The following is a 44,869-nucleotide window of genomic DNA, read 5'->3' as shown; positions in this document are numbered from 1 at the left end:
GACATCATCGCCGCACTCCGGCCGGGCGTGGGGCACTAATCTGACACGATCCAGGCCTTATCCACAGGACGCGGGTTCTGGGCGATCAGTTCGTCCACAGGCGACCACCGGCGAGAGCGCCGGGGGACCAGAGGGGGACCACAGAGAACGACCCCCGGACATGATGAAGCCCAGGCGAGAAACCTACTCTCACCTGGGCTTTTACGTCGGGGTGCTACGAAACTACTGCCAACAAGGGCGGAGAACTGCGGAACTGGCCGACCTCCTGGTCGCCGCCCGTAACTCGACGCGGAAGCCGGACGACCGCCCGCTCCCCCAGCGAAACGCCCTCCACAGGTCTGTCGTCAAGCTCCTGATCGAGTACTACAAAGCCGGAGCGTCCACGTACGAGCTTGCCGAGCTGTACAACGTGCGCCGCAACACCGTCCGCGACACGCTCCGCCGCGCAGGGTTCGACCTCACTGCTAAGGCGAAGTGCGCAGCCCTCAGCGAAGAGCAGAAGGCCGAGGCTCGACGCTTGTTCGCCAGCGGGACAACCCGACGCGAGCTGATGGAGATGTACGGAGTGAGCGAGTCCACGATCAGGCGGGCGCTGCGGACTCCGTAGCAGCACGACGTCGCCACGGCGCGGTCGGATCACTGTATGTATCGAGGACGATCTCGCACCAGGTGCGCCCGGCGTTCACGGCGAGACGCGCGTGTCTGGCGGCTAGATTCGAGGCGCGCGTACGACCGTGTCCACTTCCTTCGGCGTTGCGCAGCTCGGTGATCCCGATGGCAACCCCCTTGAGCCCACCGAGCACCTTCTTGATCGCACCTGAGCTATCAACGGTGCCGCTCACACCTGAGGCTGACAACCCAAGCACGTCCTGCGTCCGGCTGAGGAGCGAGGGCAAATCGGCATCCTTGGCGACAGTCTCTCCGAGATGTTCGAGGACGGTCTTGGCCGTTGCCTCAATCAGCTCCTTGACCGCGCCGACCACGCCGGCCGGGTCGGAGTCGAGCAGCAGTTCGATACGGCGGAAAGCGTCGCGGATTCCTGAGGCATCACGTAGCCCGTCCAAGCCCGAGAGGCTCGAGAGCGCACCGCCGACCATCGTGATCTTGCGACTCGGGTCGACCGAGAAGCCATCGAGTTCGAGCACGCGAGTGAACGGAGTGATGTCGTCACCTCCAAACTCGATGAGGAAACTCTCGTAGACGCGGAGGACACGACGGATGTGTTCAAGGCTTGCCCAGTCAACGGATGCCTCGTACTCGGCCCAGAGTGTGACGCGCTGGCCGCCAAGAAATGTAGTTGTCCCCGGAGCGAAGCCTTCGGCTTGCCATATGCGATCGATCTCCCGGAGCACCATGCGCTGCGAGACGGCGTCGCGAAAGACACCGCGCACCCTGCCGGTGATGAGATCAGTCATGGCCACGCTCCTGGGGCTCTGCTGCAGCGACCATTCGTTGAACGGGCGCAGTAAGCAGTGTGCCGGTCGAGCTCTCGTCGACCAGCCGCGCGAAGTTTGCCCAGATCTGCTGCCGGATGGATCCCACGGTGGTTCCGTAGATCCGCGCCAGGGCTTCCTCGACGTCAGCAACGGATCCTGGCTGCCTTGGCGCAGAGGAGGCTCGGTCGCCCGACGGGTGGTCGGTCTCTGTCAGGATTCGTTCGATTGGAATCAGGGAGACGTGGTGCGGGTACTTCACGCCTGCTGCGTTGATTGAGAACCAACAACCAAGTTGGACTGCTCGCCGGGTCTGGCTATCGTCACCGCGCCACCAATGGAGCACAGCACCCCTGATCTGTCTGCGCTCCAGTGCGTCAAGTACGCGCCCCGGTGCGCCAGAACTGTGAATAGAAGCGATGCGAGGTGCAGCCTGCAGGTGGCCGAGGATGGAGTCAAGCACCCGTTCCTGCTCCTCAAGAGGTACCTTTGAGCGCCTGTCTAGACCGATCTCGCTCACGAATGCAGTCGACGCAAGCAGCGAGCCGAACCTCTCGGCGTCAAAGTCGTGCTGCGCCTGCGCGACGCCTGGATGGCAGCCAACACCCCAGACGGTGACCTGGTCGCGACGTGTTCTCACAGACTCGTATTCATCCAGGGAACGGGTCGCGGCGAACACGACCGCTCCGAGCCGCTCGAGGTCGACTGGGCGGGTCTTCGGATTGATGTGTGCGTGCAGATCGAGCGGGGGAAGCTGTGGGGTCATCAGAAGAGCCCTCGCAGCTCCTCGACGCCACGCCGCAACAGAGCAAGCGCGTCCTGCGCCGCATAGCCTTCCGGTAGCGACATTGCCATCACGTCGCGTGCCCGGATACCCCGATCGACGAAGTCTCGGAGCGGCTCCACGATCGACTTCTGGCGAACGAACGCGTCGTACCTGCCGCTTGGATCGTCAACGAGGTAGGTGGTGGTGTCGGGGACTCCGGAGGCAATGAATGCCGCGCGACGGACAAGACAACCGAAGCACACACCGCAGGACGAGCCAACAGGGGCACCGCTGTAGCGCGCGTCGGTGTGCGAGCAGGAGTTGGTGCTGCTGAGGTACTGCGATGCGGCGTCAACGCCAACGGCGTCCGCCACACGGCGGAACATCTCGCCCTTGGTGAGGGCCTCAAAGGGATTCTCGATAAGACCGTGTCCGCCGACGCTCTGCATCAGTGCAGAGAGTTCGCGCAGGAAGCGCGGATGAGTCGTGTGCGTCGAGAGGCTGCCGCGCCGGTCAGGGCCGAGCGGCGGGTTGAGCGAGGCGAAGCCGTTCTCGGCGATCCAGAGCGTCGATCCAGCGCGCTCAGCGACGGCGAGCCCAAGCGCGAGGAAAAGCAGTGAGCGCGAACGAGTCGAGGTCTCGCTTCGGAACGATGAGCCATCCAGACGCTTCGATCCACGATGAAGATGGAACTGGCGGTGCACCTGACCAATGCCGGGCACCAGATCTGCGATGGCGCTGACGATTCCCTGCTGCACAGGAGAGATCGCGGTTGAGCTGTAGTGCGACACCAGGGCCTGTGAGTGGCCAGCGCCAAGCTCGACGGCGGAGAGCAGGGCACCTGCGGCCGAGTCTGCGCCACCGCTCAGTAGCACCGCTCGGTCGTGGTGCTGCTCCTCGATCGGAAGACCCGTCTCTTCGGCTTCGGGTGCCTGCGTAAAGCTGAACGTCCAATGGTCGCCCGACAGGAAGCCGACCATGCGCGACAACTGCTCGGCGTGTGACGCCCATACGGCAGGAGCGTCCACCTCCACGGTGAGGTCGAAATCGCGTGCGTTCCAGCTGGAGCCGCCGCCCTCGCGAAGCACCGAGCGATCCGCGGCGAGGACGCTCAGGGCGATCCGCACGAGGTCGACGTTGCGCGGGTTCACCACGCCGAGCCCCGCAAGATGCGGATCAATACCGCCGGTGAAGGTTGTGCGGCCGTTGCGGGTCCAGAGGAACACCTCGTCAAAGCGGCCATTCTGCTGCGCCTCATCGGCGGTCGTCTCGGAGAGCGTGAGCAGCAGCCGACTCATGACCTGACTCCGAAGATCTGCCCAATGTCGCGGATGCCGTTCTCAATGGCCTGCGCCATCTGTTGTTCGGTCGCGCCGCGTGGATTCAGCGTCGCCTGGGCCGCATATTCCGCTGCCACGTCGCGAATCTGACGCTCGAGGCTGCGGCGCTTCTCAAAGCTGGCGTCCTTCGCGTAGACCGTCGAGGACACCTCGGTCAGAGCAGTCTCCGCAATCGTCGTCTCGATGGACTTTCTGACAACGTCTTCTGGTGTCGGCGGCTGGTCCGCTGGCTGCTCCAGGATCCACTCGACCACGCTTGCGACGATGTCGCGTTCCTCAGCATCCGCGACCGTACTGTCGGCCTGGGAGTCGAACGCAGTCTCAATGATCTTGAGTCCGATAGCGACGGGATCACCGAGCGCCTGCAGATCGTCGTAGTTGAGGCCCGCCTCACGCAGCGCCTCCCGGTTGCCCGACGAGTAGGCGAGAGCAAGTCGTCCGGCACGTCCGGCCGCGCGAGACACCCGTCCGACAGAGCGGGTCGCGCCGCCTGACGAACGGCCACCGCCCCCGCCTCGGGCACCACCGCCACCTCCGCCGGGTCCGTCGCTCCTCCCGCCACGCCCGCGCGAGTTGAGCAGCACGCGGAGTGCTGGCCCGAGGTCAATCCTCGGCGCTTGTCCGGGAGTTCCTGGACGCGACGGATCAGCGGGCTTGTCTGCTCCGTCTGCACTACTGACGTCGGTTTCGTCCGCGCCACCGGGCGCGCCAACGGCGTCAAGCCATGCCGCGATGTTGTCTCGAAGGTCGCCCGCGTCTTTGCCGCCGCTGCCGCCAAATGAGCCGCTAGTTCCCATTGCCGCTCCACGCCTTCTCGACAATGCCCACCGATGCCTGGAGCTGTTGGTCATCCGAGCCGGCCTTCCAGGTATCGAGTACGGGGCGGTAGACCGTCTGGTCCAGGGGTCGCAACTTGATGATCGTTGCCGGTTCGACGTTCACCGCAGGAAGCCCCTTGAGCGCCGCCACCACGTTCGGCTGGGTGGTGGGCTGCTGCGCTGCGAGGCGGAGCAGGCTCTCGACGGTGAACTTCTGCAGTCCCGGTTGGTCACGGGTACGGCGTCCAAGATGGCCGACCAGGATCTGCGCGTCGCTCTCCGGCAGCAGTTTCAGTGTTTCGTCGGTGACGCCCGCACGGTCAAGTTTGAGGCTCGAGGTCAGCGCAACTGCAAGGTCACGAAGACGCTCGGGCAGCCCGGTGTCGATGACCTCGATCTTGGCGAACGACGCCGCCAGGTAGAGGTACCCCGAAATGGCCGAGGCATCGAGCACGGGCGGGAGCTTCGCCCAGCGTCGAAGCGTGTCGCTGAAGTCGTCGTCACGGGCAGGCTCCTGCTCCGGCTGAGCTGCAGCAGATTTCTTCTTGACCGGCGCAGTCTTCGGAGCTTCGTCCTCGGACGGCTCGGGCGTGGTCTCTTCGGTCTCCTCAACTCGGCCGTTGGCGGCGACGTCAAGTGCATCGAGCTTGTCGCGCAGCTGGTTTGACGCGAGCCAGCCGAGCACGGTCTCGAAATCCTCGGTGAGGATGCGTTCCAGCACCATGAGCTTGGCGACCTCGTCCGGCTCCAGCTCGAACCCGCGACGCCGAGCAACCGCCTGGCGCACGTTCAGGTCGTTCAGGAACCGTTTGATGCGGCGCGGATTGCCGTGGAACTTCTCGTAGAGGATCGGAGTCAGGCGCGTTGCCGTGACGAGATGTTCCGCAAGCGCACTGCCCTCCTCGACCTCAAGGTCATCCAGACTGCCACCATCGATGCGCAGCTCATCGCACCTGGAGACAAAAGCCGCATACTCAGCCTCATCGTCGCCCGTCTCGGCCTTCGCCAGCAGGAGGAACAGATACGCCTCGGTGTCGAACCGGCTCAGCGCGGGAAGCGGGATGGTTGTCTGGACGATCTTGTGCAGGTAGAGCTTGGCAGGATCCTCGTCCTCATCCTTCGGCGCTGCGGTCTTGAGTTTCTGCTGGATCGCTTCTGCCACGCGATCCTCATCGGCCGCGATAACAAAGGACATACCCTCGGCTGAGAGGAACAGGCGTATAGCCTCAAGCGTTTCGACCACGGTGTCTGGTAAACAACGGTCGAGATCGTCAACGAGTACCACCACACGCGACAGGTGCGCCAGCGCGGGATCGGCCAGGAGCTTCCCAAAGTCTTCGCGGAAGGCGGCCATACCCTTCTCGCTTTCGAGGCTTTCGGGCTCGTCGCTGACGAGACCAAAAACGTCGTCGATGTTGGGCAACTGCATGGTGATGGCAGTCCGCGCCGCCATTTTGACGGCCTTCGACCAGTTCACCTTGCGGACGAGCTTCTTGAAGGCCTCGAGGCCAGCCTTGCCGACCGGATCCGTCTCGTTGAACTCCTTGCTGAGCGCGCCCAGCACCTCAGCGATGAGGCTCTCCTTCGGGCCAACCGCCGGGTCATAAAGCCACGGCTGCGTCGGGATGACGAGCACCTTGCGATCGCTATCTTTGGAGCGTTCCGTGATCTCGGACTTGATCAACTCCAGCACACTGGTCTTGCCGCTGCCCCAAGCACCAGACAGACCGATTGCGACGGGGTCGAGTCCATCGTCGAAGATCGCGTCCGCGGCTGTCTCCGCCACGGCACGAAAGGCCAACAGATCCTGGGTCGCGGGCTCATCCGACCAGAGCGGGTAGGAAGACGTCATAACAGTCGCTCCTGTCGTGCCGTCGTCGTCCGCCGCAACCTCGCATACTCGAGAAGATCGGTCACCGTGGCGTTCTTCTTATGCCACTCATTCACGATCGTCTCGCCGAGCAGCACGTATGCCCAATCCCGGCCGTCGCGCTGTTCCTCCGGTAGCTCGTTGATCTGCTCGCACCATGCCAGCGCAGCCTTCTGCTTGCGCTGCACGTTCTCGTCACTGAGCGCCGACTGCGCCTTGGTCTCAACGACGTAGATGGTGAACGGTGTGCGGATGAGGAAGTCTGGTGAGTACTGCGCGGGCATGCCATCCGCTTTCAGGTAAGGCCGACGCAGGAAATCGTGCCGGTACTCGTGCACCTTGGCCAGGGCTTCGATGCCCGAGTCCTTGTCGGCCCAGCGGATGAAGCGTCGCTCAAGCCCGCCGCCTTGGGATGGGATCGGCAGTTTCGGGTAGATGCACTTGTTGACTTCTTCGGCGGTGCTGCCTCGAACCGGGATCGTGGTGACCTCGGACAATGAACGTTGCTGTACCTCGGCGGAGGCCACAACCTGGCTGTCCTGGAGTTCGACGAGCTTGGTGGCGAACGTTCCGGCGATGCTGTGCGCGACGTCGTCAAGCAGCAGCACGCGCCAGTTCTCTTCGGCCAGCGGGTCAAACTCCTGACCGAATAGGCGATGTCGGATGTAACTGTCGAGCCAGCCGGTGAGCAGAGGGCGGTACGCCTGGAGAATCGGGAACTTTGCGTTCTCGTTGTACTTGCTCTGGCTCTTCGTCATCGTCCTGCCGAGCGCCTCGGTGATGCGCGTTGTCATGCGCGAGAGGTAGTCGTTGTAGCCAGTGGCAGTCAGAACGCCGCCATCGACGCGGTAGTCGCCGTACTGTGTACCCGTCTCGGCGTCGTGTGAGACGAACCGGTCGCCCTTGCCAACGGTCTTGATGATCAGGTCGAGCGGATACGGCGACGCAGATAGCTCGAGCGGATTGATGCTCGGCTGGCGTAGTTCCTCGTCGGCATCGCGCAAGATGACGGGGATCTCGAAGTCGTACGCCTGGTATCCAGGTCGCAGGTCAACGTGCTCCAGGTCGCCGGTGGCACCGGTGTTGTCGGCATCGTCACCGGTTTCGACCATGAGTCCGCCGCTGAGCAGTTCATCGTAGAAGTCGCTGAACGCCGGGTGCTCGACGATGAACAGCACGTCGAAGTAGTTGGTCGGCTCCAGCCCCTTACTGATGCGCTCCCGAGTCTCAGCCTTAAGCTCGTCGATCGAGGGGTCGCCGCGCCACATCAGGCGCAGACCGCGTCCGATCGTCTGCTCCAGCAGGATGGACGCCTGTGACGAGCGCAGCGGCACGATGACTGCGATATTGCTGACATCGAATCCTTCACGGAGCATGAGCACCGAGACGATGACCTTGGGTTGCTTGTGTCGGTCGACGTCGAACAGCTTCTCGCGGATCGGCTCCCAGTCCTTCGGGCCAAGCTCAGCCTTGCGTCCGGAGTCGACACGCAGGATGTCGTCCTCAGAGAGCCCGGTGCTCTGGAGGTACTCAACGACATGCGGTGTGACGTTGGTGTCCTCGCAGACCACCAGCAGCTTCGGATGCTTGTCCGGATCGGCGTCGGCAAACTGCTCTTCGAGGATCTGGAGCTTCTTCAGGCCAGCCTGGAGCATGACACGCTGACCGTTCGACAGGCCGGTGACGCGCTTCTGCTCGTCTCGCTCTGCCTTGAAGTCCAGTGGTAGCGCCGCGATCTCCTTGCGCTTATCGAGCGCAAGCGACTTGACGAGTCCGGAACGCATGGCGGACTTGAGGTCGAAGTCAACAACGATGTGCGGGAAGTAGGCCTTGCCCTTCGAGCGCCCCGAGCCAACCTCGTTGTAGGGGGTCGCGGAAAAGTCGATCTGGATAAAACGGCGTCCCTTTGTCGAAGCGATCTCACTCAGGCTCTTCTGCCACTCGACGTCGGTGACCTCATCAGACTTGCGCACCTCATGGATGTGGTGTGCCTCGTCATTGAACACAACCAGATCGGGCAGGTCTTTCAACGCTTGGAGCGGGCCGCCCCGAAGGAACCGTCGGTCCAGCACATCGAGAGCATTCCCGGCGCTCGTGCCAGGAGTGAGCGGGAAGAAACTCTCGATCGCGGCCTTCGGGTCGATCTCGGCGCCAGGCGCTTCGACCTCGTCATCGTCGAGAAAGTCAGGGTCCTCCTTGCCTGCGAGCAGATGCCAGTTTGTGATCGCGATCAGGCCCGATCCGGTGACCTTGCGACCGATCTCGGTCTTGGTCACGACGGAGGACTGAAGGAACGTGAAAACCTGCGTGCGGTAGGTGTCCGGGATGAACAGATCCTGCTGGCGGTATATGTCGCTCGTGGCGAAGTCTCGCTCGCCATCCTGCTCCTTGCCCTGGAACGAGTCCAGGAGCCGGTCGTACACGATGAGACCCGGTGCAACGAGCAGGAAGTTGCTGGAGAAACGCGGATCCTGCGGGTTCGCGAGCTTGTTCAGATACTGCCAGACCAGCAGGGCGTTCAGCACCCACGTCTTACCAGTGCCCGTCGCCATCTTCGCCGCGTACTTCGGGTGATCATGGCGGTCACGCGTCACCTCGCCAAGCACGCCGCCCTCAAGCATCGCTTCTGGAGCGACTGTCTCGTAGAGATCACGCAGACGGGTCGTGCCGAGGACTTCGTGCGCGTAGATGATGTGGAGGATCGCGGCGCGCTGTCCAGCGTGGAAATTCAGCTCCCGCAGTTCGCAGTAGTCCTGCTGGAACCAGAAACGCAGCAGCTCGGCCGTCACCGGAGTGACCTGGTCGAGCAGCTTCGAACCACTGCCGTCTACGATCCCGGGGATCAGCGGGTCAACGACCGCAGAAAGCCCTTTGGCAAGCGGGAAGTCTGCAAAACCGCTCACGACTGTACCTCCACGTCCGAGATAACAACCTCCGACTCGAAGCCGAACACGTCAACAGCACGGACACAGACCGTGCGCGGGCCATCGATGCGAGGCAGGTCGAGTACTGCTGTCGTGACAACCCGCAGCGCATCGCCGTCGTTATCCGTGTTGCCTCGATAGTCCTGCCAGACCGAGCGGAACACCTCACCGTCGTAGTCGGGATCGACCGCCCAGTACTCGATGAGCGCGAGTGGTTCCGTGTTCATGACTTCCTGGAGTTTCGCCCGGTTTGCCTGATCGAGATTGATCGCATCTGGTGATAGCAGTACGTAGTTCTGGAGGTTTACAGCCAGAGACTCCCGCTCACCATCCGCGGTGCGCGCGGCGATCTCCGCCTGGAGGTACTGCAGGCTGGAGAAGCGAACTTCCGAGGCCAGCTTGTCCGTCCCCTTCTTCTTCAAGCGATCGAGCAGATCCGGCGGGATGACCAGCACTTCGAGGTTCGGATCGTTGAGATCGTTAATGTCCTGGCCGATGCCAGCAGAGAAGTTCCAGCCGAGCACCACGACTTTGTCGAAGCCACCCATCTTGACTTCGCGGTACCCCTGTGCGCGCTTCAACGTCGAGATCGTGGTCAGGCGCGATGGACTGTCCGCATAGACAAGCGTGCGTGTGCCGGGCAACCTGCCAAGGCTGCCATTCACGTTCTCTTCGGGCGGCAGGGGAAGCGCACCGAAGAGGTCGAGCACGACCTTCGCAAGATCGCCGACGCGGAACGAGCGCCCAAGAGTCGAACGAGCCTGTTCGACCTGGTAGTCACCGATAGCCTGATAGAGGAAGGGCTTCGCGTCCTGATCTATGAGGCGCTTGCGGGTAACCATCGCGGCGGGTTTACCCAGATCAGTAGCAACCCAGCGGCGCCCAAGCTGCTCGGCAACGGCTGCGGTGGTCCCCGAACCAACGAAGAAGTCAGCGACCAGCCCGCCCTCTGGGGAACCCGCCTGCACGATCCTTGACAGCAATGAGGCTGGTTTCTGCGTCGCATATCCGACGGACTCTCCCGCGGAGTTGTTCAGTTTGTCGAGATGCCAAACGTCGTCGACAACGACTCCCTCAGCCATGACCTCGTCCAGATAGCGTTTGATTCGTTGCCCGCCACCAGCATCCGACAGCACATATTCGCGGCCTGCCTCATCCCGCAAGACCTTTTGCTTACGCTTTTTGACGTACTCTTCTTTCGATGCCCACTTCTCGAAGAACGACGCGAAGTATGGCTGATCCGACTTACTGTAGTAGAAGATTACATCGTGACGGCGTTCAAATGACGTGCGCAAGCGCTTATTCCAGCCGCTGTAATGCCAAGTTATTTCGTTCCGGAAATTCTCCTTTCCGAAAATCTCGTCAAGCACGAGCTTGACGTAATGGCCGACATGCCAGTCCAAGTGGACCCAGATCGACCCGTGCTCGGAGAGTAGCTCCTTCATCAACACGAGCCGTGGGGTGATCATCGCAAGATAAGACGCCGTTCCGTCCGCCCATGTGTCCGAGTAGGCAAACTGCTCGAGAACCGTCGGCTTCTGATCAATCGTCGTGCCGGGGAGCTTGATCTTCGTCCGGTAGTCAGCCTTGGAATCGAAGGGCGGGTCGATGTAGATCAGATCGATCCCGCCGCGCAGGCTTGGCGTGTCCTCGTCGCCTGCGAGCAGCGCGGCCATCGCCAGCAGGTTGTCGCCGTAGATCAGACGGTTGGGCGTCTCGGTCGCGTCGGCGCCGTCGTTACCCGAGAAGGTGAAGCCACCGCGATCCTTCGATGGGATCACGAGCTCACGTGTCTGCAGGCTGACGCGGTTTCGCCCCTCCAGTTGCTCCAGGATCTGTGCCGCTTGACGCTTACCCGCGGCGACGATGCCGGGTAGCTGCTCCAGTAAGGACTTGCTCATGCTGTGTGTGGTCTCCTTTGCGCCGAGGGCGCGTCTTAAGTTGTGCTCATAGTGCCGTGTCCCACGCTACCGGCGGCCTCCGACACTGCTAGGGTGCCGCGCCGCTCGGGCGGGTCGAGCTGTCGCAGGCGGGAGCCGGACGGCTCGACCGGGACGCTGCGATCTACTTCCCATTCTCTCATAATCCTCAATTTGCTGGAATAGGAATACCGCTACCTGTCCAAGAATTGCCTGGTGAGAAGTCATTTCAGTATTGTCTCAGCAATCGATTCATGTTATATTCCGACACAGTAATGCGTCTGGCTTTCCATCACACCATCTCCAACTCTTTCTGCACTCTCGCTGTTCGAGGGGGTGACTTCGGAGTCGCCGCGTAGTGCGTCTGGTTCCAGATCTCTCACCAGTCGGTTGGTTCCTCTTCGGAGCGATGGTGCTCCTGATCCTGACCTATCTTTACTTCTGGTGGATGGTGGTCAAGGCCAGTGCTCACAAGCATGTCTCTCGTGAGAAGGTCACCAACCGGAAGCTCACTGCGTCGCTTGCTCATGCGAAGCGGAAAGGGAACACGCATCGCTTCTTGATCCAGATCACGACCAAGGGTGGTGCGCTCTCTGTCGTCCAGCGTGGCATCGACAACGTCCTGGCGGGCGTGGCCCGCTATCCGGTGCTGCAGAAGGTCGTCTGGGTCGAGATCATCACCGAGGACGCCGACGAAGTGGCCGCTCTCCAGACCCGCTACCGCAATGCGGTCATTCCGGTGACGCCGTACCTCCTGCCGACGGACTACCGCACGCCGAAGGACACCCGTCTCAAGGCTCGAGCGCTGGAGTACATGGTCCAGCAGCACCGCGCGAACCCGACCGATTCCTACGTCGTGCACTACGACGAGGAGTCCGTCTTCACGCCCGACAACCTCGCGCGTCTGGTGCATCGCCTGAGTCGTCATCCGGTCGGGATCTCGGAGGGCATGATCTCCTATGGTCTGGACTGGAACGAGACGACGCTGCTGAACAAGGCGATGGAGTCCAACCGTCCCTTCGGCTGCCACGAGTGCTATTCCGTGATGACGAGCCCGCCGCCGATGCATCTGCATGGCTCGAATCTCGTTGTCCGTCAGGATCTGGAGAACCAGATCGGCTGGGACATCGGCAACCTCGATGGCTCCGCCCTGATCGCCGAAGACCTCGTCTTCGGTCTCGCCGCCTATCTCAAGTTCGGGAAGGACGTGTTCGGTTGGCATCACACCGAGATGATCGAGCAGCCGCCGTTCACGTTGAAGGCTGCCTACAAGCAGCGTGAACGCTGGGTGTTCGGTGCCATGCAGGCCCTCGCGCACATCCGCCAGCAGCCGGATTGGATGCGACTGTCGCGGAAGGATCGCTGGCACATCAACGTGATCATTCGCCTGCGTGTGCTGACCTACGCACTCGGCTTCCCGGTCTCACTACTTGCGCTCGGCTCCAACGTCGTCATCCTGTTCATCCTCGCCGCCGAGGCTGTCCGGGAGGGCAGCATCACGGTTGTCGCCCCTGAGCTGACGGTCTACGGCATCATCACCTCGATCGGGCTCATCTTGTGGATGGCGGGCACGCAGCTCGGCCTGTTCTACAACCTCCGCTACACCGGCATGAGCCGCCTGCAGAAGCTCCGCGACCACATCCTGGTGCTCCTCGTCACGCCGTTCGCCGGTGTCATCGATACCGCTGGACCGCTCGTGGCCGTCCTGAAATGGCTCGCCGGTATCCGTGAGGTGGCGTGGAAGCCGACCCCGAAGCTCGCCGTGGAGCCGAAACAGCAACCTAAGCGCGTCGCTGCCGCCGAAGTAGCAGCAGGAGAAAAAGCAGCATGAGCAGTTACCACCAGCAACGAGAAACCCGCAGCCGGGTCATCTTCACCGTCCTGATCATCGCCGTCACCGTCGGCATCACCTACGGCCTCATCCGCCTCACCCTGCCAAGCCTCACCGGCCAGACCACGACCACGAAGAACGACTCCACCTCCCAGACCGCCGAAAAGCAGGAAGAGGAGAAGGATCTGCCTCGCGGCGACGCCAAGCGTGTTGCCGACCTCGACCGCCTCGCCGCAGCACTCAAGACCTACAAAGAACAGCACGGCGGGTATCCGATCAGCACCGGTACCTGCGCGGGCGGCAGCTTCGACAGCGACGCCGACCTCGGCTTCCTCGCCGACCTCGAACGCGAAGCCGTCATCGACGCCATCCCACGCGACCCGGCAGGCGTTGCCAAGATCACCAAAGCAGGGCAGGACAACGAGGCGACCAGCACTGAGGACTGCGACACCATGTACGGCGCGAAGCACTACCTCTACTACTCCAACGGCACCAAGTTCGCCCTCATCGCTAGCGTCGACGACGCCGACGCCATCCCTGACAACGCCGCAGGCGTCTACCTCGCAGAAGGCGACCGCGAATGGTTCGACGGCTCAGCCCTCATCGCCGACTGGCACTGGAGCCGCAACGTCTACATAGTCAGCAACCAGAAACTCGCAGAAGTAACGAAGAAGTAGTCCGCGCACGCGATAGAGACTGCATTCCGGGAGTATTCGGCGGATTGGAGCCAACGCGTCATTGCTTCAGCTGGGAACGTCAGGACGGAGCCGCTATTGCCACACCCGGTCTCAACGATCACCTCGTCTTCGCCTTCCAACTAACCCCGGTCTCCCTGTTGCACGATGCAACGTGGCATATCTGGATGCTTCGCGGCCAGCAGCCTGTCGCACCCGCTTCGGCCACGGTGCCAGCGTCGCCATCCGGTACCTCAGCCACAGGTCGACGAGCACTGCCTGGTCGGTCACGATCTGCACAGCCTGTTGCGTCGTCTGATCCCACGTATGACGCGGTCGGAGTCCGGCGCCGTCAAAGTAGGCCGCGATCGTCGCTCCGGCGTAGGGACGGAAAGCGAGTGCTTCGGACAGCTCACCGCGCACGTCGATCAGGTGTTCCCGGAGTGTGTGCTGCATCCAGTGTGGCCACCGATGCGCCGTGGAGTCGTCCTCCAGTCGGGCGATGATGACGTACGGATCGCGGCGGCAGTCTTCACACGTACGGTCGTCCGCGAACATCGGACGGCGAGCCTGATGGGCTGCACTGTCCCGCCACGACTGCAGCGCCCGGTTCAGCTTCTCGTCCCAGGACGGGTATGGCTCGGCGTTCATCAGCAGGCAGACATCGCGATGCAGTTCGGTTCCAGCACCACCGTCTTCGGCAGCGTGCCCGGGTCGAAGCGCCCACTCAGCTCGACCCGCTCCTCCAGCTCTGGCGTGAGCCAGGAGTGCAGCTCCAGCGGGTAACCCATCCAGAACAGTCGCTTCACGACTGGCTTGTACCAGCAGGCGACCCGAGTCTGTCCCTCAAACACGGTGAACTCGGCGTGCAGCGACCGGGCATGCGACGTCGACCCGATGACTCGGATCGGATGCGACAGGTCGATGCAGAAGTCCGAGATGAAGGTGCACGACGAGGTGTGCCCACCAACAGAAACGACCCGAGTGGAGATACTCGGGTCGTTATCGAAGATGGCGGTACTCGCCGCAATAGAGCTCTTGCCATAGTCGGCAAGGCGGAGGTAGTGGAGGCGTTTCGGCATAACGGAGGGCTCCTTTCCGGGAGGGTAGGGACGAGGAACATACCGTCCTCCCCCGGGCCAAGCCCAGTCCGGCAGTAGCGGCCCCAAAACGCCCCTAGGAGCCCCATCCGGCGGCCTCAGCCGGAGTACCCCCGATGCGTGTTCTCCTTGATGAACGCCATCAGAGACTCGCGTGAGATGTACTTCCGGCTGCCGATCTTCGTGTGCTCAATGTCCCCACGGTTCGTCAACTCGTAGACAGCCGAGTAGGGAATCCCCAGCGCCTTGCCCGCGTCCTTGAGCGACAGCAGCATCGGCCCGGACTCTGAGAGCAGGTTCGGTCGGATCACCGTCGTCTGCTCAGCTTCGACCACTTCGACTTCCGATGCCACGTCTTTCCAGGAGCCGAAGTAGCCGTACGGACGGTTGAACTCTTCCTGCACCTTCTTCGCCGCGTCCTCTTCGTCAGTCGCCCGCACCCACCGCTCGGCGACCTGCACGCGTGTCACCACGACCTTGTACCTCATGTACGTCTCCTGCTTCTGCACCTGCCGGGTGCGCGGCTTCTTCGATGACTTTCCAGACCCCGTGCGCTGAACACGACGCATCGCCCGCACTGTCGCTTCGACATGCTCGTCGTCGACGACAGCGGCACCAGGTTGCTGCGGTGCTGGAGCAGGTGACGCTGGAGCTTCATCCTCTTCGGTCGGCTCCGGCCACACCCGGCCTCGCTCCGTCGGCTCTGCCCGCCACGACGCGCCATGCCCGCTGATGCGCACCAGCTCCCGGCTAGCAAGCGCTCGCGCCGTGATCCGGTGCGTGTACGAGCCGTTCGGGTACACCCCGTCAGGGCAGCCGCTCTGAATCCACTCGAGCACGGCGACCTGCGCTGGGTTGAGCTTGATCGTGCTGCGAGCAGGGCGCTCGGAATCGCGACTCACGACCGCATCACCACTCCGGCAGCACCGCCCGCCAGGCATGCCCCGGAGGCAACCCGACACGCTCCTCCTGCGCGAAGCCCCGGTAGCGCTCCGGGAGCAGTACCGGCGCCTCCGACTCGTCGACCAGCAACAGATCCCAGCGATCCTCGTAGCGCTCGAACGTGGAGAGCAGCACACGTGACCGCTCGACTGGCGCGTTTCGCTTGCCCGGCTCGATCCCGGGCTCGGTGAGCCAGTTCATGTGCTCGATCCACGCGGCGGCAGCGACGTGCGAGCGAGGAACGACGAAGTTGCGTGGCGGCAGGGTGAGGTCGTGCGGCACGGCCACCATGACGTAGTACTCCCGCTGGTGCTGGCTCGGCCCCTGCGACTTCGATCCGAGCGGCCAGCTGATCGACCGCCAGGATGAGCCTCGTGCCGTCTTCACTTGGATCTCGACCATCCGGCGGTTATCCGGGTCGGCAAGCACGGCGAGGATGTCCGTGCGCTCCAGGCCGTCACGAGTCAGCGCCGGAGCCCAGCCACGTCGGGCCAGCTCCGCCGCAACGTGATGCTCCCCGATGGTCTTGGTCTGCTTCGTATCCGCCACAGCTTCGAGGCTACCGAGGAGCTCGGACAGCAGAATGGACGTATGGCTATGCCCGAGACGGACCTGCTGCGCATCGGCCGCTGGTGCCGTGAACGCGTGCCCGAGCACCTGTGGGATCAGGTGCGGGTGGAAGCCGAGATTGCCGATCGGCACGTCACGATCATCGAGACGCGACCACCCTGGGACGGACAGGGCGACTGGACACGGTTCCCGGTCGCGCGCCTGCGCTACACCATCAAGACCGGCCAGTGGAGCATCTACTGGCGCGATCGTCACATGAAGTTCCACGAATACACGAAGAGGCGCCCGACAAAGAACATCCAGGCTCTGCTCGACTACATCGGCAGCCATCAGGATCCGATCTTCTGGGGGTGAAGCCTCCTCTGATGTGTCGGGGGTGCTGACTACCGTTGCCGGTAGAGGCACCCGAGCTGACAGGAGTACACGCATGGCACTGCCAAGCATCGCCCGGCGTCACGGCACGAAGAAGGTCGTGGTCATCCGGCACGAGGGCACCGAAGACGAAGCCCGCACCCAAGTCGAGGCCATGATCCAGGCTGAGAGCGGGTTCTTCGACGTCACCACGCCCATCTACGAGGGTGACGTCGTCGAGATCCCCGACCCGCGCGGCGGCATCGACCGTCGGCTCGCTGCCGAAGTGCACGTCAACGACTACGGCTCGAAGCAGCTGCATCACACCCAGGTGAAATGGGGAAAGGCGCCGGCTGCACGAACAGCTCCGGTGCGTCGTCTGTCGATCGAGCATCTGCATCCTGAGGTGATCAGTGCTGCGAGCGACCTGTTCGCAGACGGGCATTACTCGAGCGCCGTCTACGAAGCTTTCAAGTCCATCGAGGTCCGTGTACGCCAGCTCACCGGCATCGATAAGTCCGGCGCGGCCCTCATGGGCGAGGCATTCGGCGGCAAGGAGCCGAGGCTGTCGGTCGCTACCGCGCCGGGGCGGAGCGGCGTCGACGAGCAGGAGGGCTTCTTGTCATTGTTCCGCGGCTCCATGCTCGCCGTACGCAATCCGAAGGCGCACGAGCTCGCCAAGGACGATGACCCCCGGCACGCACTTGAGTACCTCGGCCTGGCGAGCTTGCTCCACCGCCGACTCGACACCGCAATGTCGTCACGCTCTTGATCGCTCGGTCAGTGCCACTCGCTACGCTTGCCGTCACGACTTCCGTTCCGCACCAACCCCGCCCACCGGGCGGGAGTTGTACCGGGAGGAAGTACGCATGGCTGAGAACACCTGGCCGCTGAAGAACAAGCTGCCGGAGGGGTACCAGTTCTTCACGAAGGCTGATCTGCTGGAGTTCCTGAGCGACGTCGATGACGAGACGCCGATCTGGCTCAACAACTACTGGCAGCCCGTACGTCAGATCACGCAGCGCCCGATGGAGTTCCTGTCGATCCGCCCTGATGGGGTGCACATCGCGTAGGGCTCCTACGACAAAGCGCCCACGCCTGATTGACCAGGCGTGGGCGCTTCTGTATATGAGTCGGGCTTATAGCGGCGGCCCGGTCGAGGTCGAGGCATGTGGCGTGCCGTTCCAGACCCAGTTCGGGCTATCGCCATCGGCGTAGGGATGCAAGACCTCTCCATGTGTCAGCATCACGTCCGCTATCAGCACGCTTCTCTGCGCACTAGCAGACGCGCCCGTCGGTGAAATGTCTATGAATCTATATATATTGTCATACGACGAGCGACTTCCAGTCGCATGAACCCGTCTCGACTCATTTGGCGCCAGCGTAAAATATCGATCACCTTGGTCTGAGAAGTCCACCTGGAGCGAAATCGCCTCATCCCCGTGATTCGCAACAAGTAATGATGCCGTATATGTCTCGCCGTTTTGCAGGTCTGAGTTATTCACATATAGTCGCATGATTGGATTCTGGTTACCAAAGGTAACTCGGCTCCAATCATCACGCCCACCCCATGATACGCCAGAAGCGACGGAGCCATTTCCTAGCGATCTGAACCAGTGATCGCTCGAACCTCTATTTTTGGGACTTAGGACTAAGTTCGTCACCGCCGCCACGCCGCCACTGCCGTGCCCGGCACAGGCGCCCTCAGTGGGTGTCGTCTGCGTGTTCGATACATAGGCGCTCTTGTTGCCGACGGTAACGGTGGCGCACCAGGTCGCTGGAGTCGATGAGCTCAGGGCGCGGTACTGATACGTCGTGGAATCAGTATCTTCAATGTCAACGTCGGCGAGGGAGCTGGGGTAGCTGTCGCCGTGTTCCACGGCGTAGAGCGCCACCGCATCGGACACCTGTTTCGCTGCCGACATTGCCGCGGAGGTTCGCGCGCGGTCTTGGATACCGTTGTAGGCGGCGATCGAGATCGCGGCCAGAATCGCGATCACGACAATGACAATCAGAAGCTCGACAATAGTGAAGCCGCGTCGCAGAGCCGGGCCAGCAACCCTCCCAAATGCTTGAGGCTTCACCTCGCTTGCCGCCCCGACACTGTGGCGCGCGGTAGCGAGTTGCCTTCGGTCCTTCGTTTCAGTTTTTGCGTTTGTCATAAACTGCTTATGACTATGACGCGAGGTGGCAATCGAGTCAATAAACGCAGCTCCGTAATATTCACAACGAACCGACAGGACTATTGCACGCCTCAACACCGTCACGTATAAGTAGGCGCAGAGTTCAGCGCGTTCGCTTCGGTGGACGGTACGGACTTCATCTCGTTCTTCTCCTGCGGCCTCCCACGTGATCCATCCTGGATCGCGGGCCGCACACGAAGAAGGAGGTCTCGCATCATGAGCGAGAACATCCCGCCTGGGTATGGCGGTGCCGCCTACAAGGTGCTGACCGTTCGCACCAGCGAGGACACTCGAGCGCAGCTCGAAGTCCTCGCCCAGTTGAACGAGCGCAGCGTCACCGAGGAGACTCGGATCGCCTTGGAGCATTGGGTCGAGAAGTCAAAGTCCGATCCGGCTGTGCTGAGGCGCGCCGAGCAGGTGAGGGCGGAGATCGAGCGCGAGGCAGAGACCAAGCGCAACGCCATCGCCGCTGTCCTCGGCAGCAAACCGAGCACCAAGGCCGCGCCCAGGCCTACCAAGCGGGCGTCGCAGGACGCCTGAATCACACATGGTGGCCGTGCCCGGGATTGAGAACGATCGAGTTCTCTCCCGGGCCGGCCACCTCACCCCATCCACGCGTCTCGTTGCTGCGCTGCGGCATCCAAGGGGAACCATCCAGGTTCGCCGGCCGCTTGCAGTAAGGAGAAGCAGTCATGGTCAGAGGGATCTACATCCCGTCCGACGCGAGCTCCCCGCTCGAAGTGCGCGAGCTCAACAAGCTCGAGGACTACCAACAAGCGGTGGACGGCTGGATCGAAGCTGTCGACGTCCCAGACCTCGGCGTCACGATCTACGTCAATGAGGAAGGGCTACTCAGGCACCTCCACTTCAACAGCAGGGCGACGTTCCTGTGGTGGCACTACGTCCCCGCAGCACGCCAGCAGGCGATGCTGGTCGGCAACGCCGTCATCGTCGGCATGCCCGACAAGGACGGCAACTCCACCGACGTTCCCGAGGCGGCCTACCGGATGCTCATGCAGCACGCTCGGTACGCCGTCGTCTTGCAGCTCGATGATGGCTCGATGTTCGCTCTCGAGCGCACCTACGACGACTACTTCGAGGCGGTCATCTGGGCATCGATCATCGAGCAGCGGCGGGACGACGTGGAGAGCACACTGATCATCGCGTGGGACGAGCTCCCGAGCGAAGCACGCGACGCGATCGAGGCGAAGCGGGAAGTGGAGCCGTGACCACCGGACTCCTCATCCCAGCCGATGCCGCCGCTCCGATCCAGGAGCTGACGTTCGCCGGAGCAGACGACTACCGCGCCATGATCGGTGACTGGACGGACGACGTCTGGCTGGAGCGCCTGGGCGTCACCGTCCACGTCGACCTGGGCGGCATCGCCAAGGGTCTGCCGCTCAACATCCGAGCCTCGCGGCTCATGTGGTCGGACAGGCCGGATCTGATCGACACAGTGAAGCTCTACGGCGACGCCGTGCTGGTCGGAGACGACGGCTCAGGGCAGACGAGGGGCGTACCCAGTTCGCTACGACGCGCGCTATCCGAGCCGGGCGACTATGCGGTGCTCCTGAAGGTCGCAGGCCGCCCCTGGGAGCTTCACAGCGACGGAGTCGAGAACTACCTCGACGCCGTCACAACCGGGCTCGTGCTCATGGAGTGCTGGCCTGGTGCCGAGGACATGCGTGTACTGCCAACCTGGGAAGCGCACGCGTTCCTGACCGTGCAGTCGTTATAGATGACTGCGCTCTTCCGGGAGCCCGTCCTGGCTTCGAGAATCCTTGAGTTCTCGGCCAGGGCGAGGCTCCCTTCTTATATCCAGCGGCGAACCGACAACAGCTAGTGAACACCTCGGGGAATTGGTAAGTTCTGGCTGACCCGCAGCCCTCTGCGCCCGAAACCCTGGGGCGCCCCGCACGAATGGAACGCCGATGCACCGTGTCCGACCTCCACTTCGTAATATTGTCGTCGCGTTGCTGCCAGCCAGGTACTCGCGTACCGCAGCGCCGCGCAGGACTCCCATGCACCGCTACCGCGCTCTTTCCGCGGGCGGTATAGCGCTCGCACTCGCGCTCGGTCTCGCAGCATGCGCCGGTCCGGGCGATGGAGGCGACCCTGACTCTGTCGCCTCGGCGCCCGAGGAACGCGAACCCACTCCCATCGAGACTGCCGCAACACCAGGTGAAGTCGAGACCGTCTCGTTTGAGATGACAGAAGCAGACTACGAAAGCTTCGCAAACTGGGATGAGCTCACCCCGTTCGAAACTCATATTAATGAACAAAATATTGAAGGAACTCAGGCCTACGTAGTTGATCAATTCTTTTCGAATCACGGACTTCCCACTTATAGTGAATACCGTAGGGGAGAAGCGTATGGTAATGGTCAACAGTTAATTGAATTCCTGAATGATCGTCGCGAAATGATCCGGGCACTAAACCGTGACCAAAGTGATCCTCGTAATGCAGAAATTGCAGAACGTCTTGTGGAAGGTATTGTTTGGGATAGCGACGAGAGTGAGCGATTCATCCAAGAGCTTCGAGACGTTCGCGAAGGACTAGTTGATCCAGATGATGTCAATCACCCTGCAAATTACACATACGATCGCACTACACGATATACATCGTTCCCCGTAGAGCGAGAAGTAGAAGTTAATGGAGAATGGCATTCAACTCGAGTAGACCGATTCATTGTTGAATACATTATGACGAATGAAGACGGTAATGAAATGCTCGTAACTGAGATTATCGAAAACTCTCGCATCGGCCAAAATCCTCCGCGTATATGGCAAAGCCTCTACGGCGAGTATCCTTCAGCTAGCGTCGATTGGGGTAACGGCACAATTGTTGAGCTTGATCGATAACGCCAAGCACGCGTAGACAGTAGGACCTCGTGCGGCATAATCAGGGGCATGAGTCGCAAGCAGATTACTCAGTACATCGATGACCTCGACGGCACCGTTCTCGACGAGGGCGAGGCGAAAACCATCCGCTTTTCGCTCGAGGGCCGCTCCTACGACATCGACCTGTCCGAGCCAAACGCCCAGAAGCTCCGCGACGCCCTCGCCCCGTTCATCGAAGCGGCAACCCCCGTCTCGACTGTCGCGAAGTCAGCCCGTTCCCGCGCACAACGAGGCGCAAGCCGAACGTCCGACCTTGCAGCGGTCCGCTCCTGGGCGAACGAGAACGGCTACAAGGTCAGTGACCGGGGCCGTGTTCCTGCTGCAGTGGTCGAGGCCTACGACGCCGCTCACTGAGCTTCCTCGCTCGGCAGTCCCCACACAGAAGAAGCCCACCGTTCACAAGGAGCGGTGGGCTTCTTCTTGTGTTCGGTGGGCAGATTTCGGGAAGGCGGCACGGATACTCAGGCCAGCACGCGCAACCACGCCTTCTCTATCTCGTCCTTGTGCTCGATGAACAGGCGCATCGCCTGCTTCGTGCCGGTCGGCATCGAGTGGTCGCCGCCGCTGCGGGTTTCCAGCTCGAGCGCAAGCTTGTAGGCCAGCCCGAGCAGGATGCACGTTCCTTCCATGACATCGTCCCAGTAGTCCCTGGGCGAGTCCGAGCTCTCTGGTATGTCGAGAACTGTTGTGATGAGCTTCCAGATGTCGCGACCAGCGTTCCGCTCGTCCTCGATGCTGAAGTCTTCGCTCATTTTGTTCCTCCTGATATTTGTGTGGGATAGAGCGCTTCAACCGCGAGCAACTATGCTCTCGACGGGAGCGCTCCATCTCAGCAAGAGGAACGGTGAATATAATATCACGAATTGTTTGTTTGGTCAATCCTTACATCAGGTAGAGGTGGCACCTTCAAGCATTTCCCGCCACGCACCTCTCGGTACTTCAATAGTCACTTTGAAGCCTTCGTTTGTGGCGTCGACAAACGTCTCGACATGAAAATCTGGACGCGCAGAAAGAGAGAAATACGGTTGCGGCGACTCATAGGTGTAGATCCGCACCCATGCACTTCCGTGGTTGCCCCGGAGGGAACCGACTGACTCGTACGTGACGAGCGCCTCCTCTGGATCGTCCACGTACTCGGCTTCGGAGTCGCGCTTCAGGGCTTCCGCGGACTTCGCGATCGTTTCGACCTGCTGCCACTCTGACCAGACCAAGCTCGCCAGATCGGCCTTGACCGAGTGCTCCGGCCACACGGAGCGGAAGGTCACCGAGCAGTGCGTCTCCTCCAGGCTGCCCCAGATGCGCACCTCGATCCGGTCACGGTAGTCGGCCACAAGGTCTCTCACGATGAACTGCGCTGCGGTCTTTGTGCCGCGTTCGGCACGCCGCCGGATGGTGCGGGCGTCCCGCATCTCGGCGTGGCCGTACTCGTCCATCCGGAGTACCGCGAACCCCAGCATCCGCTCCTCGACCGTGTCTTGCTGGATCGCTTCGTCGAGTCCGAGCACGGCGATCAGAGCATCGATCTCCTCGCCGGTGTTCAGCCGGTACAAGGTCGCGCGTAGACGCTCTACCAGATCGCCGTCCTCGGTCCCTGCCGGTTGTCCAGGCGTGAACAGGGCGGAAAGGTGCGGTGCGTACCGCTCGATCTTCTCGTCAGTCAGTGGCGCATGCCGCCAGAGCGCGCGCAGGTCATCTTCGACCTGTTGCCACCGAACGAACTGGGCTTCCATCGGCGGCTCCTTTCGTCGTTCGAACTTGACAATTTTCTGTCACGGCCAGCGACGACCCCGACTTCGAGAATGGCATCAACGCCGCGGAGCGAAGCCCTTGATACGTCTCTTCGTTCCGCTGGGCGTCGCAGTGAAAGCCACAGCCGGATCCACTCCCCAGGATCCGGCTCTTCCTCTCTCGATTGGACCCCTCCGATGCCGCACCTCGCCTCCGTCCCTCGGTTCACGATGCCGACCGACACCGACGACGCCACGCGCCGTGACCTGCTGCTCGCACACCGCGTCGCGCAGGCAGAAGAGCAGCTCGCCAAGCTCGACGACGCGCACCTGAAGTTGCTGCCGCTCCTGATGGATCTCGATCCCGAGACGGCAGAGAAGTACGCCAGGCGCATCCAGGATCTGCGCTACTACCTCCCGGAGCTGGCGTTCGAGCTGCACTACATCGCGGCGCAGGTGGCTCCGCGCGTCGGCAAGTTCTTCGACGACGTGCTCGCCGGCGCCGCTGGCCCCTCCCGTGGCGGACCCGGCCAGCAGACCTGAGCACATCAGACGGGGTGGCCCCTGAGCGCCAACTCGAGGGCCACCCCTGCCACGCATCACCCCACCAATCCACGCGAATGAACAAGGAAGGACGTCAGTCGTGACGTACACAAATCTACGCCGGGCGCTCCCGGCCGTCCTCGGGATCGTCGCGCTCGGCCTACTGGCCGGCTGCAGCGACGCCCCGGTCACTCCCGGCGAGCTCGGTCGTCTCCAGCAGGTCGCCGCATCCTGCCCGGCAGACGTAACCGCGCATCACCAGACCCGGGTCGATGTCTCCGGCTCCGGCGAACGATCCGGTCTGTCCAGTACGACTCGTCAGGTCGTCAGCGACGCGATCGAGCTCACCGCGATCTGTGGTGGCGGCACGTACAGCCTGGTCGTCTTCTCGGCAGGCACCGCCCACACCGTCTCCGTCTTCGAGAGCACGCTGACGCTCCACGGGGCGACGGAGAACGCTCGACTGCGACGGATGCCCGCGTTGCTTAAGGAGACGCTCGAGCAGATCGACCAGGCATACCCCGAGGCAGTCGCGGCACTCACGGACGGCTCGACCGACGTCGTCGCGCAGCTGTCCGGTGCCGCCGAGTTCGCCGCCCAGGTGACCCGCGGCAGTGAGGGCGAGCAGGTCGTCGGTGTCACCATCCGCACAGACGGTATCGGGACGGCGGGGACGGGAAGTCTCCCGACCTCGATCACGACCTCTCAAGCGGTCGCTGTAGCCGACGCCATCGCCGTCCCGGATCTGTCGGCAGTCGACCAGCTGACGTTCTCGGGTATCGGGCAGGTGTCGAGCGGCACTGCTCCGTCGACGGCCTATGTCGAGGCGTTGAAGGCGTTCTACCAGCGTCTCGGTGAGCGCACCGGGGCTGGCTCCGTGCTGGTCGTCACCGAACACCTCGAGGGGCGGTGACCGGCCATGTCGCTCTGGAATAGGCCCACACGGGCAGGAACGTCGTCCCCACGGGAGGCCGCTGCCGCGCTTCGGGATGAGATGGATCAGACGGCGCTGCAGCTGGTCGATCAGGCGCATGCCGTCGCCCGTCCTGAGGAGGTCGGGCATACCTACAAGGAGCTCGAGCTCGACGAGCGCGCCATCGAGCAGGAGCCGCTGTTCGCCGCTGACGGTGAGCACGCCGCCCGTGTCGCACGTATCGCGGCGGCGGGCCTCTCACCTCGGGCACAGACCGCTCGTCAGCTGGCCGACGACCATCTGCCGTCCGTCGCGCGGGCTCGCAAGCGCTACGAGGACTGTCTCGAAGCACTCGGTGCGCATCGGGTTCGTGGCGTGCGCGGCAAGCTCTGGTACGGCGCACGCACCGCACTGCTGCTTACCGGCGACGTCGCTGGCATCTCGGGTGCCGCGATCAGCCTTGGCGAGGTGCCGCTCAACGCCTTCCTGCTGGCCGGCTCGGCATCGGTGGCGACCATCGCCGCTGGCCTGGTCGGAAAGGACGTCCGAGCTGTCTATCTGCGGAACCGTCGCGCCGGAATCGCCGAGCACCTCGGCAAGGCGCAGGAGCCGTACCGGCACCTGTTCACGGACGGGCAGGGGTTCTCTCGCATCCTGCGCGGCATCGTGTTCGCTTCGGCTGCTGTCGGGCTCGTGGTTGGTATCAGCATCTACGGGCTGCGCACATCTATCGAGGGGTCGCTGTCCGGCCTGGTGTTCGGTGCGCTGGCGTTGTCCGTAGCGATCGGATCGTTCCTCTCGTCGTTCGCTTACGGCGACGAGGTCGCCGACCAGATCGACGCTGCCCGGCATGACTACGAGGTCGAGCTGCGGCGAGCCCGAGCGCTCGCACGTTCTCGGGCTTGGAGCCAGTACGAGCGGCACCAGACCCGTGCCGCGTCGATCCGGGACGAGTACGCCCAGCGCGGCACGGCTGCCCGAATCGCGGTGACCGGGGCGAAGTGGCGCCTGCTGTCTCGCAATCCCGGGGTCGTAGGCCACGGCCCGGCCGCGGGACGCACTGAGGCTATCGGGCGCAAGGCACGCACGAGCGGTGATCCCCGATGAGTCGCCTCCTGCCGTCCGCTCTGGCACTCAGCCGGATCGTCGCACAGTCCGCTGGCACCGCTCCTCAGCCGGACGGGCTTCAGCTCGGCCACCCCGGGAGCGATCCGAAGCGCCCGGTCATCGTGCTCGTAGCGATGGATCACTCCTACTCGGTGACCGGCCTCGGCGGTGCCGATCCCATCGGCCGCCGCTTCGAGGAGCTGACCCGGGCCATCCGGCATGTCGCCCGGCATTCGAAGCGGGGAACGCACCTCGGACTGCTGAGCTTCGACCAGCCAAGTAGTGGGGACGTACGACCTGGGGCCGTCGGGTCGACCGAGCACCGGAAGGTGCTGGAGCGCAACCTCCGGGTGCCGCTCGATGCCCGCGGCAGCAGCAGTCTCGGGCCGTCGCTCGCGGTAGCCGAGGAGGTCGCCCGGAACAACCCGACAGCCGAGGTGTGGTTCGTCCCGATCAGCGACTTCGCACTGACGGATGCCGATCTGCCCGACATCTACGAGCGACTGTCGAGCTTCCCCGGCCACGTCCTCGCCGTCGTACTCGGGCACCCCGCCCCAGCCGAACTTGCGGGGCCACGGCTGTCGGTCTGCGAGGTCACGACCCAGAGCCCGCCCGGCACCGTCGCGCTGGCGCTCTACGCGGCGCTCACCGCAGGCCGCCGGAATGCCGACCGCAGCGCAATCGGGACGGTCGTGCGTGCATCAACCAGCGAAAGCGTCGCGAAAACTACAACGCGCATTTCATTTCCCAAACACACCGCTTCACCTCAAGAACGCGGTGTCCTGCCGCCTGTCCTGCCGCCCGACAGGACTATTGCCAACTATTCGCCCCTCGCGCATAACCAGTACCCAGCTCGGCCACCAGCCGCATCAATGCGGCGCAGCAATACCAGTTCGGCCCAGCAGAAAGGAATGAAGTAATCATGAACATCAACAAGGAGCCTGTGGCCGGGCCGGATAATGCGGGCCGGGACTTCGCTCATAAGCGGTACGCCACGGTGGTGATGGATCCGCCGTGGGGTCACCAGCAGAAGGGGCGACTCGGCGCGCAACGCCACTACGACCTCATGACAACGGAGCGCATCGCGGGCCTCCCGATCCCCGATCTGCTCGAAGAGAATGCCCACGTCTGGATCTGGTGCTTCGTCGCCTCCCGCATGGATGCCCAGCGCATCGCCGAGGAGCACTGGGAGATGACCTTCCGATCGGAGCTCATCTGGGATAAACGCAAGACCGGACTCGGGAATTTTCTCCGCAACAGCCACGAGCATCTGCTGCTGTTCACCCGAGGCAAGGCGCCGGTGCTCTATCGGGGGCAGCGCACCGTGGCGGACTGGCCGGTACAAGACCACAGCCACAAGCCGGAAGAGGCCATGGCCATGATCCAGCGCGTCAGCCCCGGCCCGTTCCTTGAGCTGTTCAGCAGGCGCCGATTCCCTGGCTTCGACCATTGGGGCAATGAGGTGCCTGGCGGCTCCGACGTCCACATCCCGGGCTACCCGGTGCCGGAGTACTCGGCTCGCGCCTACGACCCGACTCCCGGTGATCCCCTCTGGCCAGACGGCGTCATCCGCGGCGGCGGGGTCTTCCGTCACGTCCTCCAGGTCGAGGAGGGGAAGTCATGAGCTGGCTCATCCCGGGCGACGGCAAGAAGAAGGACGACGAGAAGGAGAAGGACACCATGAGCCAGCGCTTCTTCACGGCCTGCCTGCTCATTCTCGGCGGCGCTATCGCCCTGACGATTGCCATCGAATTTCTCGCTCAGATCTGGGGCTGGCTGGTACTCGGGGCAGTCGTGGCAATCGTGATCTGGATTCTCGCAAGAGTCGCGAAGTCGCGGCAGGACAGGTGGTGAAGCATGAGCACGTTTACCTCTGTCAAGTCGTTGTGCTTTTCACAAACACCATTGACTGTCCATCAAAGTGGACGTATAAACAGCGCTTGGAGTGCTGTCCACCAAAGTGGGCACTCTGGCCGCGTTCGACATCTCACTTCGGGAGGTGTCCGCGATGCCTAAGCCCTCCCCACGCCGCAGGCGGAGAAGTAGCACGGGATCACTGCCAGTCCGTGTGACCAGCCTGCGCTTCAATCCGGCCGATCCCTCCCGGCTCGCCAATGCCTTGCTGCTGAACGCATCAGAGCAGGCGGCGCGCCTGGAAGGGAAGCCTCGGCCGTTCCTCGCCGGCATCGACCGGCTGAGTGACATCACCACGAACACCACCAACAAGCAGCGAAAGGAGCAGACCAATGACGATCACCCCGACACCAGCACATAGCCCGGTCGCCGATGCCAGCGGACTGGTCTACTCCCGTCTGTTCCTGCCAACGCCGCTCGAACTGTCCCAGGCGGGGCAGTTCCTGCGGCGGCTGGCGGCCGAACGCCGCCCCCACCGGATCGTCCTGGAGACCCTCGCCACACCGGGCGGCATCCTCCACCTGATCGGAACAGAGGCGACGCACGTCCACCAGCTCCGCCGTCTGCTCGGGGATCTCATCCCCGGCGTCGTGATGGCCGGTCTGGGCAGTGAGCAGCGCATCGCACCCGTCTCGGTCGGACGCATCGCGGTGAAGCCTGCCAGCCTGCCGCTCGAGGCATCAGCAGCGGAGCAGGCGACCAGGGCGCTCTACTCGGCGCTCTCGCATCGGCTCCATACAGGTGAGGCCATCTCGCTCCAGGTCGTGCTGGGCCACGGTATCCATCCGGCGCACACTCCGGCAAAGATTGCCGATCCGAGACCGCTCGGCATCTGGCAGGCGCTCACGACCGGCTCGGGCACGGCACCAACCGACCTGCGTTCTCGGATCCGTGACCGCCAGTCCGACTACGGGCTCCAGGTCAGCATCCGGGTCGCAGCGGCAGGAGGTGATCCGGCCGGGCGGCAGCGTTTCATCTTCGAGGTGCTCTCCGCGCTGTCCATCCTGGAAGCGCCCGGCGTGGACGTTGCCGTCTCCCGCGACAAGCCCGAACGGTTCACCCGCGCTGTGCTTCATCGTCCACTGCGGTTGTCGGTGACGGAGCTGGTCGGTGTTACGGGGTGGCCGGTGGGCGCCGAGCGCCTCCCCGGCATGCCGCCTGGGCATCCGAAGCTGCTCCGGCTTGACCCGGCAGCGAACTCGACCGAGCGCGTCTTCGCTCGTTCAGCCATCCCCGGTGACGAACGGCTCGTCGGCATCACCCGAGCCGATTCCGGCATGCATGGGATCGCCGTAGGCCCCACCGGCGTCGGCAAGTCCACCGCCCTGGAGCACCTCATCCTCGCCTCCATCCGAGACGGCGATGCCGTCGCCGTGATTGATCCCAAGAGTGAGATGCCCGAGTTCCTGCGCGCTCGGATCCCCCGGGAGCGGTGGAAGGACATCCGGGAGATCGACGGTGCGGCCGGTGAGCCACTCGGCTTCAACCCGCTCGATGCCACCGGACGCGACCCCGATGTCGTCGCCGATGGCATCCTGGCGGTGTTCGCCAAGATCTTCGCGAGCGGCTGGGGCCCTCGAACGGCGGATATCTACTCGGCGTCGCTGCGCACCCTGATCCGTGCCTCCGATCCGGAGGCTCCGAGCACGTTGCTCGATCTGCCCCGGCTGTGGACGGATGACCGCTACCGACGCCGGCTGGTCGCCGCTGTCTCGAGCGACCCTGGGCTGGCGGGGTTCTGGGCCTGGTTCGACGCGCTGAAGCCTGCACAGCGGATGAACGTGCTGGCCGCGCCGATGAACAAGCTCCGCCAGGTGCTCCTCAAGCCCGCGGCGGTGAAGATCCTCGGGCAGCGCAACCCCGGCTTCCGGCTCCGGGACATCTTCCGCGACCGACTCATCGTCATCCTGCCGACCAATCCGGCGCTCATGGGTGAGGAGACCGCCGCCCTGATATCTGCGCTGGCTATCGCGGACATCTGGCAGGCAGTCCAGGAGCGCGTCACCGACCCGGAGCGCTCGAAGCACCAGGGGCATGTGTTCGTCGACGAAGCCGACCGACTCATGCACCTGCCGGTCTCCCTCAGCGACGCACTCGCCCGCAGCCGCTCCATGCACGTGTCGTGGTGGCTGGCCGTACAGGGGTGGCACCAGATGCCCACCGAGATGCAATCCGCCGCGAAGACCAACGCCCGAACGAAGCTCATCTTCAAGGCCGAGGACGACGACGAGGCCAAGGTCATCGCCCGTATGGCACCCGAGCTCGAGCCGATCGACCTACTCAAGCTCGACCGCTTCCAGGCGTATCTGAAGCCGGTTATTGGCGGGGTGACCCGCGATTGGGCGCTCGTCCAGACCCTTCCGCCTGAGCCCGCCCAGCACGATCCGGACGAAGTGCTGGCCGCATCCCGTGAAGCGTGCCCACCGTCCGCGCCGGACAACTACACGCCGCAGGCGACGCCGCCCACCGATGAGGACGAGCAGTCCGCAGCGACGGAGACCGGCGACAGCGAGACGAACACGGAAGGTGCAGCGGACGAGGTGTTCGGCGTGAAGAAGAGGAAACGGCAATGAGGAGAGAGTTTCGGAATGAAGTGAAGCAGCGTCCTCTCTGTCCTGCCGCCCGTCCTATCGACCGTCCAGCCACGTTGCCCACGCACCAGCGATTTCCGCACAGTTCGGGCCGTCTCGGCCCCCTACGGGATGGGACTCACCCCTGTTCCAGGGGTGACGCGCGGCTCCACCAGGCCGCCGCCCAGGTCAGCGCGATGGCTCGCTTCCGAGCCGCCTTCGGCAGACAGGAGGCGTCATGATGCCACCGACCACTGACGCACTCATAGCGAAGCTGTCGCCTCGGGATCTGGCGATCCTCGACGACCTCCAGCAATTCCGATTGCTCTCGACTCGGCACATCCAGCGACTGCATTTCCCGATCGCGCCAGATGCTCATCGCACCGCAGCAGGCGCGACCAAGGCGACCTGGCGGGTACTGACGCGGCTGGAGCGGGACGGACTCATCGCGCACCTCCAGGGCCGGATCGGCGGCGTCAGGCAGGGCAGCCAGGGCTACGTCTGGCAGCTCGGCTCCACCGGCGAACGCCTGCAACGGCAGCGACACGGATACAAGACCCGCCGCCGCTATACCGCCCCGAGTCAGCCGTTCATGGAGCACCGGGCCGCGGTCAATGACCTCGTCGTCCGGCTCCGCGAGTTGCAACGCGAGGGCGCTATCGAGCGCGTCGAGATGGAGGCAGAGCCACAGTGCTGGCGCACCTACACCGGCCCGCACGGCATCCCCCAGACCCTCAAACCGGATCTGTATGCCGTGATCACCCGCGGCGAGTACGAGAACCACTGGTTCATCGAGGTAGACCTCGCCACGGAGCATCTCCCGCAGATCGTCCGCAAGGCAAACGCCTACCGTGCACACGCCGCAACTGGGCTCGAACAGCGCAGCCTCGGCATCTACCCAGCGGTGCTCTGGATCACGACCGATCCGCCCCGGGTCGCCGCCATGCGTGCCGCACTGCGTACCGATCCGGGACTGCCGAAAGGCATGTTCACCGTCATCGCCGCAGGCGAGGTCGACGCGTTCCTGCGCGGCAGCGAGGGAGGTGCCGGATGAACCTGCCGCACCACTTCAACCCGCCACCGAGCGCCCCGGGGATAGGGGCAGGGAGGGAGACATCACCTAAACGAAAGGACTACATCACCATGACAATTCATCACGAACGAGACCTGCGTCGCATCGCGCGTCGTCTCGACCAAGAAGCCCGCATGCGAGAGCACATCGGGCGACTCCTCGAGGAAGGCCACCCGATCACCCGGGAGACGGCTCGCCTCATCGCCGCCTGCATCCACAGCGGAGACGGCTCCGCCCTGGAGCGCTTCGCCGCATCCGACCAGCTCGACACCGCAGCAGCGCTTGCCGAACTCACCTCGATCCGAGTGCCGAGCTACCAGACCGGCTGGGTCATCGCGCTGTGGACGTTCCTCGAAGTCGAATCCGACGTCGAACCGCTCGGCGCCCTTCAAACGGCACCCGCTGCATCGGAGGGCTGGTAAATGGAACGCTTCCGAGCACGACACAAGCAGCCAGAGAACGACTACAACGTCGACCTCGACGAAGCCGTGAAGCCCGAGAACCTCACCGGCGACGGCGAAGTACGAGCCAAAGCCTCCGGTGCAATCGCGGCAGAACTCGTCCGCTATGCCGGCCTCGACGAGAACTCCGCGCTGGCGCGCTACGCCACCACCGGCCGAGGCAGCAACGAGGAACTCCGCGAGGAGTACCTCCTGATCCACCACGACCCCAGCGCACCAGAACCGATCCGTGAGCTGGTCGCCTGGTTCGCCAGCGGAGTCATCGCCGCAGAGAACACCTACGGACGCTTCCCACACCGGCCGCACGGCCAGACACCATCCCTCCGATCGATCCTCTGGGAAACCAGCACCGGCGAGGGTAGGGAAGCGATCGCCGTCAACGTGCCGGCCGACACTCCGACGGAGATCATCCGCAGACTGCGCGACCGCCTCACACCGCTGCTGGACGAGCTGGGCGCACCGTTCGAGGCGTTCCTGAAACTGCCCGACGTAAACGCCACGGCCGACAACCTCCAGAAGACGTTCCAGGACTTCTACATCGGCAGCTTCGACGACCGCGAAGCGCTCGTCCGTGAACTCACCGAATACAACCAATGGGAGGAGGAGATCACCAAGCTCTGCCAACAGCACGGCATCCCCGAAGGCGTCGTGACGATCGACCTCGACGAGCTGTGGCACTACGTCGAGGGCGGCTGGGACATCATCCCCGGCAACGACGGGCGCCTCCACGTCTTCATGACGTAGGCCCCCAGAGCGCCCACCAAACGACGCATATCCGCTGCTTGTTGCGAAAAGCACTACGCCTACGCAGGTCGCGTCGTCATCCAATGGCGATCTGCTCGCTTCGCTACCTGTAGCGGTGTGACAGAGAACGCCTACGCCACATCCATCTATTACCAGCACCCATCACGGCATATGCATCTCAGAAGTTCGCCAACGGCAGACCCTTAAAACGTTGTAGAAAATGCCTCTGACCGGGACTTATTGCGAGCAACGAGGTAAAATAGCGAGAGTAATGTAAACGGAGATTACCGCAATGAGCAACGCGGAAGAACCCACAACCAAGCTTGGCGAATTCATCCGCCAGAAGCGCATCGAAAAGGATCTCTCGATCCGGAAGCTCGCCGAGCTGTCAGGTGTCGTGAACAACACCATCTGGCGTATCGAGCACGGCGAGATCGTCCAACCTCGACCAGAGATCCTCACCGCGATCGCCCGCTCGCTCAGCATCCCCGCAGCCGACCTGTACGCACTGGTCGACTACCCGTCGCTCACCAAGCTCCCGTCCTTCGGGGCATACCTCCGGGCTCGCTACCAGGAGCTCACTCCGAGCCAGGTCGCCCAGCTCGAGGGCTACTTCGCTGCCATAGCGCAGCAGAGCGGCATCAACCTCGACGGGCCAGAGCCCGGCGAAGACGAGTTCTAGGCAGCAGACGACGAGACGTATCAGTGATGGCTAACTCCCCGGGTGGGAATGAGAGGAGGAGAACTTCATGACATACCAAATCGGCGAGCTGACTGAGCAGGCGCCACGGGTGCCCTCGGGCCTCATCCGGCGCCTGCGCAACCTCGCTCGCGAACACCGCGCCCGCCCGGTCAGCTGGGTTGCCGCCCAGCGCATCGCAGCCCGCCAAGGCGCACTCGTCGCCCGAGAAGCGGCCATCCGGAACATCACCGTCGATGTCCTCGTCGCCAGCCTCCCGCAGGTGAGAGTCGAGACAGATCGCGACCTGCCCGCCTCCGGGCTTGCCGTCTGGAACCGGGACGAACGCACCTGGATCATCCGACTCAACGCCAAGGACGCCCCGGAACGACAGCGCTTCACGCTGCTGCACGAGTTCAAGCACATCCTTGACCACAACACCAGCGTGCACCTCTACGACCCGCGCTACCTCAGCGGGCACGCCCAAGCCGAGATGGCAGCCGACGGCTTCGCCTCAGCCGCCCTCATGCCCGCACGCGTCGTTCGTCGCCTCGTCAAACGAGACCGCTGCGACGTCGTCGAACTCGCCCGCAGGCTCCGCGTCAGCCGCGACCGAGCAGCCCTACGGCTCTCCGACCTGAACCTACAAGCAACGACAACCACGAGAGGAGGGAACCCATCGTGACCATGACCAACATTCACCAACCAGGCGAACGCGCCGTCCACCACGATGCGCCCCGCCTCTACACGCTCGACGAGGCCGGGCAGGTGCTGCGCGTCAGCAAGTGGACAGTCCAGCGCCTCATCCAACGCGAACTGCTCGGCTCCGTGAAGGTGGGCGTCCGAACGCTCGTGCCTGCAGAGGACATCGAGCGCTACGTCGCCGAGCAACGCACCGGCCGCGTCCGTGGAGGCTTCCATGGGTAGGCGAGCCAACGGCGAAGGAACCCTGGTGCGGCGCGGAGACGGCCGCTGGCAGGCTTCTGGCTACGTGCTTGTCGCCGGTGGTGGCCGCAAGCGCGTCCACTTCTACGGTGCCACGCAGCAGGCAGCACGAGAGAAGCTTCAGGCGGCGCTCGAGCAGGCACGCCGCAACATACCTGTGCCGGAAACGAGCTGGAGTGTGGGGCGGTACCTCGATTACTGGATGCGTACGGTCGTGCCGATCAAGACCAGGCCACGCACAGCCGAACTGTACGAGTCGACGGTTCGCCTCTACATCTCGCCGTTCATCGGCAAGAAGCGCCTCGACAAGCTCTCGGTACAGGACGTCCAGGAACTCGTTAACCGCATCTACGCAGACGGCAACTCCGAACGCACCCTGCACCGAGTACGCACCGTGCTCTCGTCCGCACTCAGCCGGGCAGAGAAGGAGGAGCTGGTCTACCGCAACGTCGCACGCCTCATCGACCTGCCGAAGTACGAGCGGAAAGCGATCACACCGTGGACGGGCGAGCAGGCCACAGCCTTCCTCGCCGCCTGTGCCGGGCACCGATGGGAGATCGGCTACCACCTGCTGCTGACCTACGGCATGCGCCGCGGCGAGGTGCTGGGACTGCGCTGGAGCGACATCGACTTCGAACGAGACATCATCCACGTCCGGCAGCAACTGCAGCGCATCCACGGCGTGCTGCAAACCGGGCCGGTCAAGACCAGCGCCGGCAAGCGCGACCTGCCGCTCCTGCCGAGCATTCGCGAGATGCTTCTGCAACTCCGCGAGATGCAGGCGCCCGGAGCCGACGATCTCGTCCTACTCAGCTCGACGGGCACACCAGTCGATCCGAAGAACTTCGTGCGCACCTTCCACGAGATCCGCGACCGGGCAGGCCTGCCACGCATCACCGTGCACCACACGCGCCATACCGCCGCGACGCTCCTGAAGAACCTCGGCGTCCCTGTACGCGACGTCCAGCTCATCCTCGGGCACTCGAACATCACGACAACGCAGGAGATCTACCAGCACGGTGACGTCACCGGCCAACGCGAAGCGCTCGAACGAGTCGCCGCAGCTCTCACGGCACCGCGCCAGACGAGTGCAGCATCGGGCAGCCTGGAGCACGCCGCATCAGGGAATTGTTGTCAGGAATGGTTGTCAAACAGCAGTCATGCCATCGAATGCGAAGAAGGGCAAGCAAAGAAAAACCGCCGATCAACGGGGGTCGATACGGCGGAATTTCTTGGAGGGCCAGGAGGGGCTCGAACCCTCGACACCCTGCTTAAGAGCCTGACTTGTCACCTTTTGGTGGACGCCCCGACCCCTGTTATTCGGAGCATCGGCGAGCAGGCAAAAGCACGAATTATTGGCTCCGTTGTTGTCAGAAACAGTTGTCAAACCGTCCTGCCGAACGTTCGTCAAAACGAGCGCACAACTCTCCAAGCACAACATCATCTCGCCCTCCGTCGCTCATGCAACGCCGCACTCATGACCAAGCTCCGTCGGGCATCGTTCCCGCTATCGCTGGTGCCCACAACGCCTCTGCTGGGCGATCAGAAAGGGGGCAGGTAATGAATACAGTCATGCAGACGAAGAGTCGCGATGACTTCTCCATTTTACCATTTCACGCCCTTGCGAACGGAAATTCACGCCATCCCACCGCAGAGCGCCTCGTCGCTCATCAATCACGCCTGACGCTGCCCGCCACACCCCTCATGCCCGAGAAGAAGGAGCCCCGTCCATGACGCTCTACGACGAGACCCCACCCATCCTGCATCCCGACCAGCTCAGCTTCGAGACCATCGACGTCGGCACCGGGCAGTCCGTGGACGACGTGCCAGTAGGCAAACGGGCGGTGATCTACCTGCGCGTCTCCACGCCGAGCCAGGTCAACACCGACTACGACCCGGAAGGTATCTCCCTCCCAGCGCAGCGCAAGGCCTGTTACCGCAAGGCCGACCAGCTCGGCATCACCATCATCGACGAGTACATCGAGCCTGGCCGCTCCGCCCGGGAGATGACCAAGCGGCTCGCGTTCCAGCAGATGCTCGAACGCATCCGCACCGAGCGAGACGTCGACTACGTCATCATCTACAAGCTCTCACGCATGGCGAGGAACCGCTTCGACGACGCCATCGTCGGTGCCGAACTGAAGAAGCGCGGCGTCACCCTCATCTCTGCCACTGAGTCGATCGACGAGACTCCGGTCGGGCAGCTCATGCACGGCATCCTCGCCGCGTTCAATGAGTTCCGCTCCGCCGAGGAGGGCGCCGACATCGCCTACAAGATGGGCGAGAAGGCCAAGAAGGGCGGCACGCTCGGCAAAGCACCCATCGGCTACATCAACACCATCGATCGCATCGACGGCCGCGAGATCCGCGCCGTCGCCATCGACGAGGAGCGTGCGCCCCTCGTCCGGCTGGCGTTCGAAATGTACGCCGCAGGCGAGGCAACCCTGGAAGACATCCAGAACGAACTCACCGACCGAGGCCTGCGCACCCGACCCACCCAGCGCCGCCCCGCAGGCCCCGTCTCCGTCTCGAAGATCCACCAGATGCTCCAGGACCCGTACTACGTCGGGATTGTCACGTACAAGGGCGAGGAGTACCCCGGACGGCACGAACCGCTCATCGATCGGGAGCTGTTCGACCAGGTGCAAGACCTTCTGGCCTCACGCGGCAGGGCAGGCGAGCGCCGCCGTGTCGTGCACCACTACCTCAAGGGCACCCTGTGGTGCGGCGCCTGCTGGCGACGCGACAAGTCCATCCGCCGCATGATCGTGCGCCGCACCATCTCCCGCAGCGGCGAGGAGTACCTGTACTTCTTCTGCCGCGGCACCCAGGACGGCTTCTGCGACGCCAAGTACTCCAACGTCCATCGCATCGAACGCGCCGTCGAGGAGCACTACCGCACCGTCCAGTTCAGCCCCGACTTCCTCCAGGCCATGCGCCAGACCCTCGACGACGCCCTCGCCGAGCAGGAAGCCTCACAACGCGCACTGAAGGAGCAGCTCGAAGGGCAACTCGAGCGCCTGGACGCCCAGGAGAGCAACCTCCTGGAGCTGGCCGTCGACGACACCATCCCGAAGGAGAAGATCCGCGCCAAGCTGCGCGAGATCGGCACTGAGCGCGAACGCCTCACCGCCCAGCTCCAGGCCACCGTCGACACCCTCAAGGACGCCGTCGAGTTCATCGAGACCAACCTGCGCCTGCTCGAGGATCCCTACGAGCTGTACATGAACGCCAGCGACGAAGTCCGCCGTCGCCTCAACCAGGCCATCTTCAAGCACATCTTCATCGACCACGACGAGATCATCGATCACGACCTCGAAGACCCGTTCGGTGATCTGTTCACCGTCCAGACGATCTACCACGCCAGCACCATCGGAGCACCGCCTGGCCGCCTGCACGACCTCGCCCAGGCATCCTGGGCCAAGCACTACCAGACCACGAAGAAGAAGGGAGCCGCCCACATGGGCGACTCCCTTACTTCGTTGACCCTGGAAGCTCCTCCAAACCCGGCCCATAGGGTCGGTGTTTGCAGTAAGCCTCACCTGGTCGGGCTGACAGGATTTGAACCTGCGACCCCCTGACCCCCAGTCAGGTGCGCTACCAAGCTGCGCCACAGCCCGTGGCATAGATTTTCAGTTGTTCGGGCCGACCAGAGCGGGGCAAACCCCTTGACCCCCAGTCAAGTGCGCTACCAAGCTGCGCCACATCCCGATGTCGCCCGCGATCGGACAACTCCACTAGTCTACCCGCTCCCGCGGGGTGCCGCGAACCCGGGGTGGGGAAAGTCCGCGTGCCGCCTCGCAGACCTCTTATATATCATGGGTATATATTCGAGTTCATGAGTCGTGCGGAGGATGTCGAAGCCCTGATCATCGCGGCGCACCGCCTGACGCGGGTCGCCGCCCTCGACACCAACAGCCAGACGCCGGCCGCACAGTGGCGGACGCTCGCGATCCTGCGCGATCACGGGCCGCAGCGAATCGGTGATCTCGCGCGCCTGAGCCGCGTCACGCAGCCCGGCATGACGCGGCTGATCGGCACGATGGCCGACCTAGGCCTCGTCGAGCGCACCGGCGATCCCGACGACTCGCGCGCCGTGCGCATCGGCGCCACCGACCGCGGCGTCGCCGCGTACGCCCAGTGGCGCGCCCACCTCGTCGACGCCATGCTGCCCCGCTTCGAGGGGCTCGCCGACGAGGACTGGGCCGCGATCCGGCGCGCCGCGGCCCTGCTGAACGAACGCGTGGCCCCCGAGGCCCGGAACGGAGTGAACGAATGACCGCCCATGCCCCCGCCGAGACGCCGATCTGGAAGCAGCCGCTGCCGGTCTGGGCGATCGCCTTCGCGAGCGTCATCGCGTTCATGGGCATCGGGTTGGTCGACCCCATCCTGCCCGCGATCGCGGAGCAGCTCGAGGCGACGCCCGTCGAGACGGAGCTGCTCTTCACGAGCTATCTCGCCATCACCGGCGTCATGATGCTCTTCACGAGCTGGGTGTCGAGCCGGATCGGCACGAAGCGCACGCTGCTGCTGGGCCTCGCCCTCGTGGTCGTCTTCGCCTTCCTCTGCGCGATCAGCGGATCCGTGGACGCCGTGATCGGCTTCCGCGCCGGCTGGGGCGTCGGCAACGCCCTGTTCGCCTCCACCGCGCTGGCGGCCATCGTCGGCGCGGCCTCCGGCGGATCGGGCGCGGCCATCATCCTGTACGAGGCCGCGCTGGGCCTCGGCATCGCGGTCGGCCCGCTGGTGGGCGGGCTCCTCGGGGAGGTGAGCTGGCGCGGTCCGTTCTTCGGCGTCGCGACGCTCATGGCCATCGCGTTCATCGCGATCATCGTGCTGCTGCGCGAGTCCGGCACGCGGCCGGCGCCCGTCGCCATGGGCGCCCCGTTCCGCGCCCTGCGGATCCCCTCGCTGGGCCTGCTCGCGATCGCCGCCCTGTTCTACAACATCGCGTTCTTCATCCTGCTCGCCTACTCCCCCTTCCCGCTCGGGTTCGGCGCCATGGAGATCGGCTGGACGTTCTTCGGGTGGGGCCTCGCGCTCGCGATCACGAGCGTGATCGTCGCGCCGATCCTCATCCGCCGCTGGGGTCGCCGTCGCACGCTCGTCGCGATGCTCGGTCTTCTGGCGATCGATCTCGTGGTCGCCGGCCTTCTCGTCGGCACCCCCGCGGCGCTCGTCACCTGCATCATCGTCGGCGGTCTGATCCTGGGCGTGTGCAACACCACCCTCACGGAGGCCGTCATGGAAGCCACGGACCTGCCCCGCCAGGTGGCATCGTCGGCGTACTCCGCGGTCCGGTTCCTGGGCGGCGCGGCCGCTCCGCCGCTGGCGGCCTGGCTCGGCCACGCGTTCTCCCCCACCGTGCCGTACATCTTCGCCGCCGCCGCGTCGCTTGTCGCACTGATCGTGCTCGCCGTCTCGGGCCGCGCCCTCGCGGTGATCGATCGCGATCCCGAGCCGGCCGAGCTCGAGGAGGCCGAGGCCGTCACCGCGGGCGACGCGAGCTGACCTACGATGGCCGGATGACCGAATCCGTGCGGCTGGACGTGTGGCTGTGGGCGGTGCGGGTGTACAAGACCCGCTCGCTCGCCACGACCGCCGTCCGCGGCGGCCACGTCCGCGTCAACGGCGACCCGGTGAAGGCCTCCTATGCGGTGAAGATCGGCGACGAGGTGCGCGTGCGCATCGCGGGGTTCGATCGCGTCCTCGGCGTGCGCGAGCTGCTGCTCAAGCGGGTGGGGGCTCCGGTCGCGGCCCAGGCCTACGAGGACCGCACGCCTCCCCCGCCGCCGCGCGAGTTCGTGGCGCCGATCGTCACGCGCGATCGCGGTGCCGGTCGGCCGACCAAGCGGGAACGGCGCGCGATCGATCAGCTCCGCGGCCGCGACTGACCGCCGCGGTCAGAGCCGCTCGTGCAGCCCCGGCCACGACGCTGCGAAGCCCGGGTGCAGCGGGCGCTCGGCCACGTCGTCGATCGGCACCCACTCGAGCGCCAGGCTCTCGGGGTCGCTGATCACCGGGTCGAAGGGCGCGACGACGTCCGCCACGACCGTCGTGTACGCCCAGACGCCCACGTCGAACACGGAGGTGAACCGCACCGCGACCGCGTCGGTCGGCACACCTGCCTCCTCGAACGCCTCGCGCAGCGCGCCGTCGACCGCGGACTCGCCCTCGTGCAGCGCGCCGCCCGGGAGCGCCCAGGTGCCGCCATGGTGGCTCCAGCCCACCCGGTGCTGCAGCAGCACCCCCTTGGCCGGATCCACGGCGAGCAGCCCCGCCGCGCCGAACCGCCCCCAGAATCGCTCGCCCGTCGGCGCGTACACCCAGGCGTCGCCCGGGTCGCGCGGGGCGAGCGGATCCATTGGGGCCCGCGTCACTTGCGCTGCCGCCTCTCGCGCACACGCATGTTGATGACGATCGGCGTGCCCTCGAAGCCGTACAGCTCGCGCAGGCGGCGCTGCACGAAGCGGCGGTAGCCGGGGTCGAGGAAGCCGGTCGTGAAGAGCACGAACGTCGGCGGACGCGTGCCCGCCTGCGTGCCGAACAGGATGCGCGGCTGCTTGCCGCCCCGCAGCGGGTGCGGGTGCTCCTGCACGAGCTCGGTGATGAACGCGTTGAACTTGCCCGTCGGGATGCGCTGATCCCACGAGTCCAGCGCGGTCTCGAGCGCGGGCACGAGCTTGTCGAGGTGGCGGCCGGTCTTGGCCGAGATGTTCACGCGGGGCGCCCACGCCACGTGCGCGAGGTCCTGCTCGATCTCGCGCTCGAGCATGCGGCGCCGCTCGCCGCCGCGCGCGTCGTCGGCCAGCAGCTCGTCCCACTTGTTGAACGCGAGCACGAGCGCGCGGCCCGACTCGAGCACGAGGTCGATGATCCGCACGTCCTGCTCGCTGATCGGCTCGCTCACGTCGAGCACGACCACGGCGACCTCGGCCTTCTCGAGGGCGGCCGACGTGCGCAGCGACGCGTAGAAGTCGGCGCCCTGCGCCATGTGCACCCGGCGGCGGATGCCGGCGGTGTCGACGAGGCGCCACATCTTGCCGCCCAGCTCGACCACCTCGTCCACGGGATCGCGCGTCGTGCCGGCAAGGTCGTTCACGACCACGCGCTCCTCGCCCGCGGCCTTGTTCAGCAGCGACGACTTGCCCACGTTCGGCCGGCCGAGGATCGCCACCCGGCGCGGGCCGCCGATCTCGTGCTTGGCGACGGCCGACACCGTCGGCAGCACCTTCATGATCTCGTCGAGCAGGTCGGCCACGCCGCGGCCGTGGATGGCCGACACGGGGTGCGGCTCGCCCAGACCGAGGCTCCACAGCGCTGCGGCCTCGGGCTCCTGGCGCGCGTCGTCGATCTTGTTGGCCACGAGGAACACCGGCTTGTCCGACTTGCGCAGCAGGCGCACGACGTGCTCGTCGGTCGAGGTCGCGCCCGTGATGGCGTCGACGACGAAGAGGATGACGTCGGCCAGGTCGATCGCGATCTCCGACTGCGCGGCCACCGAGCGGTCGATGCCCTTCGCGTCCGGCTCCCATCCGCCCGTGTCGACGAGCGAGAAGCGCCGGTCCATCCACTCGGCCTTGTAGGTGACGCGGTCGCGCGTGACGCCCGGCGTGTCCTCGACGACGGCCTCGCGGCGGCCGAGGATGCGGTTCACGAGCGCCGACTTGCCCACGTTGGGGCGGCCGACGATGGCCACCACGGGCAGGGCGGGCAGGTACTCGATGCCGTCCACGCCCGACTGCAGGCCCGCCAGCAGCGCGGCGTCCTCCTCGTCGAGGTCGTAGTCCTCGAGGCTCTGCCGCAGCGCGGCGGCGCGCGCCTCGACGAGCTCCTCGTCCAGTTCGGCCATGCGCTCGGCCAGGCGGTCGGGACCGCCCTCGTACTCTTCTTCAGCGGCCATGTCGGCCTCCCAGCTCTCGGTCGATCACCGTCAGCACGGCGTCGATGGACTGCTCGAAATCGAGCTCGCTCGTGTCGACGACGTCGACACCCGGATCGGCCTCGGCGAGCTCCAGCACGTGGCTGTCGGACTCGTCGCGGCGCAGGATCGCCTCCTTGACCTCGGCGGCGTCGGCTCCCCACTCCAGCCCGCGCCGCTGCGCGCGCACCTCGGGCGAGGCCGTCATGAGGATCCGCACGGGCGCGTCGGGCGCCACCACGGAGGTGATGTCGCGGCCCTCGATGACCACGCCCTCGAGGCCCGACTCCCCCGCCAGTCGGCGGAAGATGGCGTTCAGGTAAGCGCGCACCTCGGGCACGCGCGTGAACCCCGAGATCGCGGCCGTCACCTCGGGGGTGCGGATGTCGCGGGTCACGTCGACGCCGCCCACCGTGACGGTGCGGTCGTCGGGCTCCAGGCCCAGGCGCAGGTCGAACGAGGTCAGCGCGGTGAGCACGGCGTCGGTGTCGGCGGTGTCGGCGCCGCGGCGCAGAACGTGCCACGACAGCGCGCGGTAGCCGGCGCCCGTGTCGAGGTAGCCGTAGCCGCGGCGGCGCGCGATCTCCTTCGAGACGCTCGACTTGCCGGATCCGGCCGGCCCGTCGATCGCGATGATGGGGGTCTGCTCAGTCGTCATCGGTGCTCGCGATCCGCCATCCGCGGGCCTCCAGGCCCTCCACGCACGCCTCCAGCGCCGACCGCTCGACGGCGATCTCGGCCAGGCCCAGCGGGGCGCCCGGCGAGTGCTCGAGGCGGAAGTCCTCCACGTTCACGCCCAGCTCGCCCAGGTCGCCGAACAGGCGCCCGAGCTGGCCGGCGGTGTCGTCGATCATGACGACGAAGGTCGCGAAGGTGCGGCGCTGGCCGTGCTTGCCCGGCAGCCGCTCCACGCCCAGGTTGCCGCGGCGGATCGCCTCGGCGATCGCGCGGCGCGATCCGGGCGCGTCGGTCTCGCGCAGCGCGGCCGACAGTGCGGTCAGGTCGGCGGCGAGCGCGTCGAGGATCTCGACGACGGGCGCCGCGTTCGCGTCGAGGATCTGCACCCACAGCTCGGGGGCCGAGTGGGCGATCCGCGTGGTGTCACGCACGCCCTGGCCCGCGAGCTCGAGCGCCTCGTCCGGCGCGCCCACGAAGCGCGAGGCGAGCAGCGACGCGACCACCTGCGGCACGTGCGACACGAGCGCGACCGAGCGGTCGTGCTCCTCGGGGCTCATCTCGATCGGCACGGCGCCGAGGTCGAGCGCGAGCGACTCCACGAGCGCCAGGTGGGCCGGGGCCGTCTCGCCGTCGCGGCAGATCACCCACGGGCGGCCGGTGAAGATGTCGGAGCGCGCCGAGATGGCGCCGCCCCGCTCGCGTCCGGCCATGGGGTGCGAGCCGATGTAGCGCGCCAGGTCGACGCCCCGGGCGCGCAGCTCGCGCAGCGGCTGCAGCTTGACGGAGGCGACGTCGGTGACGACCGCGTCCGGGTGCGCGCGCAGCTCGGCCTCGATCACGTCGGCCACGACGTCGGGCGGCACGCACACGACGACGAGCGAGGGCCGGTCGCCGGCGGCCGCGGCCCGGCCGGCGCCGTAGTCGACGGCGAGGCGCAGCTGCGAGGGCGAGGTGTCGGCCAGCGCCACGTCGACGCCCGCGCGCATGAGCGCGTGGCCGATACTGGCGCCGAGCAGGCCGGCACCGACGACGCGGACCGTGCCCGAGACGCGGGCGAGGCGGCCGGGCACCGTGCCGTCGGCACGCACACGCGTATCGCTCACTGCGTCCCCTCCCGATCGGCGTCGGTCTCGTGCTCGACGCCGGCAGGCGGAGCGTCCGGCGCCGTCCGCGAGAGCGTCAGCAGCGCGCCGAGTTCCACCCTAGTCAACTCACGCGCGCGGCCCACTGGGAGGGTTCCCAGGTGCAGGGGCCCGAACTGGCGCCGCACGAGCTCGGTCACGGGGTGGCCGACCTCGGCCATCATGCGCCGCACGATGCGGTTGCGGCCCGAGTGCAGCGTCAGCTCCACGAGGCTCGAGCCGGCCGAGTCGTCGAGCAGCCGCGCCTTGTCGGCCTGGATCGGTCCGTCCTCCAGCTCGACCCCGCGCGTCAGCCGCGCGATCGTCTGCGCCGTGACGCCGCCGCGCACCTTCGCGATGTACACCTTCGTCACGCCGAACGAGGGGTGCGCGAGCACCTGCGCCAGCGGGCCGTCGTTCGTGAGCACGAGCAGCCCGCTCGTGTCGGCGTCGAGGCGCCCCACGTTGAACAGCCGCTCGGGCCAGTCCTTCGTGAAGCGGCGCAGGTCGGGCCGCCCGCGGTCGTCGCGCATGGAGCTGATGACGCCGGTGGGCTTGTTGAGCATGACGTAGCGCTTGGACGCGTCGAGCTGCACGGCCGTGCCGTCGACGTCGACGAGGTCGCGCTCGGGGTCGATCCGCGTGCCCAGCTCGGTGACGACCGCGCCGTTCACGCGCACCCGGCCCTCGACGATGAGCTGCTCGGAGACGCGCCGCGACGCGACCCCGGCGTTCGCGAGCACCTTCTGCAGCCGGGTGCCCTCATCGGAGGCGTTGTGATCCATCCCTCAAGGATCCCAGACCGGAACGATCCGCGAGAATCCACCCGCGCGCCGAGAATCCCGGTGCCCAC

Annotated in this window: 49 protein-coding genes and 2 tRNA genes; 30 read left to right on the top strand and 21 right to left on the bottom strand. The window is 64.8% G+C overall.

Features of this window, described 5'->3' with window-relative positions; all coding sequences use genetic code 11:
• Positions 1-160: 160 nt before the first annotated feature.
• Positions 161-607: a helix-turn-helix domain-containing protein gene (locus ACODR5_RS08240; protein ID WP_488983302.1), complete on the top strand. Its 447-nt coding sequence runs from the start codon at positions 161-163 to the stop codon at positions 605-607.
• Here ACODR5_RS08240 and ACODR5_RS08235 read toward each other — a convergent pair.
• The 7 genes from ACODR5_RS08235 to ACODR5_RS08205 form a co-directional block, all read right to left on the bottom strand.
• Entirely contained in the window at positions 582-1,415 is an 834-nt protein-coding gene (locus tag ACODR5_RS08235) for an abortive infection family protein (protein ID WP_260062832.1), read from the bottom strand. The genes ACODR5_RS08240 and ACODR5_RS08235 overlap by 26 nt on opposite strands.
• Positions 1,408-2,199, bottom strand: a complete 792-nt coding sequence (locus tag ACODR5_RS08230) for a TatD family hydrolase (RefSeq protein ID WP_488983301.1) — start codon at positions 2,197-2,199, stop codon at positions 1,408-1,410. The genes ACODR5_RS08235 and ACODR5_RS08230 overlap by 8 nt, the downstream gene beginning before the upstream one ends.
• Positions 2,199-3,497: an adenine nucleotide alpha hydrolase family protein gene (locus tag ACODR5_RS08225; protein ID WP_260062830.1), complete on the bottom strand. Its 1,299-nt coding sequence runs from the start codon at positions 3,495-3,497 to the stop codon at positions 2,199-2,201. The genes ACODR5_RS08230 and ACODR5_RS08225 overlap by 1 nt, the downstream gene beginning before the upstream one ends.
• Positions 3,494-4,003 carry a hypothetical protein gene (locus tag ACODR5_RS08220; RefSeq protein WP_260062829.1) on the bottom strand — a complete coding sequence of 170 codons (510 nt, stop codon included), beginning with the start codon at positions 4,001-4,003 and terminating at the stop codon, positions 3,494-3,496. Before ACODR5_RS08220 ends, ACODR5_RS08225 begins: the two co-directional genes overlap by 4 nt.
• 322 nt (positions 4,004-4,325) lie before the next feature.
• Entirely contained in the window at positions 4,326-6,209 is a 1,884-nt protein-coding gene (locus tag ACODR5_RS08215) for a KAP family P-loop NTPase fold protein (protein WP_260062828.1), read from the bottom strand.
• Positions 6,206-9,130, bottom strand: a complete 2,925-nt coding sequence (locus ACODR5_RS08210) for a DEAD/DEAH box helicase (protein WP_488983300.1) — start codon at positions 9,128-9,130, stop codon at positions 6,206-6,208. The genes ACODR5_RS08215 and ACODR5_RS08210 overlap by 4 nt, the downstream gene beginning before the upstream one ends.
• Positions 9,127-11,052: a site-specific DNA-methyltransferase gene (locus ACODR5_RS08205; protein WP_488983299.1), complete on the bottom strand. Its 1,926-nt coding sequence runs from the start codon at positions 11,050-11,052 to the stop codon at positions 9,127-9,129. Before ACODR5_RS08205 ends, ACODR5_RS08210 begins: the two co-directional genes overlap by 4 nt.
• Positions 11,053-11,479: 427 nt before the next feature.
• Here ACODR5_RS08205 and ACODR5_RS08200 point away from each other — a divergent pair, with 427 nt between their 5' ends.
• Both ACODR5_RS08200 and ACODR5_RS08195 read left to right on the top strand, forming a co-directional pair.
• Positions 11,480-12,901, top strand: coding sequence for a glycosyltransferase family 2 protein (locus ACODR5_RS08200; protein WP_488983298.1), 1,422 nt, complete (start codon positions 11,480-11,482; stop codon positions 12,899-12,901).
• Complete coding sequence (locus ACODR5_RS08195) at positions 12,898-13,578, top strand: hypothetical protein (protein ID WP_488983297.1); 681 nt, start codon at positions 12,898-12,900, stop codon at positions 13,576-13,578. Before ACODR5_RS08200 ends, ACODR5_RS08195 begins: the two co-directional genes overlap by 4 nt.
• A gap of 111 nt (positions 13,579-13,689) precedes the next feature.
• On the opposite strand, the gene ACODR5_RS08190 is transcribed toward ACODR5_RS08195, so the two are convergent.
• The 4 genes from ACODR5_RS08190 to ACODR5_RS08175 form a co-directional block, all read right to left on the bottom strand.
• Positions 13,690-14,226 (bottom strand): hypothetical protein, encoded by a 537-nt coding sequence (locus tag ACODR5_RS08190; RefSeq protein WP_488983296.1) that lies wholly within the window; start codon positions 14,224-14,226, stop codon positions 13,690-13,692.
• Entirely contained in the window at positions 14,226-14,657 is a 432-nt protein-coding gene (locus ACODR5_RS08185) for a hypothetical protein (protein ID WP_488983295.1), read from the bottom strand. Before ACODR5_RS08185 ends, ACODR5_RS08190 begins: the two co-directional genes overlap by 1 nt.
• 116 nt (positions 14,658-14,773) lie before the next feature.
• Positions 14,774-15,577, bottom strand: coding sequence for a helix-turn-helix domain-containing protein (locus ACODR5_RS08180; RefSeq protein WP_488983294.1), 804 nt, complete (start codon positions 15,575-15,577; stop codon positions 14,774-14,776).
• 7 nt (positions 15,578-15,584) lie between these two features.
• On the bottom strand, positions 15,585-16,166 hold the full coding sequence (locus ACODR5_RS08175) for a hypothetical protein (RefSeq protein WP_488983293.1): 582 nt from the start codon (positions 16,164-16,166) through the stop codon (positions 15,585-15,587).
• A gap of 42 nt (positions 16,167-16,208) precedes the next feature.
• Here ACODR5_RS08175 and ACODR5_RS08170 point away from each other — a divergent pair, with 42 nt between their 5' ends.
• From ACODR5_RS08170 to ACODR5_RS08160, 3 genes are all read left to right on the top strand, one after another.
• A complete protein-coding gene (locus ACODR5_RS08170) occupies positions 16,209-16,541 on the top strand; it encodes a DUF3024 domain-containing protein (protein ID WP_488983292.1) in 333 nt (110 codons plus the stop codon).
• Positions 16,542-16,614: 73 nt separating this feature from the next.
• Complete coding sequence (locus ACODR5_RS08165) at positions 16,615-17,310, top strand: TIGR02391 family protein (protein WP_488983291.1); 696 nt, start codon at positions 16,615-16,617, stop codon at positions 17,308-17,310.
• 97 nt (positions 17,311-17,407) lie between these two features.
• Positions 17,408-17,611: a hypothetical protein gene (locus ACODR5_RS08160; RefSeq protein ID WP_488983290.1), complete on the top strand. Its 204-nt coding sequence runs from the start codon at positions 17,408-17,410 to the stop codon at positions 17,609-17,611.
• A 66-nt stretch (positions 17,612-17,677) separates the two neighbouring features.
• On the opposite strand, the gene ACODR5_RS08155 is transcribed toward ACODR5_RS08160, so the two are convergent.
• Positions 17,678-18,700 carry a type IV pilin protein gene (locus ACODR5_RS08155; protein WP_488983289.1) on the bottom strand — a complete coding sequence of 341 codons (1,023 nt, stop codon included), beginning with the start codon at positions 18,698-18,700 and terminating at the stop codon, positions 17,678-17,680.
• 237 nt (positions 18,701-18,937) lie between these two features.
• On the opposite strand from ACODR5_RS08155, the gene ACODR5_RS08150 reads away from it, so the two are divergent.
• The 5 genes from ACODR5_RS08150 (at position 18,938) to ACODR5_RS08130 (ending at position 21,975) form a co-directional block, all read left to right on the top strand.
• Positions 18,938-19,261: a hypothetical protein gene (locus tag ACODR5_RS08150; protein ID WP_488983288.1), complete on the top strand. Its 324-nt coding sequence runs from the start codon at positions 18,938-18,940 to the stop codon at positions 19,259-19,261.
• Positions 19,262-19,413: 152 nt separating this feature from the next.
• Entirely contained in the window at positions 19,414-19,950 is a 537-nt protein-coding gene (locus ACODR5_RS08145; RefSeq protein WP_488983287.1) for a DUF3846 domain-containing protein, read from the top strand.
• Positions 19,947-20,459, top strand: coding sequence for a DUF3846 domain-containing protein (locus ACODR5_RS08140; protein WP_488983286.1), 513 nt, complete (start codon positions 19,947-19,949; stop codon positions 20,457-20,459). Before ACODR5_RS08145 ends, ACODR5_RS08140 begins: the two co-directional genes overlap by 4 nt.
• 283 nt (positions 20,460-20,742) lie before the next feature.
• Positions 20,743-21,582 carry a hypothetical protein gene (locus ACODR5_RS08135; protein ID WP_488983285.1) on the top strand — a complete coding sequence of 280 codons (840 nt, stop codon included), beginning with the start codon at positions 20,743-20,745 and terminating at the stop codon, positions 21,580-21,582.
• Between the two features lie 48 nt (positions 21,583-21,630).
• The gene (locus tag ACODR5_RS08130) at positions 21,631-21,975 is read left to right on the top strand and encodes a histone-like nucleoid-structuring protein Lsr2 (protein WP_488983284.1); all 345 of its coding nucleotides are present in this window, start codon (positions 21,631-21,633) and stop codon (positions 21,973-21,975) included.
• 107 nt (positions 21,976-22,082) lie between these two features.
• On the opposite strand, the gene ACODR5_RS08125 is transcribed toward ACODR5_RS08130, so the two are convergent.
• Together ACODR5_RS08125 and ACODR5_RS08120 are read right to left on the bottom strand one after the other, a co-directional pair.
• Positions 22,083-22,373 carry a hypothetical protein gene (locus ACODR5_RS08125; RefSeq protein ID WP_488983283.1) on the bottom strand — a complete coding sequence of 97 codons (291 nt, stop codon included), beginning with the start codon at positions 22,371-22,373 and terminating at the stop codon, positions 22,083-22,085.
• Positions 22,374-22,508: 135 nt separating this feature from the next.
• The gene (locus tag ACODR5_RS08120; RefSeq protein ID WP_488983282.1) at positions 22,509-23,351 is read right to left on the bottom strand and encodes a hypothetical protein; all 843 of its coding nucleotides are present in this window, start codon (positions 23,349-23,351) and stop codon (positions 22,509-22,511) included.
• Positions 23,352-23,579: 228 nt separating this feature from the next.
• Here ACODR5_RS08120 and ACODR5_RS08115 point away from each other — a divergent pair, with 228 nt between their 5' ends.
• From ACODR5_RS08115 to ACODR5_RS08040, 16 genes are all read left to right on the top strand, one after another.
• The gene (locus tag ACODR5_RS08115) at positions 23,580-23,891 is read left to right on the top strand and encodes a hypothetical protein (protein WP_488983281.1); all 312 of its coding nucleotides are present in this window, start codon (positions 23,580-23,582) and stop codon (positions 23,889-23,891) included.
• 100 nt (positions 23,892-23,991) lie between these two features.
• Complete coding sequence (locus ACODR5_RS08110; RefSeq protein ID WP_488983280.1) at positions 23,992-24,804, top strand: hypothetical protein; 813 nt, start codon at positions 23,992-23,994, stop codon at positions 24,802-24,804.
• Between the two features lie 81 nt (positions 24,805-24,885).
• Positions 24,886-25,911: a hypothetical protein gene (locus ACODR5_RS08105; RefSeq protein ID WP_488983279.1), complete on the top strand. Its 1,026-nt coding sequence runs from the start codon at positions 24,886-24,888 to the stop codon at positions 25,909-25,911.
• Positions 25,908-26,831 (top strand): hypothetical protein, encoded by a 924-nt coding sequence (locus tag ACODR5_RS08100; protein ID WP_488983278.1) that lies wholly within the window; start codon positions 25,908-25,910, stop codon positions 26,829-26,831. Before ACODR5_RS08105 ends, ACODR5_RS08100 begins: the two co-directional genes overlap by 4 nt.
• 2 nt (positions 26,832-26,833) lie before the next feature.
• Positions 26,834-27,535 (top strand): MT-A70 family methyltransferase, encoded by a 702-nt coding sequence (locus ACODR5_RS08095; protein WP_488983277.1) that lies wholly within the window; start codon positions 26,834-26,836, stop codon positions 27,533-27,535.
• Positions 27,532-27,765, top strand: a complete 234-nt coding sequence (locus ACODR5_RS08090; RefSeq protein WP_488983276.1) for a hypothetical protein — start codon at positions 27,532-27,534, stop codon at positions 27,763-27,765. Before ACODR5_RS08095 ends, ACODR5_RS08090 begins: the two co-directional genes overlap by 4 nt.
• Before the next feature lie 214 nt (positions 27,766-27,979).
• Entirely contained in the window at positions 27,980-28,186 is a 207-nt protein-coding gene (locus ACODR5_RS08085) for a hypothetical protein (protein ID WP_488983275.1), read from the top strand.
• Entirely contained in the window at positions 28,158-30,398 is a 2,241-nt protein-coding gene (locus tag ACODR5_RS08080) for a type IV secretory system conjugative DNA transfer family protein (RefSeq protein WP_488983274.1), read from the top strand. The genes ACODR5_RS08085 and ACODR5_RS08080 overlap by 29 nt, the downstream gene beginning before the upstream one ends.
• A 235-nt stretch (positions 30,399-30,633) precedes the next feature.
• Positions 30,634-31,449 carry a replication-relaxation family protein gene (locus tag ACODR5_RS08075; protein WP_488983273.1) on the top strand — a complete coding sequence of 272 codons (816 nt, stop codon included), beginning with the start codon at positions 30,634-30,636 and terminating at the stop codon, positions 31,447-31,449.
• Positions 31,446-31,889 (top strand): hypothetical protein, encoded by a 444-nt coding sequence (locus ACODR5_RS08070; protein WP_488983272.1) that lies wholly within the window; start codon positions 31,446-31,448, stop codon positions 31,887-31,889. Before ACODR5_RS08075 ends, ACODR5_RS08070 begins: the two co-directional genes overlap by 4 nt.
• The gene (locus ACODR5_RS08065) at positions 31,890-32,672 is read left to right on the top strand and encodes a hypothetical protein (RefSeq protein WP_488983271.1); all 783 of its coding nucleotides are present in this window, start codon (positions 31,890-31,892) and stop codon (positions 32,670-32,672) included.
• A 292-nt stretch (positions 32,673-32,964) separates the two neighbouring features.
• A complete protein-coding gene (locus ACODR5_RS08060; protein ID WP_488983270.1) occupies positions 32,965-33,354 on the top strand; it encodes a helix-turn-helix domain-containing protein in 390 nt (129 codons plus the stop codon).
• Positions 33,355-33,421: 67 nt separating this feature from the next.
• A complete protein-coding gene (locus ACODR5_RS08055) occupies positions 33,422-34,036 on the top strand; it encodes an ImmA/IrrE family metallo-endopeptidase (RefSeq protein WP_488983269.1) in 615 nt (204 codons plus the stop codon).
• 2 nt (positions 34,037-34,038) lie between these two features.
• Positions 34,039-34,278, top strand: coding sequence for a helix-turn-helix domain-containing protein (locus tag ACODR5_RS08050; protein WP_488983303.1), 240 nt, complete (start codon positions 34,039-34,041; stop codon positions 34,276-34,278).
• The gene (locus ACODR5_RS08045; protein ID WP_488983268.1) at positions 34,271-35,857 is read left to right on the top strand and encodes a tyrosine-type recombinase/integrase; all 1,587 of its coding nucleotides are present in this window, start codon (positions 34,271-34,273) and stop codon (positions 35,855-35,857) included. The genes ACODR5_RS08050 and ACODR5_RS08045 overlap by 8 nt, the downstream gene beginning before the upstream one ends.
• 169 nt (positions 35,858-36,026) lie before the next feature.
• The gene (locus ACODR5_RS08040) at positions 36,027-37,877 is read left to right on the top strand and encodes a recombinase family protein (protein WP_488983267.1); all 1,851 of its coding nucleotides are present in this window, start codon (positions 36,027-36,029) and stop codon (positions 37,875-37,877) included.
• On the opposite strand, the gene ACODR5_RS08035 is transcribed toward ACODR5_RS08040, so the two are convergent.
• Together ACODR5_RS08035 and ACODR5_RS08030 are read right to left on the bottom strand one after the other, a co-directional pair.
• Positions 37,840-37,916, bottom strand: a tRNA-Pro gene (locus ACODR5_RS08035). The genes ACODR5_RS08040 and ACODR5_RS08035 overlap by 38 nt on opposite strands.
• Positions 37,917-37,936: 20 nt before the next feature.
• A tRNA-Pro gene (locus ACODR5_RS08030) sits at positions 37,937-38,007 on the bottom strand.
• Positions 38,008-38,134: 127 nt separating this feature from the next.
• Here ACODR5_RS08030 and ACODR5_RS08025 point away from each other — a divergent pair.
• Genes ACODR5_RS08025 through ACODR5_RS08015 form a run of 3 tightly spaced genes read left to right on the top strand, consistent with a single transcriptional unit; the run spans position 38,135 to position 40,190 of the window.
• Positions 38,135-38,575 (top strand): MarR family winged helix-turn-helix transcriptional regulator, encoded by a 441-nt coding sequence (locus tag ACODR5_RS08025; protein ID WP_488983266.1) that lies wholly within the window; start codon positions 38,135-38,137, stop codon positions 38,573-38,575.
• The gene (locus ACODR5_RS08020) at positions 38,572-39,807 is read left to right on the top strand and encodes an MFS transporter (RefSeq protein ID WP_460818045.1); all 1,236 of its coding nucleotides are present in this window, start codon (positions 38,572-38,574) and stop codon (positions 39,805-39,807) included. The genes ACODR5_RS08025 and ACODR5_RS08020 overlap by 4 nt, the downstream gene beginning before the upstream one ends.
• 14 nt (positions 39,808-39,821) lie before the next feature.
• Positions 39,822-40,190, top strand: a complete 369-nt coding sequence (locus tag ACODR5_RS08015; protein ID WP_460818046.1) for an RNA-binding S4 domain-containing protein — start codon at positions 39,822-39,824, stop codon at positions 40,188-40,190.
• A 9-nt stretch (positions 40,191-40,199) separates the two neighbouring features.
• Here ACODR5_RS08015 and ACODR5_RS08010 read toward each other — a convergent pair whose 3' ends face one another.
• From ACODR5_RS08010 to ACODR5_RS07990, 5 genes are read right to left on the bottom strand one after another with little or no spacing between them, the layout of a single operon-like run.
• On the bottom strand, positions 40,200-40,661 hold the full coding sequence (locus ACODR5_RS08010; protein WP_488983265.1) for an NUDIX domain-containing protein: 462 nt from the start codon (positions 40,659-40,661) through the stop codon (positions 40,200-40,202).
• Between the two features lie 11 nt (positions 40,662-40,672).
• Positions 40,673-42,199: a ribosome biogenesis GTPase Der gene (gene der, locus ACODR5_RS08005; RefSeq protein WP_460818049.1), complete on the bottom strand. Its 1,527-nt coding sequence runs from the start codon at positions 42,197-42,199 to the stop codon at positions 40,673-40,675.
• On the bottom strand, positions 42,189-42,875 hold the full coding sequence (gene cmk / locus ACODR5_RS08000) for a (d)CMP kinase (protein WP_449854980.1): 687 nt from the start codon (positions 42,873-42,875) through the stop codon (positions 42,189-42,191). The genes der and cmk overlap by 11 nt, the downstream gene beginning before the upstream one ends.
• Positions 42,865-43,998 (bottom strand): prephenate dehydrogenase, encoded by a 1,134-nt coding sequence (locus tag ACODR5_RS07995; RefSeq protein ID WP_488983264.1) that lies wholly within the window; start codon positions 43,996-43,998, stop codon positions 42,865-42,867. Before ACODR5_RS07995 ends, cmk begins: the two co-directional genes overlap by 11 nt.
• The gene (locus ACODR5_RS07990) at positions 43,995-44,801 is read right to left on the bottom strand and encodes a pseudouridine synthase (RefSeq protein ID WP_488983263.1); all 807 of its coding nucleotides are present in this window, start codon (positions 44,799-44,801) and stop codon (positions 43,995-43,997) included. Before ACODR5_RS07990 ends, ACODR5_RS07995 begins: the two co-directional genes overlap by 4 nt.
• Positions 44,802-44,869: the final 68 nt, after the last annotated feature.

The sequence above is a fragment of the Microbacterium sp. FG3 genome, assembly GCF_057809335.1.
Note: the sequence above shows the minus strand (reverse complement) of the source record. Positions and strands in the feature narration are given on the sequence as shown.

Coding starts and splice junctions, on each gene's coding strand:
- ACODR5_RS08240 (WP_488983302.1), top strand. CDS start 161: ATGATGAAGCCCAGGCGAGAAACCTACTCTCACCTGGGCTTTTACGTC.
- ACODR5_RS08235 (WP_260062832.1), bottom strand. CDS start 1,415: ATGACTGATCTCATCACCGGCAGGGTGCGCGGTGTCTTTCGCGACGCC.
- ACODR5_RS08230 (WP_488983301.1), bottom strand. CDS start 2,199: ATGACCCCACAGCTTCCCCCGCTCGATCTGCACGCACACATCAATCCG.
- ACODR5_RS08225 (WP_260062830.1), bottom strand. CDS start 3,497: ATGAGTCGGCTGCTGCTCACGCTCTCCGAGACGACCGCCGATGAGGCG.
- ACODR5_RS08215 (WP_260062828.1), bottom strand. CDS start 6,209: ATGACGTCTTCCTACCCGCTCTGGTCGGATGAGCCCGCGACCCAGGAT.
- ACODR5_RS08205 (WP_488983299.1), bottom strand. CDS start 11,052: ATGAGCAAGTCCTTACTGGAGCAGCTACCCGGCATCGTCGCCGCGGGT.
- ACODR5_RS08200 (WP_488983298.1), top strand. CDS start 11,480: ATGGTGCTCCTGATCCTGACCTATCTTTACTTCTGGTGGATGGTGGTC.
- ACODR5_RS08195 (WP_488983297.1), top strand. CDS start 12,898: ATGAGCAGTTACCACCAGCAACGAGAAACCCGCAGCCGGGTCATCTTC.
- ACODR5_RS08190 (WP_488983296.1), bottom strand. CDS start 14,226: ATGAACGCCGAGCCATACCCGTCCTGGGACGAGAAGCTGAACCGGGCG.
- ACODR5_RS08185 (WP_488983295.1), bottom strand. CDS start 14,657: ATGCCGAAACGCCTCCACTACCTCCGCCTTGCCGACTATGGCAAGAGC.
- ACODR5_RS08170 (WP_488983292.1), top strand. CDS start 16,209: ATGGCTATGCCCGAGACGGACCTGCTGCGCATCGGCCGCTGGTGCCGT.
- ACODR5_RS08165 (WP_488983291.1), top strand. CDS start 16,615: ATGGCACTGCCAAGCATCGCCCGGCGTCACGGCACGAAGAAGGTCGTG.
- ACODR5_RS08160 (WP_488983290.1), top strand. CDS start 17,408: ATGGCTGAGAACACCTGGCCGCTGAAGAACAAGCTGCCGGAGGGGTAC.
- ACODR5_RS08155 (WP_488983289.1), bottom strand. CDS start 18,700: ATGACAAACGCAAAAACTGAAACGAAGGACCGAAGGCAACTCGCTACC.
- ACODR5_RS08150 (WP_488983288.1), top strand. CDS start 18,938: ATGAGCGAGAACATCCCGCCTGGGTATGGCGGTGCCGCCTACAAGGTG.
- ACODR5_RS08145 (WP_488983287.1), top strand. CDS start 19,414: ATGGTCAGAGGGATCTACATCCCGTCCGACGCGAGCTCCCCGCTCGAA.
- ACODR5_RS08135 (WP_488983285.1), top strand. CDS start 20,743: ATGCACCGCTACCGCGCTCTTTCCGCGGGCGGTATAGCGCTCGCACTC.
- ACODR5_RS08130 (WP_488983284.1), top strand. CDS start 21,631: ATGAGTCGCAAGCAGATTACTCAGTACATCGATGACCTCGACGGCACC.
- ACODR5_RS08125 (WP_488983283.1), bottom strand. CDS start 22,373: ATGAGCGAAGACTTCAGCATCGAGGACGAGCGGAACGCTGGTCGCGAC.
- ACODR5_RS08120 (WP_488983282.1), bottom strand. CDS start 23,351: ATGGAAGCCCAGTTCGTTCGGTGGCAACAGGTCGAAGATGACCTGCGC.
- ACODR5_RS08115 (WP_488983281.1), top strand. CDS start 23,580: ATGCCGACCGACACCGACGACGCCACGCGCCGTGACCTGCTGCTCGCA.
- ACODR5_RS08105 (WP_488983279.1), top strand. CDS start 24,886: ATGGATCAGACGGCGCTGCAGCTGGTCGATCAGGCGCATGCCGTCGCC.
- ACODR5_RS08100 (WP_488983278.1), top strand. CDS start 25,908: ATGAGTCGCCTCCTGCCGTCCGCTCTGGCACTCAGCCGGATCGTCGCA.
- ACODR5_RS08095 (WP_488983277.1), top strand. CDS start 26,834: ATGAACATCAACAAGGAGCCTGTGGCCGGGCCGGATAATGCGGGCCGG.
- ACODR5_RS08090 (WP_488983276.1), top strand. CDS start 27,532: ATGAGCTGGCTCATCCCGGGCGACGGCAAGAAGAAGGACGACGAGAAG.
- ACODR5_RS08080 (WP_488983274.1), top strand. CDS start 28,158: ATGACGATCACCCCGACACCAGCACATAGCCCGGTCGCCGATGCCAGC.
- ACODR5_RS08075 (WP_488983273.1), top strand. CDS start 30,634: ATGATGCCACCGACCACTGACGCACTCATAGCGAAGCTGTCGCCTCGG.
- ACODR5_RS08070 (WP_488983272.1), top strand. CDS start 31,446: ATGAACCTGCCGCACCACTTCAACCCGCCACCGAGCGCCCCGGGGATA.
- ACODR5_RS08065 (WP_488983271.1), top strand. CDS start 31,890: ATGGAACGCTTCCGAGCACGACACAAGCAGCCAGAGAACGACTACAAC.
- ACODR5_RS08060 (WP_488983270.1), top strand. CDS start 32,965: ATGAGCAACGCGGAAGAACCCACAACCAAGCTTGGCGAATTCATCCGC.
- ACODR5_RS08055 (WP_488983269.1), top strand. CDS start 33,422: ATGACATACCAAATCGGCGAGCTGACTGAGCAGGCGCCACGGGTGCCC.
- ACODR5_RS08050 (WP_488983303.1), top strand. CDS start 34,039: ATGACCAACATTCACCAACCAGGCGAACGCGCCGTCCACCACGATGCG.
- ACODR5_RS08045 (WP_488983268.1), top strand. CDS start 34,271: ATGGGTAGGCGAGCCAACGGCGAAGGAACCCTGGTGCGGCGCGGAGAC.
- ACODR5_RS08040 (WP_488983267.1), top strand. CDS start 36,027: ATGACGCTCTACGACGAGACCCCACCCATCCTGCATCCCGACCAGCTC.
- ACODR5_RS08025 (WP_488983266.1), top strand. CDS start 38,135: ATGAGTCGTGCGGAGGATGTCGAAGCCCTGATCATCGCGGCGCACCGC.
- ACODR5_RS08020 (WP_460818045.1), top strand. CDS start 38,572: ATGACCGCCCATGCCCCCGCCGAGACGCCGATCTGGAAGCAGCCGCTG.
- ACODR5_RS08015 (WP_460818046.1), top strand. CDS start 39,822: ATGACCGAATCCGTGCGGCTGGACGTGTGGCTGTGGGCGGTGCGGGTG.
- ACODR5_RS08010 (WP_488983265.1), bottom strand. CDS start 40,661: ATGGATCCGCTCGCCCCGCGCGACCCGGGCGACGCCTGGGTGTACGCG.
- der (WP_460818049.1), bottom strand. CDS start 42,199: ATGGCCGCTGAAGAAGAGTACGAGGGCGGTCCCGACCGCCTGGCCGAG.
- cmk (WP_449854980.1), bottom strand. CDS start 42,875: ATGACGACTGAGCAGACCCCCATCATCGCGATCGACGGGCCGGCCGGA.
- ACODR5_RS07990 (WP_488983263.1), bottom strand. CDS start 44,801: ATGGATCACAACGCCTCCGATGAGGGCACCCGGCTGCAGAAGGTGCTC.